The organism is Grimontia sedimenti (genome assembly GCF_011045095.1).
In the GTDB taxonomy this organism is placed as follows: Bacteria; Pseudomonadota; Gammaproteobacteria; order Enterobacterales; family Vibrionaceae; genus Enterovibrio; species Enterovibrio sedimenti.
The window spans coordinates 286,660-344,330 of record NZ_JAALDL010000003.1 but is presented as its reverse complement, the minus strand read 5'-3'; the positions used below and the strand labels follow the sequence as shown (position 1 = coordinate 344,330).

At 48.4% G+C, this 57,671-nt stretch carries 52 protein-coding genes, 1 tRNA gene, 1 pseudogene and 1 riboswitch (2 of these 55 only partly in view); of the genes and pseudogenes, 23 read left to right on the top strand and 31 right to left on the bottom strand.

Translation table 11 applies throughout. The features are described 5' to 3' along the window. On the top strand, positions 1-269 hold the final stretch of the coding sequence (locus G5S52_RS07015) for an ATP-binding response regulator (RefSeq protein WP_165012395.1). 2,653 nt of this gene lie to the left of the window's left edge; only the last 269 of its 2,922 coding nucleotides appear in the window; its start codon lies off the left edge, out of view; the stop codon is at positions 267-269. 91 nt (positions 270-360) lie between these two features. Here G5S52_RS07015 and G5S52_RS07010 read toward each other — a convergent pair whose 3' ends face one another. The 3 genes from G5S52_RS07010 to G5S52_RS24180 are packed head-to-tail and all read right to left on the bottom strand — an operon-like array spanning position 361 to position 2,293. Beyond that, complete coding sequence (locus G5S52_RS07010) at positions 361-1,653, bottom strand: TRAP transporter large permease (RefSeq protein WP_062661292.1); 1,293 nt, start codon at positions 1,651-1,653, stop codon at positions 361-363. Further along, positions 1,650-2,153, bottom strand: a complete 504-nt coding sequence (locus G5S52_RS07005) for a TRAP transporter small permease (RefSeq protein WP_046306845.1) — start codon at positions 2,151-2,153, stop codon at positions 1,650-1,652. Before G5S52_RS07005 ends, G5S52_RS07010 begins: the two co-directional genes overlap by 4 nt. An 11-nt stretch (positions 2,154-2,164) precedes the next feature. After that, a complete protein-coding gene (locus G5S52_RS24180) occupies positions 2,165-2,293 on the bottom strand; it encodes a hypothetical protein (protein ID WP_268895510.1) in 129 nt (42 codons plus the stop codon). A 286-nt stretch (positions 2,294-2,579) separates the two neighbouring features. Here G5S52_RS24180 and G5S52_RS07000 point away from each other — a divergent pair, with 286 nt between their 5' ends. From G5S52_RS07000 to G5S52_RS06985, 4 genes are all read left to right on the top strand, one after another. Next, entirely contained in the window at positions 2,580-3,221 is a 642-nt protein-coding gene (locus G5S52_RS07000) for a GntR family transcriptional regulator (protein ID WP_165012394.1), read from the top strand. Between the two features lie 61 nt (positions 3,222-3,282). Further along, positions 3,283-4,347, top strand: coding sequence for a Gfo/Idh/MocA family protein (locus G5S52_RS06995; RefSeq protein ID WP_165012393.1), 1,065 nt, complete (start codon positions 3,283-3,285; stop codon positions 4,345-4,347). 11 nt (positions 4,348-4,358) lie between these two features. After that, positions 4,359-4,817, top strand: a complete 459-nt coding sequence (gene aroQ / locus G5S52_RS06990) for a type II 3-dehydroquinate dehydratase (RefSeq protein ID WP_165012392.1) — start codon at positions 4,359-4,361, stop codon at positions 4,815-4,817. Then, a complete protein-coding gene (locus G5S52_RS06985) occupies positions 4,814-6,667 on the top strand; it encodes a bifunctional sugar phosphate isomerase/epimerase/4-hydroxyphenylpyruvate dioxygenase family protein (protein WP_165012391.1) in 1,854 nt (617 codons plus the stop codon). The genes aroQ and G5S52_RS06985 overlap by 4 nt, the downstream gene beginning before the upstream one ends. Positions 6,668-6,718: 51 nt before the next feature. On the opposite strand, the gene G5S52_RS06980 is transcribed toward G5S52_RS06985, so the two are convergent. Continuing rightward, the gene (locus tag G5S52_RS06980) at positions 6,719-6,949 is read right to left on the bottom strand and encodes a hexameric tyrosine-coordinated heme protein (RefSeq protein WP_165012390.1); all 231 of its coding nucleotides are present in this window, start codon (positions 6,947-6,949) and stop codon (positions 6,719-6,721) included. Between the two features lie 128 nt (positions 6,950-7,077). Here G5S52_RS06980 and G5S52_RS06975 point away from each other — a divergent pair, with 128 nt between their 5' ends. Continuing rightward, positions 7,078-7,491: a MarR family winged helix-turn-helix transcriptional regulator gene (locus G5S52_RS06975; RefSeq protein WP_165012389.1), complete on the top strand. Its 414-nt coding sequence runs from the start codon at positions 7,078-7,080 to the stop codon at positions 7,489-7,491. A 42-nt stretch (positions 7,492-7,533) separates the two neighbouring features. Here G5S52_RS06975 and G5S52_RS06970 read toward each other — a convergent pair whose 3' ends face one another. The 6 genes from G5S52_RS06970 to G5S52_RS06945 all read right to left on the bottom strand — a co-directional run bounded on the left by G5S52_RS06970 (position 7,534) and on the right by G5S52_RS06945 (position 12,100). Then, positions 7,534-8,544 (bottom strand): CobW family GTP-binding protein, encoded by a 1,011-nt coding sequence (locus G5S52_RS06970; RefSeq protein ID WP_165012388.1) that lies wholly within the window; start codon positions 8,542-8,544, stop codon positions 7,534-7,536. Beyond that, entirely contained in the window at positions 8,534-9,094 is a 561-nt protein-coding gene (locus G5S52_RS06965; protein WP_165012387.1) for an LbetaH domain-containing protein, read from the bottom strand. Before G5S52_RS06965 ends, G5S52_RS06970 begins: the two co-directional genes overlap by 11 nt. A 45-nt stretch (positions 9,095-9,139) precedes the next feature. Next, positions 9,140-10,474, bottom strand: coding sequence for a dihydroorotase (locus tag G5S52_RS06960; protein ID WP_165012386.1), 1,335 nt, complete (start codon positions 10,472-10,474; stop codon positions 9,140-9,142). A 105-nt stretch (positions 10,475-10,579) separates the two neighbouring features. Continuing rightward, a complete protein-coding gene (locus G5S52_RS06955) occupies positions 10,580-11,032 on the bottom strand; it encodes a Fur family transcriptional regulator (RefSeq protein WP_165012385.1) in 453 nt (150 codons plus the stop codon). A gap of 216 nt (positions 11,033-11,248) precedes the next feature. Continuing rightward, positions 11,249-11,602 (bottom strand): tRNA-binding protein, encoded by a 354-nt coding sequence (locus tag G5S52_RS06950; RefSeq protein ID WP_165012384.1) that lies wholly within the window; start codon positions 11,600-11,602, stop codon positions 11,249-11,251. A 120-nt stretch (positions 11,603-11,722) separates the two neighbouring features. Continuing rightward, complete coding sequence (locus tag G5S52_RS06945) at positions 11,723-12,100, bottom strand: VOC family protein (RefSeq protein WP_165012383.1); 378 nt, start codon at positions 12,098-12,100, stop codon at positions 11,723-11,725. Positions 12,101-12,321: 221 nt separating this feature from the next. On the opposite strand from G5S52_RS06945, the gene modF reads away from it, so the two are divergent. Continuing rightward, on the top strand, positions 12,322-13,773 hold the full coding sequence (modF, locus tag G5S52_RS06940) for a molybdate ABC transporter ATP-binding protein ModF (protein ID WP_165012382.1): 1,452 nt from the start codon (positions 12,322-12,324) through the stop codon (positions 13,771-13,773). 63 nt (positions 13,774-13,836) lie between these two features. Here the strand turns inward: modF and G5S52_RS06935 are convergent, their stop codons facing one another. The 9 genes and pseudogenes from G5S52_RS06935 to G5S52_RS06895 all read right to left on the bottom strand — a co-directional run bounded on the left by G5S52_RS06935 (position 13,837) and on the right by G5S52_RS06895 (position 21,386). Further along, on the bottom strand, positions 13,837-14,175 hold the full coding sequence (locus G5S52_RS06935; protein WP_165012381.1) for a hypothetical protein: 339 nt from the start codon (positions 14,173-14,175) through the stop codon (positions 13,837-13,839). A 119-nt stretch (positions 14,176-14,294) separates the two neighbouring features. Continuing rightward, positions 14,295-15,304: pseudogene (locus G5S52_RS06930) on the bottom strand (aldo/keto reductase). 45 nt (positions 15,305-15,349) lie between these two features. Beyond that, on the bottom strand, positions 15,350-16,294 hold the full coding sequence (locus G5S52_RS06925) for a Gfo/Idh/MocA family oxidoreductase (RefSeq protein ID WP_165012380.1): 945 nt from the start codon (positions 16,292-16,294) through the stop codon (positions 15,350-15,352). A gap of 10 nt (positions 16,295-16,304) precedes the next feature. Next, positions 16,305-17,189 carry a class III extradiol dioxygenase subunit beta gene (locus G5S52_RS06920; protein WP_165012379.1) on the bottom strand — a complete coding sequence of 295 codons (885 nt, stop codon included), beginning with the start codon at positions 17,187-17,189 and terminating at the stop codon, positions 16,305-16,307. Further along, the gene (gene ligA, locus G5S52_RS06915; RefSeq protein ID WP_165012378.1) at positions 17,182-17,619 is read right to left on the bottom strand and encodes a protocatechuate 4,5-dioxygenase subunit alpha; all 438 of its coding nucleotides are present in this window, start codon (positions 17,617-17,619) and stop codon (positions 17,182-17,184) included. Before ligA ends, G5S52_RS06920 begins: the two co-directional genes overlap by 8 nt. Positions 17,620-17,632: 13 nt before the next feature. Next, the gene (locus G5S52_RS06910; protein WP_165012377.1) at positions 17,633-18,682 is read right to left on the bottom strand and encodes an amidohydrolase family protein; all 1,050 of its coding nucleotides are present in this window, start codon (positions 18,680-18,682) and stop codon (positions 17,633-17,635) included. After that, entirely contained in the window at positions 18,679-19,389 is a 711-nt protein-coding gene (locus tag G5S52_RS06905; protein WP_165012376.1) for a 4-carboxy-4-hydroxy-2-oxoadipate aldolase/oxaloacetate decarboxylase, read from the bottom strand. Before G5S52_RS06905 ends, G5S52_RS06910 begins: the two co-directional genes overlap by 4 nt. Positions 19,390-19,428: 39 nt before the next feature. Continuing rightward, entirely contained in the window at positions 19,429-20,301 is an 873-nt protein-coding gene (locus tag G5S52_RS06900; protein ID WP_165012375.1) for an amidohydrolase family protein, read from the bottom strand. A 23-nt stretch (positions 20,302-20,324) separates the two neighbouring features. Then, a complete protein-coding gene (locus G5S52_RS06895; protein ID WP_165012374.1) occupies positions 20,325-21,386 on the bottom strand; it encodes a 4-oxalomesaconate tautomerase in 1,062 nt (353 codons plus the stop codon). A gap of 119 nt (positions 21,387-21,505) precedes the next feature. Between G5S52_RS06895 and G5S52_RS06890 the strand changes: the two genes are divergently transcribed. The 6 genes from G5S52_RS06890 to G5S52_RS06865 all read left to right on the top strand — a co-directional run bounded on the left by G5S52_RS06890 (position 21,506) and on the right by G5S52_RS06865 (position 28,001). Continuing rightward, positions 21,506-22,393: a helix-turn-helix domain-containing protein gene (locus G5S52_RS06890; RefSeq protein WP_165012373.1), complete on the top strand. Its 888-nt coding sequence runs from the start codon at positions 21,506-21,508 to the stop codon at positions 22,391-22,393. A 307-nt stretch (positions 22,394-22,700) separates the two neighbouring features. Beyond that, a complete protein-coding gene (locus tag G5S52_RS06885; RefSeq protein ID WP_165012372.1) occupies positions 22,701-23,705 on the top strand; it encodes a sialic acid TRAP transporter substrate-binding protein SiaP in 1,005 nt (334 codons plus the stop codon). A 176-nt stretch (positions 23,706-23,881) separates the two neighbouring features. Continuing rightward, the gene (locus G5S52_RS06880; RefSeq protein WP_165012371.1) at positions 23,882-25,039 is read left to right on the top strand and encodes a Gfo/Idh/MocA family protein; all 1,158 of its coding nucleotides are present in this window, start codon (positions 23,882-23,884) and stop codon (positions 25,037-25,039) included. A 5-nt stretch (positions 25,040-25,044) separates the two neighbouring features. Next, complete coding sequence (locus tag G5S52_RS06875) at positions 25,045-25,701, top strand: hypothetical protein (protein ID WP_165012370.1); 657 nt, start codon at positions 25,045-25,047, stop codon at positions 25,699-25,701. Between the two features lie 32 nt (positions 25,702-25,733). Continuing rightward, positions 25,734-26,927, top strand: coding sequence for a Gfo/Idh/MocA family protein (locus tag G5S52_RS06870; protein WP_165012369.1), 1,194 nt, complete (start codon positions 25,734-25,736; stop codon positions 26,925-26,927). A 51-nt stretch (positions 26,928-26,978) separates the two neighbouring features. Next, a complete protein-coding gene (locus G5S52_RS06865) occupies positions 26,979-28,001 on the top strand; it encodes a LacI family DNA-binding transcriptional regulator (protein WP_165012368.1) in 1,023 nt (340 codons plus the stop codon). A 15-nt stretch (positions 28,002-28,016) separates the two neighbouring features. Here G5S52_RS06865 and G5S52_RS06860 read toward each other — a convergent pair whose 3' ends face one another. Continuing rightward, entirely contained in the window at positions 28,017-29,072 is a 1,056-nt protein-coding gene (locus G5S52_RS06860) for an AraC family transcriptional regulator (RefSeq protein ID WP_205743798.1), read from the bottom strand. Positions 29,073-29,613: 541 nt separating this feature from the next. Here G5S52_RS06860 and G5S52_RS06855 point away from each other — a divergent pair. The 4 genes from G5S52_RS06855 (at position 29,614) to G5S52_RS06840 (ending at position 39,497) form a co-directional block, all read left to right on the top strand. Continuing rightward, positions 29,614-30,267 carry a winged helix-turn-helix domain-containing protein gene (locus G5S52_RS06855; RefSeq protein ID WP_165012367.1) on the top strand — a complete coding sequence of 218 codons (654 nt, stop codon included), beginning with the start codon at positions 29,614-29,616 and terminating at the stop codon, positions 30,265-30,267. After that, a complete protein-coding gene (locus G5S52_RS06850) occupies positions 30,233-30,646 on the top strand; it encodes a hypothetical protein (protein WP_165012366.1) in 414 nt (137 codons plus the stop codon). Before G5S52_RS06855 ends, G5S52_RS06850 begins: the two co-directional genes overlap by 35 nt. A 64-nt stretch (positions 30,647-30,710) precedes the next feature. Continuing rightward, positions 30,711-31,070: a hypothetical protein gene (locus G5S52_RS06845; RefSeq protein ID WP_165012365.1), complete on the top strand. Its 360-nt coding sequence runs from the start codon at positions 30,711-30,713 to the stop codon at positions 31,068-31,070. A 909-nt stretch (positions 31,071-31,979) separates the two neighbouring features. Next, the gene (locus tag G5S52_RS06840) at positions 31,980-39,497 is read left to right on the top strand and encodes a S8 family serine peptidase (protein WP_165012364.1); all 7,518 of its coding nucleotides are present in this window, start codon (positions 31,980-31,982) and stop codon (positions 39,495-39,497) included. A gap of 543 nt (positions 39,498-40,040) precedes the next feature. Here the strand turns inward: G5S52_RS06840 and G5S52_RS06835 are convergent. Further along, a complete protein-coding gene (locus G5S52_RS06835) occupies positions 40,041-41,195 on the bottom strand; it encodes an amidase family protein (protein ID WP_046303299.1) in 1,155 nt (384 codons plus the stop codon). Between the two features lie 62 nt (positions 41,196-41,257). Beyond that, the gene (locus G5S52_RS06830; RefSeq protein ID WP_165012363.1) at positions 41,258-42,394 is read right to left on the bottom strand and encodes a hypothetical protein; all 1,137 of its coding nucleotides are present in this window, start codon (positions 42,392-42,394) and stop codon (positions 41,258-41,260) included. A 386-nt stretch (positions 42,395-42,780) separates the two neighbouring features. Further along, positions 42,781-42,893, top strand: a riboswitch (glycine riboswitch). Positions 42,894-42,963: 70 nt separating this feature from the next. Between G5S52_RS06830 and G5S52_RS06825 the strand changes: the two genes are divergently transcribed. Next, positions 42,964-44,352 (top strand): alanine/glycine:cation symporter family protein, encoded by a 1,389-nt coding sequence (locus tag G5S52_RS06825; protein ID WP_165012362.1) that lies wholly within the window; start codon positions 42,964-42,966, stop codon positions 44,350-44,352. A 61-nt stretch (positions 44,353-44,413) separates the two neighbouring features. Here G5S52_RS06825 and G5S52_RS06820 read toward each other — a convergent pair whose 3' ends face one another. From G5S52_RS06820 to G5S52_RS06810, 3 genes are all read right to left on the bottom strand, one after another. Further along, positions 44,414-45,094, bottom strand: a complete 681-nt coding sequence (locus G5S52_RS06820; RefSeq protein WP_165012361.1) for an HAD family hydrolase — start codon at positions 45,092-45,094, stop codon at positions 44,414-44,416. 275 nt (positions 45,095-45,369) lie between these two features. Further along, positions 45,370-45,627 carry a DUF6482 family protein gene (locus G5S52_RS06815; protein ID WP_002540574.1) on the bottom strand — a complete coding sequence of 86 codons (258 nt, stop codon included), beginning with the start codon at positions 45,625-45,627 and terminating at the stop codon, positions 45,370-45,372. A gap of 116 nt (positions 45,628-45,743) precedes the next feature. Then, a tRNA-Cys gene (locus tag G5S52_RS06810) sits at positions 45,744-45,817 on the bottom strand. Positions 45,818-46,164: 347 nt separating this feature from the next. Here G5S52_RS06810 and G5S52_RS06805 point away from each other — a divergent pair. From G5S52_RS06805 to G5S52_RS06790, 4 genes are all read left to right on the top strand, one after another. Next, entirely contained in the window at positions 46,165-48,321 is a 2,157-nt protein-coding gene (locus G5S52_RS06805) for an adenosylcobalamin-dependent ribonucleoside-diphosphate reductase (protein WP_165012360.1), read from the top strand. 49 nt (positions 48,322-48,370) lie between these two features. Beyond that, complete coding sequence (locus tag G5S52_RS06800) at positions 48,371-49,069, top strand: TSCPD domain-containing protein (RefSeq protein WP_002540572.1); 699 nt, start codon at positions 48,371-48,373, stop codon at positions 49,067-49,069. A 192-nt stretch (positions 49,070-49,261) separates the two neighbouring features. Continuing rightward, positions 49,262-49,852, top strand: coding sequence for an FMN-dependent NADH-azoreductase (locus G5S52_RS06795; protein WP_165012359.1), 591 nt, complete (start codon positions 49,262-49,264; stop codon positions 49,850-49,852). Between the two features lie 170 nt (positions 49,853-50,022). Further along, positions 50,023-50,499 (top strand): hypothetical protein, encoded by a 477-nt coding sequence (locus G5S52_RS06790; RefSeq protein WP_046303305.1) that lies wholly within the window; start codon positions 50,023-50,025, stop codon positions 50,497-50,499. 107 nt (positions 50,500-50,606) lie between these two features. Here G5S52_RS06790 and G5S52_RS06785 read toward each other — a convergent pair whose 3' ends face one another. Further along, positions 50,607-51,962, bottom strand: a complete 1,356-nt coding sequence (locus G5S52_RS06785) for a MipA/OmpV family protein (RefSeq protein WP_165012358.1) — start codon at positions 51,960-51,962, stop codon at positions 50,607-50,609. A gap of 160 nt (positions 51,963-52,122) precedes the next feature. Then, positions 52,123-52,758 (bottom strand): 2OG-Fe dioxygenase family protein, encoded by a 636-nt coding sequence (locus tag G5S52_RS06780; protein ID WP_046303307.1) that lies wholly within the window; start codon positions 52,756-52,758, stop codon positions 52,123-52,125. A gap of 587 nt (positions 52,759-53,345) precedes the next feature. Here G5S52_RS06780 and G5S52_RS06775 point away from each other — a divergent pair. Next, entirely contained in the window at positions 53,346-54,104 is a 759-nt protein-coding gene (locus G5S52_RS06775; protein WP_165012357.1) for a nucleotidyltransferase family protein, read from the top strand. Positions 54,105-54,134: 30 nt separating this feature from the next. On the opposite strand, the gene G5S52_RS06770 is transcribed toward G5S52_RS06775, so the two are convergent. The 4 genes from G5S52_RS06770 to G5S52_RS06755 form a co-directional block, all read right to left on the bottom strand. After that, the gene (locus G5S52_RS06770) at positions 54,135-54,857 is read right to left on the bottom strand and encodes a class II glutamine amidotransferase (RefSeq protein ID WP_165012427.1); all 723 of its coding nucleotides are present in this window, start codon (positions 54,855-54,857) and stop codon (positions 54,135-54,137) included. Between the two features lie 140 nt (positions 54,858-54,997). Beyond that, positions 54,998-56,185 carry an NnrS family protein gene (locus G5S52_RS06765; RefSeq protein ID WP_165012426.1) on the bottom strand — a complete coding sequence of 396 codons (1,188 nt, stop codon included), beginning with the start codon at positions 56,183-56,185 and terminating at the stop codon, positions 54,998-55,000. Between the two features lie 151 nt (positions 56,186-56,336). After that, positions 56,337-57,278 (bottom strand): ABC transporter permease, encoded by a 942-nt coding sequence (locus tag G5S52_RS06760; protein ID WP_046303310.1) that lies wholly within the window; start codon positions 57,276-57,278, stop codon positions 56,337-56,339. A 2-nt stretch (positions 57,279-57,280) separates the two neighbouring features. Beyond that, a protein-coding gene (locus G5S52_RS06755) for an ABC transporter permease (RefSeq protein ID WP_002540561.1) crosses the window boundary here: on the bottom strand, positions 57,281-57,671 show its 3' portion. 572 nt of this gene lie beyond the right edge of the window; only the last 391 of its 963 coding nucleotides appear in the window; its start codon lies beyond the right edge, outside the window; the stop codon is at positions 57,281-57,283.

Below are 57,671 nucleotides of genomic sequence, written 5' to 3'. Positions count from 1 at the left end.
TCGATTTGATCCTGATGGACATTCACATGCCGGGTCGAAACGGTATTGAAGCCACCCATGAAATTCGCCGTTTGGTTGGGCCAATCCCAGTGGTTGCCCTGTCTGGCGAATACAGCGAAGAAGTGACGCTCGCCATCCGAGAGGTGATGCAAGATCACTTGGTGAAACCCATTACCAAACAGCAGTTATTAAGAACGCTGACAAAGTGGCTGGTGCATGGGTTTGCCAGCCATGAAACCATCAGCAACGTACCGGACATTAAGCATTAAGCGCTATTTGCTAGTCGCGTAAAGCAGTACGTTCTCCAAAAACAAGAAAAGGCCATAAAGGCCTTTTCTTTTTATGTACCAGATGAAATCGCTATCCCTGATAGCCCATCAACCTTGGCATACTTAGGATCAAGTCTGGGAACAAGATCATAATGAACAGTGCTGCCAGCAGAACGAAGATGAACGGAATCACTTGCTTGATAATGCCCGCCAACGGAATCTTAGTGGTGCCGTTTATCACGAACAGCAAGACCCCATAAGGTGGTGTAATCAGGCCAATCATCAAGTTCACGATGGTCACCACACCGAAGTGAACAAGGTCGATACCCAATTCACGACAGGCAGGTACAAAGAGTGGCACGATAACCAGAATCACGGTGGTAGCATCCAGCAGGAAGCCAAGACCGAGATAAATCAGGTTAACAATCAGCAAGAACTGCAGCGGTGACAAGTCTGCCGCCGTAATCATTTCTGCAATCGCGGTCGGAACATTCTCTGTCGCTACGATGTAGTTGAAGATCAGTGCAGAACCGATAACCAGACCGACAGATGCCGACGAGTACGCGCTTTCTTTCAGCGCCATGTACAGTTGCTTGAAGCTGATTGAACGGTACGCGACTGCCAGAATCAAGGCATAGGCTGCCGCCACTGCCGCCGCTTCGGTTGGCGTAGTGATACCACCGTAAATACCGAACAGCAGGATCGCTGGCATCATCAAGGTTGGCAGCGCGCGGAATGTGATGCGTGGGATATCCTTCATCGGCGTGCGTGGCTCTTTCGGGATATCCATCTTGGTCGCCATATAGGCGTTCAGGCCCATCAGAACCACACCCATCAGAAGACCCGGTACCAAACCTGCGATAAAGAGGTAACCGACAGAGGTATCAGACACCAAGGCGTATATGACCATCGGAATCGAAGGCGGAATGATCGGACCAATTGTCGCTGAGGCGGCAGTAATCGCTGCTGCATAAGACGGCGGATAGCGACCATCTTTGGTCATCATGTTAATGATAACGCGGCCTACGCCCGCGGCGTCAGCTACCGCAGAACCCGACATACCCGAGAAGATCAGACTGGAAACGATGTTAACGTGTCCTAAGCCGCCACGAAAATGGCCAACCATTGCGACACAAAACTGGAGTAGTCTGTCCGTGATACTGCCTGCGTTCATAATGTTCGCCGCAGCAATAAAAAGAGGCACAGCCAACAGAATAAAGCTGTTGTAGAACCCCTGAATAATTTGTTCGCCTGCCAGCGCCAAGTCCTGACCACTGACTGCCAAGTAAACAATGGCACCAATAATCATAGAGAAAGATACTGGCGTACCGAAAGCCGCCAGCAACAGCACTGTCACCAGACATAGTGTTAAAGCTAAACTCATTCTTCCACCTGCTCATCCTTGTCTTCTTGCACTTTGTAGTTCGGATTCAGGAATTGAATCAGTGCAAGGCCGTAGCGGAGAATAATCGCGCCAAGGAAAATCCCGTAAATACTGAATACATAATCGAGGCGCCATTTCAAAATCGCGCTTTTCTTGATTTTGTAGAACGTGATGTAGTCCCACGTCGGCAAAAAGCTCATCCCGAAACCGATGATGATGCCCAATGCAGACAAGATCAGAAAAATACGTTGTACCTTCCCAGGCACACTTAAAAAGAGAAGATCAAAGCGAATGTGATCTTTATGACGCAGACAAAACGCGCCAGCCCAGAAGATCACCCACAGCCAAAGTGTCAGAAGCACTTCTGACGACCAGCCAATCGGATCATTCAAGACGTAGCGGGAAAATATTTGCGCACAAAAGAGAAGGAACATTACCGCCAACATGGTGACTGCAACGCCATCTGCTATTCGCTGTAACCAGTGCAGAATCGTTTTCACAACATGACTCCCTAGTTGTTGTGCTTATCGGCAATCAAACTAAAGCGCTGGATGCTTAGTTCAGGAAACACCAAATCGACCTTGGTATTCCCCCGCCCTAATCCATGGCGACAGCCTTCCCTGTCCCAGAGTCCTTCCATACTTCACTCCTTGTTGTCAGAGATTTACTCTCTTTTTTGTATAGAGCATTCGCCCTTATTGAACTGTCATTAGCCTAGACGATGTAATTGCCCATTTGTTACCCGATTGTGTCTCATTTGTTAAAACGTCACCTATTTTTCAAATTAGGGGATATTTTTAGATTTATAGCCTATTCACACAAACGAGACAGATGCAGAGAAGTTTAGGGAGTAAAACTGAAAAGGCGTCGTGATGGACACGACGTGATTTTCTCTCTAGAGCTCAGTTTCATTGAGGCATAGATAAATGACGCTGTACGAAACACTTCGCACGGATTTGTTGAAAGGTGAGTTTGAGCCGGGAAGCCGGCTCAGAATGGAATCGCTGAAAGAACGCTATGGCAGTGGTGTGAATCTTTTGCGCGAAAGCCTGACAAGACTCTCCTCTGAAGGCTTGGTGATTGCAGAAGGCCAGAAAGGCTTTCATGTCGCAAGCTTTTCAATCCAGAAGATGGAAGAGCTCACCCGACTTCGCATTCTTCTTGAAACAGATGGCGCCCGCGCATCCTTTGCAAACGGCGATATGGAATGGGAAAGCAACCTGGTTGCTGCCCACCATAAACTCGAACACGTCGAGAGCAAAATGCGCGAAAACATCGATGAGTATTTCATGATGTGGCACCGGTGCGATTACGAATTTCATGCAGCTTTGATTGGCGCATGCCAGTCAGAATTACACATGCACTACCACAGACAGGTCTACGATCAATTTAGGCAGTTTGTCGTCATGGAACTGCGTACCGAAGGTTTCCGCGGAAAGTATGTGGTGGATGAGCACCAGACAGTGTTAGACGCCGCGCTGAATCGCGATCTTTCTGCTTGTGTGAATGCGTTAGAAGCCCATCTAGGTGGATTTCTAACACGAATGAGAGAAACAAGTACCCAATAACGGCAGACTCACCCTGCCGCACATAACAAAGACAAAATCATAACAAGGAAGTTAGAACTCAATGGAGAAGCCTAGAATTGCCGTGGTTGGCGCTGGATTAATCGGCAAAAACCACATCCGACTCGTTTCTGAAAGCAAAGCATGTGATTTGGCAGCGATTGTCGATCCTTTTGAGGCCAGCAAGGCACTGGCAAACGAGTATGGCGTGCCTCACTTTGAAAACCTGATAGAGCTGCTCGAATCAGGCATCGCAGACGGTGTCATTCTCGCCACACCTAATAACCTGCATGTCCAACAAGCCAAGCTCTGTATTGAATATCGTGTGCCGGCTCTGATTGAGAAGCCAGTGTCTCACACCGTTGAAGAAGCTAACTCATTACTCGACATCGCCACCAAAGAACCAGGCATCTGGGACACCTTGCTGGTCGGCCACCACCGTATGCATAGCCCTATTATCAAACGTACCCGTGAAATCATTGAAACGGGCGCGATTGGTCAGGTGGTGGCTGCTCATGGTAGCGCCATGTTCTACAAACCTGACGATTACTTTGTAGCAGCGCCATGGCGCACCAAAGAAGGTGGCGGCCCAATTCTGATAAACCTTATTCATGACATCGGCAATCTACGCTATCTATGCGGCGAAATTGTCGCTGTGCAGTCTATGGCATCTAACCGCAGACGTAAGTTCGAGGTTGAAGATACCGTTTCTATCAACCTCAGCTTTGCCAACGGTGCACTCGGTACTTTCCTACTTTCAGACACCGCAGGTTCTGGTCAAAGCTGGGAGCAAACCTCACAGGAAAACAAAGCCTACGCGAGCTATCCCGATGAAGATTGTTACCACATCGCTGGTACCAGTGGTTCGATTTCAGTGCCAACGATGCGCCTTAAGTACTACCAAAACGAAGAAGACCGCTCATGGTGGAAACCTTTCGAATGTGAAAACGTATCGCTCGAACGTAAAGATCCACTGATTGAACAGCTTAATCACTTCTGTCGCGTGATCCGTAAAGAAGAAAAACCATTGGTCACGGTACGAGACGGCCTGCAAAACCTTCGCGTGACAGAAGCCGTGGTTGAGGCTGTGAAGACTGGTCGCACCGTTTACATCGATGACATCGCGTAGGAGGGCTCGAAATGAAATCCATTCTGGTCATGAACGGCCCTAACCTGAACATGCTTGGCCAACGCGAACCTGGTCTGTATGGACACAGTACATTGGCGGATGTCGAACAGCTTTGCCGAGATACTGGCGCTAAACATGATGTCACCGTCGAGTGCTTCCAGAGCAACCATGAAGGCGAACTGATTGAAGCACTGCACAATGCTGGCCGCGCAGTAAAAGCAGGGAAAATGATCGGCGTAGTGTTCAACGCTGGCGCTTACACGCATACCTCTATCGCCCTTTATGACGCGATTAAAGCAGCTGAAGTCCCTGTGATTGAGCTTCATATTTCCAATGTGCATGCTCGTGAATCGTTTCGCCATCACTCCTACCTTTCACCTGTCGCAGTCGGTGTGATTGTTGGGTTTGGAGTTCAAGGTTACGCACTGGCCATTGAGGGACTTATTGTTAAACGGGGAGCGCAGTCATGATTTACTCCATAGCAACCATTTGCCTTTCGGGTACATTCCGCCAAAAGATTGAAGCGATTGCCAAAGCAGGCTTTCGTGGCGTCGAAATATTTGAGAGCGATTTAATCACTCACAACGGTTCGGTTCACGAAATCCGAAGCATGTTAGACGATCACGGTCTTGAGGTTGTGACCTATCAACCCTTCCGCGATTTCGAAGGCCTCCCTTCCCCTTACCGGGAGAAAGCGTTTGATCGCGCGGAAAGAAAGTTTGATCTGATGGAAGAGCTGGGCACCGATTTGTTGATGGTCTGCAGCAGCGTGTCGCCGCAAGCTTTGGGCGGCATTCAACGCGCAGCAGATGATTTCCATGAGCTTGGCGAGCGCGCAGCCAAACGCAACATGCGGGTTGCCTATGAAGCCTTGGGATGGGGTAAATACGTTTATGATTATCGCGACTCATGGGAAATTGTGCGTCGCGCCAATCACAAAAATGTCGGGCTGTGTCTCGACACTTTCCACATTTTTTCTCGCCAGACCGAGCTGGATACCATGCTCAACATTCCCGGCGACAGAATTTTCCTCGTACAGGTTGCCGATGCCCCTAGCCTTTCGATGGATCATCTCAGTTGGAGCCGACACTACCGCTGCTTCCCTGGACAGGGCGATCTTCCTATTGGTCAGTTTGTGTCTAACCTTCACGCGACGGGTTACGACGGGCCTTTCTCTCTGGAGATTTTCAACGATCAATTCCGTGCAGGCTCGACGGAAAAAACTGCCCGTGACGGCTACCGTTCACTGGTTTACGCCAACCGCGCGGCAGAAAAATCCGCTGATACGGAAGCGCTTGAAATTCCGAGTGTCAACCCGCCCAGCGAAGTACAGTTTATTGAATTCGCCGTAAGCGACAATGAAAAGCTCGCCCTGACCAAGCTGCTGTCTCAGCTTGGTTTTTGCCACGCTGCCACCCACAAACATAAAGATGTGGAGTTGTGGAAACAGGGGAACATCCATCTGGTGATGAATATGGAGCCAGACAGCTTCGCCCAAAACTTCCACCAGCAGCATGGCGTCTCCGTTTGTGCTGTGGGTTTAACCTGTACCAATGTGGGCGATATGGTGGAGAGAGCCAAGAAGCTTGAGTTCTCGCCGGTTTACGGAAACCTTGAAAATGACACGCATGGTATTCCTGCCATCTATGGCCCGGGTCAAAGCCTCCTTTACATGGTGGATGACGCTGACCAGCCTCCTCATTGGGAGCGCGAATTCAAATGGCATGAAGACGCCACTCAGCACGCTTTCCTCAACAAAGTTGACCACGTAGCCACCACCATGAGTTATGAAGAAATGCTTCACTCGGTGCTGCTCTATCGTGCAATGTTCAGTATGAAAACCATGCCAACCGTCAGCGTTTCAGACCCTGGTGGCTTGGTGAAAAGTCAGGCCCTGCAAACGCCTGATAAAGGGGTAAGTTTCACGCTTAACAGTACCCAAGCTTCGCGTACCGTATCCAGCCGAATTCTTGATCAATACGCGGGTACCGGCGTTAATCACATCGCTCTTTCAACCAAGGATATTTTTGCCACCGCAGAATTTATGGCCAAACAACAGACTGAGACGATGCCCGTCACCGCCAATTATTATGATGATTTGGCCGCCCGGTTTACCCTTTCTGATGAAGTGATTGAAAAGCTCAAACGCTACAACATTCTTTACGATGAAGACGAGAATGGCAGCTTCTACCAGCTCTACACCTCTATGTTTGCAGGCAGGTTCTGTTTCGAAATCGTTCAGAGAAATGGGTATCAAGGATTTGGCGCTGCAAACAGTCAGATGAGATTGACCATGCAGGCAAGGGAATTGAGCAGCTAACCTAACCACTCAAAGCCATCACCAAGATGGCTTTGAGTCCTTAACATACAGTCAAGCCTTCCAATAATTATTCGCCGCCGCAACCGTCTGAAAATTCACGGCAACAACGTGGGAAACCGCGATCAAACTGTCTGCACTTTCCGCATATTTGGGACGTAGCTTCTCTCTCGCTTCCGCTGAAGGCTGTGTATATTTCACGCCCATTCGGGACATTTTAATGGCAAGTTGATAGCCAGCTTCTGGGCTCTCTGTGATTAACGTTGGTAACCATGTATCACTCATATTAGTCTCCTTATTCTTAATTGCTCGCACACATACTGTTCGTACACTAACTATATGTCAACGAAATAATGTGACAATGAAGGCAAGTCGTAGATAATGAGACAAGTTGGAAGTTATTGGAGATCACCTTGGCCGTTGCAGATATCGATAAACAGCTTTGTTTCGCCCTTTATTCAGCGTCTAACCGCGTAACGTCTTTGTATAGGCAATTGCTGGACCCATTGGGACTGACCTACACGCAGTTTGTGGTGATGATGGTGCTTTGGAAAGAGGACAAGCTATCTATCACTGAGTTAGCTTCAAGAGCTGAACTCAGCAAAGCAACGATGACGCCGCTGCTAAAACGTCTGGAACAAAAAGGACTTATCCGACGTGCCGCCCTTCCAGACAATGACAGGCAGAAGTCTGTCGTATTAACCCAAGAAGGCATTGAGCTGTCCCAAAACAGTGCAGATATTACCGACAAAGTATTCTGCATGACTGGGCTCAGCGCTGAAGAAGCGAACACCATGATCTCGCTTTGTAAAAAGCTAGGTCGCTAATACGCAGTGGAAAAAGCCGTCTTTCGACGGCTTCGCATTATCTCAAGAGCTCAAACACCCCATGAGTTTATCTTCGAAACTAACATCAACCACTTGTGCAATAAGCTCAATCCGGCTTTCGACACAATCATCCAGCTCCATTTCCAACATGCTTGATTCGGAAAGGTTGTAACCAAACACTCCATCATCAGTGATGAATACGGCTTTCATTCGCTCGACATCAAGGTCATGCAGAAGCAAAGAAAGTTTCTTTCTATCAAAGACCTTGTCTGGTGAAAATCGCCATCCGACGCTTTCAAAACCTTCACCCTCGTTCTTTGCCATCAACACCCCGGTTTCTGGCATAGGCGCTTCTGAGGCAAGAGGTTTACTGCCGTGGTGATGATGATGGTGGTGATCATGCGCATGTGGCTGCGTCATGAAGGTCTCTCCTTCAAATTCCTTAAAGTCGATTTGTCCGTGACGCGTGAACAGCACGTTCACATCTGGATGAGCATGCTTTTTCACATACGCTTCCAGCAAGGCTTTGTCCCCTTCGGCATAGAGATCCAGCTTGTTACCCACAACAGTGTCGGCAATCGCAATCTGCTGATTAAAAGTATCGTGATGGATATAGCGCTCGTCTGACAGTTTTCTCGCATCAACCAAAGTCAGCGTTTTTTGAATTGATAGAACATCGCGATAGTGTTCTGAGGACAAGACTTCCAGGACTTCTTTGGGGTGTCCAAGGCCGGTCGGTTCAATCAGCAGTCGATCTGGTTTGGCTTCGATTAGTAATTGATTTAGCGCGATTTGCATAGGAAGTCCCGCTGAGCAACACATGCAGCCACCTGGCACTTCCTGAATGAACACTTTCTCTCCTTCGCTATGCTGCCCTTGAAAAAGGCTGCCATCGACACCGATCTCTCCAAACTCATTCACCAATACAGCCCAACGCTCGTTCTCCGGTTTGTTCTTCATCAGATGCAAGATGGCGGAGGTTTTACCTACGCCAAGGAAGCCGGTAATAATGTTGGTTGGCACACTCAGAATCGCCGCATTATCAGAGCTCATTGGCGATCCTCCTGTAACCCTGTACCAAAGTGTGATTGGCGGAAACCACAGACTCTGAAAACGCTGAATACTCCGGTGGCACTTTAGAGATACTGTTTAGATCGAAGCCCTCGCCGATGTTGGTCATTGGCGGCACATGGAAGCTTTCAGGGAGATCCATTCCGTCTACAACACAGTTATGGCGGATGACACAGTGCTTACTGACAACAGCATTAAACACCACTGAGTTAAAACCAATGAAAACGTCATCACACACTTCACATGGTCCGTGAATGATTGAGCGGTGCGCAATCGATGTGCGCTCACCAATGGTTACCGCAGCGCCTGCTTTAGAATGAATCACAACACCATCCTGAATATTGGTGTCACACTTGATAAGGATGGGTTCCATTTCACCCGCATCGTTCACCTCATCCGCACGAATCACGGCATAAGGACCAACAAATACGTTGTCTTCAATAATCACTTTGCCGCAGATGATCGCCGTGGGATCGACGAACGCATTCTCCGATACAACAGGCATGTCTCCGTTTGGATTTTTTCTTAACATAGGGGGTCTCAACTTGCTTCAGTATTTGTTTGAATCCAAAGAGCATTAACGAGCGAACACCAGCCTCATCGCGGGTGAGTCGTCATCCAGCACCTTGTTATTGTGATAAACCAATCCGCCATTCACCCAGGTACTAACTATCTGCGACGAAAATTGATGGCCTGCAAAAGGCGTCCATCCGCAGTGATACAACGCATTGTCGTGGCTAACCTCAGTGGTCTGTTTATCATCCACCAGCACCAAATCAGCAAAGTAACCTTCACGGACAAAACCACGCTCTCTAATTCCGTAACGAATAGCGGGATTGTGCGCGGTTTTCTCAACCACTTGAGTAATATCGAGTCGACCGTGACTGACATGGTCAAGCAACGTCAACAACGCATGTTGTACCAAAGGTAAACCTGCTGGAGCCTGCTCAAAGCCCACCTGCTTTTCTTCAAAAGTATGAGGTGCATGGTCAGTGGCGATGATGTCAATTTGGTTGGTATGAAGTGCCCGGATCAGCGCTTCACGATCGCTGGCTTTCTTGATAGCAGGGTTACACTTAATCAGGTTTCCCAGCACCGCATAGTCTTCTTCACTGAACCAGAGGTGATGCACGCAGGCTTCAGCGGTAATGCGTTTCAGCTCAATGGGCCCTGTTTGGAGAAGAGAAAGCTCTTTTTCAGTTGTGATGTGTAGAACATGAAGATGGCTACCATGACGTTTCGCTAAGTCCACGGCATAAGAAGAAGAGGCATAGCAGGCTTCATCATCCCTCAGCACAGGATGATCATGGATCGTGAACGCGGACTTTTTACGAAGAAGCGCTTCCCGGTTTTTTGCGATAACTGCCCCGCTTTCACAATGCGTGACAATGAGCACGGGCGACTCACGGAAGATGCCTTCCAATGCCGTTGGGTTTTCCACCAACAAATCGCCAGTGGACGCGCCCATAAACACCTTAACACCACAGTGTGTTTCTGGATTCAGTCGCTTAATTTGCTCCAGGTTGTCTTCCGTTGCACCAAGGTAAAACGAGTAATTCGCCAAGGAATTGTTGGCCGCAATATCAAACTTGCGTTCTAACGCTTCAATCGTGGTCGTGGCAGGGCTGACATTGGGCATTTCCATATAGCTGGTAATCCCACCAGCGACTGCTGCGCAGGACTCAGAAGCAATAGAGCCTTTATGCGTTAAGCCTGGCTCCCTGAAGTGCACCTGATCATCAATCATTCCGGGCAGAATGAAGCGGCCATTAGCCTCTACGATCTGTTCAGTCGGAGCGGCGATAATATGTGAATCGATTTTCTCAATCCGCTGGCCGACAATTCTCAAATCTCTCTCTTGGACCCGCCCTTCGTTGACGACACGGGCGTTTTTAATCAGTGTTGCAGACATGGCGTTTAGATTTCTCCTTAAAACTAACGCATGGAAAAGATGGTGTTATGTTGGGAAAGGGTGGAAGACGCGATTTCTCGTCGTTAGAGGTTCAGTGACTTAGACTCACTTAGCGCATTCATCACATACACAGGTGATTTCGAGTTGGGGGCTAACCACTGTGAACCCCTCTTTTCGTGCACCTGACTGCAGGCTGGAAGCGAGTTTGGGGTCGATGGCCTGTTCTATGATCTTGTCGCACTTCGCGCAGATTAGGAACTGAGGGACGCCATGCTCGTGATCGCAGGAGATGTGAGAGCAAGCAATGAACTTATTCGATACTTTTAATTTGTGGGCGAGATGTTCGCTTTCCAGAAAGTCTAGGCTGCGATATACCGACATCGGTTGAACGCTCTGCCCGAATTCCGATTTGCAATAATCGACCAACTCATAAGCAGAGAGGGATTTTTCAGAATGAACGAGCGCTTTTAAAACCAACTTACGCTTGGCAGTGAGTTGTTTTCCTTTCGCTTTGCATTTCTGCGCGACTTTTTCTATCAGTGCGTCTAAGTCAGTCATGGTGAGCCTTCCGTGATTTCTCCGCTCGAAATATAAACACAATTGTTATGTTATAACATATCACCAATGAGACAACCAAGTTATCTATAGACTTGTGATTATCAGGGGGAGGCCAATTCAGTAGCGAAGCATGTGGTGTTGAATCAAAGGGCCTATACGAAAAAAGCCATCTCAATGATGGCTTTCCTGTTCTAGATAGTGTTCCTGGCTATTAGTTTAACCCGCTCTTGCACCATTATGCGTTTCGGTTTCTGGGCAGGCTAAGCAAGGTTGTAGCTTGTCTTCATAACCAATATCGAAAAGCATGCCCTGAGACACCTCACCAGCCATTTTTCTCTCCGGCAGGTTTACGACAAACAAAGCCTGTTTACCTTCAATCTCCTTGGGATTTTCACGCTCTTGCTTTATCCCCGCCAAAATTGAACGCGTGTGGTCGCCAAAATCAACGGTCAGCTTCATCAGTTTATCGGATTTAGCGACTTCACTGACTTCGATGATTTTTCCAACTCGGATGTCCACTTTCGCAAAGTCATCAAATGTGATTTCGTCTTTAATTGGTGCGGGTTTCATACAGATATCCTTGTCTTCACAGCGCTTACAATACTGATATACCTAAACAAGCTACACCATTGAAATGACTTTTAAATCCCTATGATTCGGAAATCTCAAAATTGGTGCCTGAGCATTTCTTTAATCAATTTTCCATGGTGGATTCAGGCGATTCTCTCCTGCCCAATACAGTTTAATTTCGTTGCCTGATGGGTCTCTTAGCGCCGCTTCTTTCCAGAGATACGGCTTCATCGTTGGCTCTTGGTCGAATTCAATGCCCTCGACTTTTAGCCGCTCGACGAGCTCATCAAGCTTTTCATGTTCAAAGTAAACCACGCCACGACTTATCACCCCTTCCTTTCCAGGATCGAGGAAGATAGAGAAGCTTGCGTCACCTTCTGGAAAGCAAAAACGTGCGTAGTGATCATCACTAACAATCTGAATAAGCCCGAGCTTTTTATAGAATGCGACCGCAGATTCCATGTCATGCACCGCTAATGTCACTTGATTTAAATTCATGTTTTCCCTGCTTTTAATTAACTTTCTTTAGTAGATGGCTCAGACTAAATCCTTTCTTGGCGCCATTGACCCAAAAGCCAACTTTCAGGGCGAAAACTGCGAGGTAGTTGGAGATTCAACCCTATATCGACAAGTTCAACAAACAAGCATGTACTGACTCCTATTTATAAACTTGCTATAACTCCCCTACTTGCTGACAAAACAACCAATAACAAAACGATATGGATATCAACTTCAAGCAGTTCATCTCACAAAGCTCAACGTCTACGCTTCACATCGAGAACTGGACGATTGCCAACAATGAATCTTGGGCGGTTTTTAGCACGGAAGGTGACATTGGCTCTCTTCTGGGTGGCGTGTTGTGCGGAACCATCGAATTCGATGGCGAGCTGAAAATCGGCGATGGCAAAATTGCGCAGGTTTCGCTAGCCGAACAGCAAAAACTGTTGGAGGAAGAGCGCGCCAAAGATGACACTGACTTTCTTGACCGGATAGATACCGGCACCAGCGTCTATGACCTGATTTTCGAACAATGTGAAGACGCTGCATTGACCCATCAATTGATTGAAGATCTCGATCTCGTTCATCTCAAAGAGAGTGGCTTTCGCGTGCTTTCCACTGGGGAAACCCGCCGTGTGATGCTGGCTCGCGCATTAGCAGAAAAACCTGACTTTGTGGTGCTGGACAACCCTTTTGCCGGCTTGGATATTGCCCACCGTCAATCACTTGCTGACTATCTGGAAAAGCTCTCGAACTCTGTTCAGATGATGGTGGTATTTGCGCGGGAAGAAGACCTTCCCGATTGGGTTGACCATGTCGCCATGTTTGAGCGTGGAAAATTGGTAGAACTGATAGACAAAGCAGGATGGGACAACCACCCCATCATTCAGCAAATTGCCGCGCAGTCTGAACAACAAAGTGAAGAGATGATGACGCTTATCCGTCGTTATCAGCACGCTACACAATTTGAAAACCCGATTTTCGAATTGAGAGATGGCAAAGTTGAATACACAGAGAAGACCATTTTCACCGGCGTGAACTGGCGAATTGATAAAGGCGAGCATTGGCAAGTTAAAGGCCCAAATGGCTGCGGAAAAAGCACCATCCTGGGAATGATCTTTGGCGATCATCCGCAATGCTACAGCAACGACATTCACATCTTCGGGAAAAAGCGTGGCTCAGGCGAAACGGTGTGGGAGATTAAAAAGCATATCGGCATGGTTTCTTCTGCCCTTCACCTGCAATATCGCGTTAGCTGTTCGGCATTGGATGTCATTCTTTCCGGCTTCTATGATTCCATTGGCTTGTATTCCCAACCAAGCATTCAGGAACGCACCATCGCCCGTGAATGGCTCGACATTCTGCACATGAGCCAATATGCCAAAACACCTTTCCGAAAGCTGGAATACGGACAACAACGCCTGTTGCTAATTGCTCGCGCAATTGTGAAGCAACCCACTCTGCTGATTCTGGATGAGCCCTATCAAGGCTTAGACTATTTAGGACGACGCCTGATGAAGAATACCTTGGAGTTGATAGCGCGCGAGAACCTAAGTCAGCTTCTCTACGTTTCGCACTATCAGGATGATGAGCTGGAAAGCATCAAAAACACACTGACGTTTGTTTACGACGACACCGCTCAGTGTTACCGCGCCGAATTAGAAGGAAGATAAAAAAGGCCGCATCTGCGGCCTATCTTTCAAATCAGCTTGTTTGGGTATATCCGTTTATCTGCTCTAATACCCCATATACTTATCAATCAGCACTTCCAGCTTCCCTTCAAGTTCGCCTTCAAAATCGTCTAGGCTCTTGTCGAACTTTTGCAGGTACTTACCAGCCTGATCCCGGGTCAGCTTTCTTCCTGACATATTGAACTGCATTTCTGGTAAGGATTTGTCGTTTCTTGGTACCACGGCAAGGGAGATAAACCCGGTGTTCAAGGCATTCATCTCATCCAGAATGTATTGGCAGAAATCGTCGATTTTGCTCGCGCCCTCTGGCCCTAAGCAACCAGGTTCCAATCGGCAAATCACGTTCAATTTCATCTCTTCTGGCACTGTTGCTACGCTTCCCATAGATATCGTCCTTATTGTTATATTTAACATTTATCCTAGACCAGCAGACGCAAAAAAGCCCAGAGAGGCATGACGATTATCTCTGAGCAAAGGGATAGCTTGGGATTGATAGTTAGGTGTTAATCCCGATCTCGTTCCGAATCCATCACTTTCATCTGACCTTCGCTATAACGCTCTCCCACTACAAGGTCATCATGGATTAGCGTAGAAAGGTGCGAGACAACATCCGGTGTCATAGTGACGTTGAGGGCGCCAATATTTTCCCGCATGTATTCGATGTGTTTGGTACCTGGGATCGGGACTAACGTTTTTTGCCCTGACGATTGGATTGATGAATCACCCATGCCAGCGCGAGTTGCGCCAGTGAACAGTTCAGCTCCTTGGCGACATCTGCCAGTGGTTTCAGCAATTCGCTGTTTTTTGCAAAGGCGTCAGCTTCAAACCTCGGCCTTGCGTTATTGGTACGAATATCGCCGTCGGTCAACAACGGGGCTTCTTGGGCTTTCCCCGTCAGGAATTGACGACCGAGCGGCGAGAATGGCACAAAAGTGGTGCCAAGTTTTTCACAAACATCGAGCATTTTAAGTTCAGGCAATCTTGTCCAAAGCGAATATTCCGACTGCACGGCCGCAATGGGATGGATCGAATGTGCGCGTCGCAATGTATCGCTTGAAACTTCAGAGAGCCCGATTTCGCGGATTTTCCCCTCTTTGACCAGTTCTGCCAATGCACCGACACTCTCCTCTATGGGCACTTTCGGATCGAGTCGGTGCAGGTAGTACAGGTCGATAACATCGGTTTCCAATCGCTTTAGGCTGGACTCACACTGAGAGCGAATGGTTTCCGGTCTGCCATCAATGGTGGGTTTTCCGTCTTTCTTAAAAAGCGCGCATTTGCTGGCAAGAACGTACTCACTGCGGCGATGTTTCACTGCCTTGGCGATCAGTTCTTCGTTTTTACCGCCGCCATACATGGTGGCGGTGTCGAGGAAGTCATAACCTGCGTCGAGCGCTTCATTGAGCAACTGGATGGAGGTCGGTTCGTCGCTTGGGCCATAGCCATGAGACATGCTCATACAACCAAGTCCAATCGGCGATACCGCCAGTGAGCCAATGTTGCGCTTTTCCATAGGTGTCATTCCTTCTGCTTCTTATTCTTTGTGTAGTCGCTTGAGTTACTCACCCAATGCTTTTTCGATGCGATCCAGCACCTTCATGGCAATCAATGCCTGATTCACACTGGCATTCGGCTCGCGGCCTTCGCGTATAGCAGCGATGAACTCGCGATCCTGCAATTCGATACCGTTCATGGATACATCCACTTTGCTGACATCAATCGGGTTCTCTTTACCGTCAACCAGGTCGTCATAACGAGCAATATAAGTGCCGTTATCACAGATGTAGCGGAAGAAAGTACCTAATGGGCCATCGTTATTAAACGACAGCGACAGCGTACACAGTGCGCCAGACGTGGTTTTCATGCCGATGCTCATGTCCATGGAAATACCGAGTTCTGGGTGTTTTGGCCCTTGCATGGCCATCACATCTACAATCTCTTCGCCGGTTTGATAAGCAAACAGGTCAACCGTGTGGCAAGCGTGGTGCCAAAGCAGATGATCCGTCCAGCTACGCGGCTGACCCAAAGCATTCAGGTTTTTACGACGGAAGAAGTAGGTCTGCACATCCATTTGTTGGATGCTCAGTTCACCCGCACGGAACTTTTTGTTCAGGTATTGGTGGCTTGGGTTAAAACGGCGCGTATGACCTGCCATAGCAACCAATCCAGTTTCTTTCTGAACATCACACACGGCTTGGGCATCAGCCAGAGAATCCGCCATCGGGATTTCTACCATGACGTGCTTGCCCGCTTTCATTACTTCGATGGCTTGTCTGGCGTGAATAGGTGTCGGCGACGTAATAATTGCCGCTTCAACGCCCGGTTGAGCCAGCGCTTCCTGTAAGTCCAATGTCCAGTGCGCGATCCCATATTTTTCGGCCGTTGCCTTGGTGCTTTCCTCTACACCACCGGCAATCGACACTACCTCCACATCGTCAATGTTCTTTAGCGCATCCAGATGCTTATGACCGAAAGCACCTTCACCCACCATAATGATTTTCATTGTCTATTCCTTAAACGTTTGGCTCTGTTGACATGGTACCTTCCGTGACCCTGTCACTCGCATTTTCTAAAATCGTCAAACCATAATGCGAGTTTGAGACCGGGGCATGGGTGAATCGGTAAACTTCATCCACCTTGTCATCGAGCGCGCCGCGCATTACCAGCCACATAATTGCTTCGATGCCTTCAGACCCCGTTTCACGCAGGTATTCGGTATGAGAGACTTTCTTAGCTGCTTCCGGTTCATTCACCATCAGATCAAGCCAGTTACAGTCATATTCGACGTTGATCAAACCTGCACGTTCGCCCTGCAATTGGTGAGATAACCCCCCTGTGCCGAAGATGGCGACTTTGGTTTCTGCCGGGAAGCTTTCCACGGCTTTGCGAATAGCTTTACCGAGGTTGTAACAACGGTTTCCGGTTGGCTGAGGATACTGAACCACGTTGACCGCCAGCGGAATCACCTGACAAGGCCAGGCTTTTGGTCGCCCGTAAACCACGGAAAGTGGTACGGTGAGGCCGTGGTCGACATCCATTTCGTTCACAATGGTCATGTCGAACTCATCCAAAATCAGTGATTCGGCAATGTGCCAAGCCAGCTCACTGTTACCTTCACACACTGGCACCTGACGCGGGCCATAGCCTTCATCTGCCGGGTTAAACTGCGGTGCAACGCCGATGGAAAAAGTCGCAATAGATTCCAGCGAAAACGCCGATGCATGGTCGTTGTAAACAATCAGGCAAACGTCTGGCTTCACCTCTTCCATCCAATCACGCACTGGCTGAATGCCATTCACGAAACGCTGCCAGTATTCGCCTACCATGGTGCCGTTATCCATGGCTGCACCTATCGATGGGATATGCGAAGTCCCTATACCGCCAACAATCTTACCCATCGTACTGCTCCTTGTTCTCAGGCTTGGCGTAATACTCCGCCCATTCCGCTTTGCTGCGGTTGCCTTCAATCGGACGACCGCCATTCAGCATCATCTGCTTGAAGTCTTCGAAGGTCATGCCATTGCCTGACATTGCCGCGCCGGCATGTTGCATGGTCATGCCATCAAAGATCGCGATTTTAAAGGTGTAATAGATATTGCCGCCAAGACGCAGCATGCCTAGCCAATCGCGCTTCAACACGGCTTCACGCTGCTCCGCAGTCATCGGAAACTTGTCGATATACGCTTCTTCGCTCTCACGGAATTGGTCTCGGTTCTCAGCTTTGTTCAGCGACATGCAGAACATGTTGAGGTGATACCCGGCTCTCGACTTCTCACCGTCAAAGACATAGGTTCCGGGAATATCGTCGTAATCTCTGTGTTCACGCATTTCCATTTCCCCCTCAGATCAACCCTACTTCTTTCAATCTGTCATCCAGACGAGCAAACACATCTCGGGTGTTGCCGTTGAAGACTTTGGCTTTGTCTTCATCGTTAAGCTTAGAACCATCTATGTAGCGCTTGGTATCGTCGAAGTAATGCCCTGTCATTGGGTCAATACCACGCACCGCACCAATCATTTCAGAGGCAAACAGGATGTTTTCGATTGGCACCACTTCCAACAGCAAATCGATACCTTCCTGATGGTAAACACAGGTATCAAAGTAGATGTTGTTTTCGATGATTTCTGTCAGTGAAGGCAGATTCATCATGTCGCACAGACCACGGAATCGACCCCAGTGGTAAGGCACTGCACCACCACCGTGTGGAATGATGAACTTCAGATCAGGGAAGTCTTTAAACAGGGTTTTCGACATCATCAGCTGCTGGAACGCCGTGGTGTCTGCACCCAGATAATGTGAACCCGTGGTGTGGAAACAGCGGTGACAACAGCCACTCACGTGGATCATTGCTGGCACTTCCAACTCACACATTTTTTCGTAGATTGGGTAATAAAACTTGTCGTCCAGCGGCGGTGCTGTCCAGTAGCCACCTGATGGATCGGGGCTTAGGTTACAACCCACGAAACCAAACTCTTTGACGGTGCGTTCCAGCTCCGCAGCACTGGCTGTCATATCTGCGTTTGGTGATTGCGGTAATTGTGCAGCACCAATGAAGTTTTGCGGATAAAGCTCCGTAATACGGTAGATAAGCTCGTTACAATGTTCCGTCCAATACTTACTGGTGGTTTGGTTACCAATGTGGTGCCCCATCCAGCTTGCACGCGGAGAGAAGATGGTGACATCCGTGCCGCGATCGTTTTGCAGCTTCAGCTGAGCGCCTTCAAGGCTGTCGCGGATTTGGTCATCAGAGATGTTCACAATCCCTTTAACGTGGTCAAACAGAGGATCAATTGCGAGCTCTTTCTTTTGCTGTTCACGGTACTCGCCCAACTCATCCGGTGCGGTGGTGTAGTGACCGTGACAGTCAATGATTAACGGTTCCTTGCTCATTCCAAATCCTCCAGCTTATCCACGTAGCGAAATCCCGCTTGTTCTAATTTCGGGCGCATGTTGTACATGTCCAGACCAAGAATCCCTTGCGCCAACATACCGCGTTTTGTTTCTTCGTTTTCCATGCGTGCCTGAGCAGATTCCAATACGGTTTCTGCGGTTTTACGCGGTACGACACACACACCGTCGTCGTCAGCCACAATCACGTCACCAGGATAAATTGGCTGATCGCCACAAATCACAGGGACGTTCACGGAACCCAAGGTGGCTTTCACAGTACCTTTGATGGAAACCGCTTTTGACCACACTGGGAAGTTCATTTCCGTCAGGTCTTTGGTATCACGCACACCCGCATCAATGATCAGTCCTTGCACACCTCTCGCTTGTGCCGAGGTCGCCAGCAAGTCACCGAAATAACCATCAGTACAAGGCGACGTAGTAGCAATCACCAATACATCACCTGGCTGACAAAGCTCGATAGCGACATGCACCATCCAGTTATCACCCGGTTGCGCCAGCACGGTGACTGCACTACCCGCAATTTGCGCGCCTTTGTAAATAGGGCGCAGCTCATGGTTTAAGTTACCTGTGCGTTGCTGCGCTTCGTGTACGGTCGCACTGCCACAAGCCGCTAAACCTTCAATCACTTTGGCATCGGCGCGCTCTATGTGTTTAACCGCTACGCCTTGAATGGTTCTCATAGACATACTTCTGTCCTTCCTTGCATCCTTGACTGGCAAAGCCAATCAGTCGTCGAATCCGTAAAGTCTTGCTGGGTTATCCACCAGAATCTTTTTCTGGGTGGCTTCATCGCGCGCAATCAAGGGCACGAGATCCAGCAAATCCGCATCGTTAGGCATGTGTTTTTTAATGTTAGGGTGCGGATAGTCGGTTCCCCAAAGCACACGGTCTGGCGCCACTTCCACCAAGCCCTGGGCATATGGCACGGCGTCATAGAACGGCGGTGCCATTGCAATTCGTTCAGAACCACACACTTTTACCCACCAGCTTTCGCGGCGCATAAACTCAAGCAAAATCTGATACGCCTGCTGACCCACACCTTCGGAAGTCGGTACGCGTCCCATATGGTCAACCACAATAGTCATATCGATACGGTTGAAGAAATCTTCATACTTGATGATGTCTTCCGCGTTTACGTGAATGACCAAGTGCCAGCCGTATTGCTTCACACGCTCAAGCACTCTCGCCATCATTTCCAGGTTTGGCGCTCCGCCCAAATGGGTCACAAAGTTAAAGCGAATGCCGCGAACACCGCCTTCATGCAGATCCTGAAAATCGTTGTCTGTAAAGGTGTCATCCGCCATACAAACGCCGCGATAAGCGCCGTTGCTTGATGCAATCGCATCCATCATGGCGCGGTTATCGCGGCCATGGCAGCTCGCCTGAACCAGCACTGCACGCTCGATACCCAGCTTGTCGTGAACACGTTTCAGCGCATCTTTACCTGCATCAGGCGGCCAGTAGGTCGCAGTTTCCGCATACGGGAACTGCGCATGAGGACCGAACACGTGGCAATGTGCATCACAAGAGTTTGGTGGCGCCACAAAGTGCGGCGTTCGCGTATTGTTATCTGGTGGCATACAGCTTGGCTTAGTCATTCCATGACTCCTCATTGTTTTTGTTATTTGTTGATAGGGACAAAGAGCTCACCTCTGGCGAGCAATCTTGCGGTTCTCAGCAGCCCGGCTTTTGTGACGTTGTTTTGATCATCAAACGTTAGCGTCATTGAAAACTCGCCGGAGGGGTGTTCAACAGAAATTGTTTTCACATCTCCTTCCGGGATTTCAGCAATGCCTTCAGCCACGTTTCCAGGCATGGCAGCAGCCGTTGCTACTGACACAGCACCGAGAACACCTATTGCGGTGTGGCAGACTCTTGGGATAAAGGTGCGTGAGCAGATATGCCCACCGTCTACAGGTGGTGCAATCAGGCTCATCTTAGGGACAACTTTGTCAGTCACATCACCCAGATTCATTGCCTCACCCGTCTGTAAGCGAATTGATTCAATTTTGGCTTTTAATGTTTCATCAGCATTGAGCTCATCAGCTGATTCATAGCCCGATACGCCGAGATCGGAAGCGCGCATCAACACAACGGGCATACCGTTGTCGATACAGGTGACCTCTACGCCATCGAAGGTATCTTTGATATTTCCAGTAGGAAGCAGGCTCCCAGTAATAGAGCCTGCGATGTCTTTGTAGTTGCAGATAACAGGCGCCGCAGTACCCGGCACGCCATCTATCGCAGCATCACCTTCGTATTGCACTTTTTGATTCGGCGTCTGTACGTCGAGGTCACAGCGGTTTCCGCTGTTGACCATATTCACGCGGACAGTAGTGATTCCGTCTTGTGCATCTACCAGTCCGTTTTCGATAGCAAATGCACCAACACCGGCGAGAATATTTCCGCAGTTTGGAGAGGTATCTACCCGGTTCTCTCCTACGACTACCTGAACAAACAGATAGTCGACATCACAATCGGGCGATGATGATGGAGAGACAACAGCGACCTTACTTGTCAGCGGATGGCCGCCACCCAAACCGTCTATCTGACGGGCGTCGCGACCAACGGCATCGAGAATAACCTGATCACGTAATGCTTCATTTCTCGGCAGATTAGAGGCTAAAAAATATAGCCCTTTAGAACTGCCACCGCGCATTTGCATGTAGGGAACTGCCAGCATCTCTCACCTTCCTTGTGTGCTTTACGAACAGCATAGGCATGATTTCGCTCGCAATAAATTCAACTTCTTTACATTTTGTTGTACATTTTTAACATTCCGTTTTCCTGAGGTTGTACTGAATGGCCGATATTCCCCACTATTTTCTCTACGGCGAAGAGCTTCCCGAGACTGCGCCGGACTACATGCACATTGCTCGATTGGAGCAATCTTTGCCTAAGCACAACTGGGAAATTCATCCACACCGCCATGACAATCTTCATCAGTTGATGATCCTCGAGTCAGGCTCGATGCATGCTCAAATTAGGGAAAAAAGCGACGAATACTCTGGTCGTTGTGTTCTCTCGATTCCCGCCAAAGAAGTACATGGCTTTGCCCATCAGCCTGGAGTGACCGGATTTATTGTTTCCGTTAGTCACCCCTTTATGTTGAGTCTTTTTAACGATGCGGAAAGACAGGGACTCGCGCAGCTGTTCAGAGAGCCGATGGTCATTCCTCTGGGCGTCGACACGGATGAAGGGGAAGTCACAAGAATGGGTGAACGGTTGCTTGAAGAGTTCCACACGCCAAAGATTGGGCAGGCTTCCATCATCGGTGCTTACCTGAAAATCGTCTTTGTCATGCTGGCAAGGCATCGGCAGCACAGTGAGCTTCAAGAAAATGCTGATGGAAAAACGGTCTTGTTCGAGCGGTTTGTCCGCTTAGTTGACGATCATGCCACTGATCACTGGCAGGTCAGTCAATACGCTGAGGAGCTGGGACTGAGTCAAGGACAACTCAACCGCTTGTGCCAACGCGCAGCAGGTCAACAAGCGTTAGCCATTGTTCACGAACATTTGCTGGATGAGGCAAAGCGCTTGCTAGTTTTCACTCAATTGTCAGCCAAAGAGATTGGCTACCAACTTGGGTTTAAAGATCCCGGCTATTTTTCTCGATTTTTTCAAAGACATACCGGCCAAGCGCCCAAGCAATTCAAGACACGGGTTGCGGAAAGTCAACGCCAAATTTAACGTTCATCATGCGCTTTACGCTTTTTTTAATCTTTTTTTACGCCGTTCATCAGAATATCAACGCAATAATTACATCATTTCTTATCGTCCAGTTTTCTAATCAAACCATTAATAATCAAATTATTAATAGCCCACTTCGCTGTCGGTATTTCTAAACAAGCATTCACTAATGATGTTTTTCTTTCATTTTCTATGATTGATTTGTCTCATTTAAAATACTGTTAACATCTTGCTAACTAAAAATAACAAGACCAATAATGAAACGGAATGGAATGCAAACCAACAACACAATGCAGGGGTATAAAGCATGAAATCGACAGCACTATTGGCACGACCAAAACTGAAGCAAGTATTCACAGCAGCAGCGATGGTCGTTGCAATGGGCGCAACATCTTTCGCACACGCAGCAGACACCAAACTGAGAATGTCTGCATCAGCGTCTGCGACTGACCAACGCGCAGTTGCGATGACCGAAGTATTCGGTCCAGCCGTTTCCGACTTTGCTGAGTTTGAAGGACACTGGAACAGCTCACTGTTCAAACAAGGTACTGACCTCGAAGCCATTGCACGTGGCAACCTAGACATGACCATCACTTCCGCGCAGGAGCTTGCCGAGTTCATTCCTGCGTTCTCCATTTTCTCGGCAGGTTACGTTCACCGTGACGCAGAACACCAGAAGCGCGTATTCGCCGCTGACTTCATGGATCCACTTAAAGAAGAAGCCGAAGAACTACTCGGCGTGAAACTGCTTAGCGTCATGTACCTCGGCCGTCGCCACGTTAACCTTCGTGAAGACTTTGAAGTATCGACCCCAGCGGATCTGAAAGGCGTGAAACTGCGTATGCCAGGCAGTGACGCATGGCAGTTCCTGGGTAAAGCACTGGGCGCGAACCCAACGCCAATGGCTTTTGCAGAAGTCTACACTGCTCTGCAAACTGGCGCAGTTGACGGTCAAGACAACCCACTGCCAACCGACAAAGACGCTAAGTTCTACGAAGTGACCAAGCAAATCGTTCTGACCGGTCACCTCGTTGACCTGAACTACATCGCTATCTCTAAGAAAGTGTGGGACAAGTTCACGCCAGAGCAACAAGCAACGCTGCAAAAAGCGTCTGACGATGCAGCAGAATCTGCTCGCCAGAAGCAGCTTGCGCTTGAAGCAGAACTGGTTCAGTTCTTCAAAGACCAAGGCCTGAAAGTTTACGAGCCAAACCTGAAAGCGTTCCAGGAAACCGTTCAAGGCGCATACCTAAACTCTGATTACTCAGAGCAGTGGCCAGAAGGTCTGCTGGAGAAGATCAACGCGCTGTAACTCTAGCAGCCTGAAAGTGTAAACCGGGCATCGTGGCAGCAGTATCGCTGCGGTGCCTTTTCTCACCCCCCTCTTTGAGCAATGAAACAAGTGCCATTTGTGCGCTTTCGGTTCGTGCATCCTGAGGATGGTGAACAACACCAAACGTAAACCCCAAGACAGCACTGAGAACAAACATGGAAAAGTTTCGAATCGGCTTAATCGGATGTGGTGTCATCAGCGATAAGTACCTGACAACCTGTCAGAAGTTCGACTTCATCGACATTGTCGCTTGTGCCAGCCTGAACATCGAAGAATCAAAACAAAAAGCCGAAGCCTACAACATCCCGCGTGTCTGCACGCCGGATGAAATCATTAATGACCCTTCTATTGACTGTGTATTGAATCTTACGATTCCCGCCGCTCATGCGCAGATCTCTATCGCCGCATTGAACGCTGGAAAACACGTTTACTCTGAAAAACCGTTCGTGACTGATTTAGCGGATGGAGAAGAAATTCTCGCCCTTGCTAAGGCAAAAGGCCTTTGCGTGGGCAATGCACCAGACACCTTCCTTGGTGGAAGACTCCAGACTTGTAAAAAGCTGATGGACCAAGGTGTGATTGGTACGCCCACCGGAGTGATGGCGTTTGTCCCAACCCGAGGCGTCGAGCGTCACCACCCAAACCCGGATTTTTACTATCAAAATGGCGGTGGCCCTCTGCTGGATCTTGGGCCTTACTATCTGACAGCCATGGTTGCTCTTCTTGGTCCAATCACCCGCGTTTGTGGTTTGGCCAAAAAGACGCTGGATGAGCGTTTGATTGAATCACAGCCCCGCGCCGGTGAGAAAATCCCTGTGAATGTTGATACGCATATCAATGCCTTACTTGAGTTTGAATCCGGCGTTCAGGGGTCATTAATGGCCAGTTTCGATGTGTGGGATTCCCAAACGCCGCGCATGGAAATATACGGCGAAAACGGCACGATTTGCATCAATGACCCTGACCCTACCGACGGCTTCAACATCTTTGGCGGTCAGGTGCTCTACAAAACACGTGAAACAGCCCGTTGGGTTTACCGTCCTCGCACGCCTAACCTTGAATTTTGGTCAGTGGCTGAAAACACACACGGTTTTAACCAAGAAGCCCGTGGCCTTGGCCTGCTTGACCTGGCTTATGCGGTGAAAAATCAGCGCCCAGCCCGCGCCAATGGTGAGCTTGCACAGCATGTTTGTGAAGTGATGTTTGGCATTCTTGAGTCGGCCAAAACCGGACAGTTTGTCGAGATAAAGAGCCGCTGCGAGTCACCAAGCGCTTTACCTGAAGATTTCCCAAAAAGTGAAAACGGAGCCTGATAGTCATGAGCCTAGAAACATTGGATTTTGCGGAACCGTTTTTCACCGTGAAGTACATCGTTGATGAACCAGAAATCATCATTACAGAAAGAACCATCGTCCTGAATCTCGCTGATTCTCCGCTTTATGCAGCTGGCATGTGGCTGGCACCTTTTCAATCTATCATCGCTACCGATGTCACGCTGTTCAACGTAGAAAAGTGCGTATTGGTGGAACGTTTTGATGATTTTGAAGATGAAAATGCGCTATTGGAAAAGGTCAGAGGCACTTGGCCACTGGCTTATGAGATTCGTCGTGAAGAAAGATTAAAAGGCGTTGGACACTATATGTCGCCGAAAAACGCAGTCGGCAACATCCAGTTCAGCATGTATCACGCGTCTACTGTGCCTTTGAATGTGGGGCTTCATAAAAACCATGTGCACTTGGGCGGCGAAGAGCCTCAGGAAGTACATACCCAAATTGTTGGTTTTGGCAAGATGCAGCAATGCCGCGAGAAAGATGTCTCTACACTGTTTCTCGAAGAAACCATGGCACCGGGTTGTACGCACAAACCCATGTTTGATGCTGAGCTGAATTACCCATGGCACCAATACGAAACCATTACGCCAGGCATATTTATGGCGATTGAAATTCTAACGTCTGGTAACCCCATCCCAAGATAAACCCGACGCTAAGCCCAGAAAAAGGATTCAAAATGGCAACACGATTACTACCAGAAAACATAGATTTTGAGGGTGCATTCCCTTCCCTTTCCCGTCGTCTGAGAATTGGCATAGTCGGTGGCGGCCGTATTGCAGTGACGCAAGCGATGGCCGCTAGATTGAGTGATCGCTGGGAAATTACAGCGGGCGCGCTTTCTTCCAACCCGGAGCAAGCCAAAGCCAGAGGCGCGCAGTGGTTTTTGCCGGAAGACAGATGCTATTCCTCTTATCAGGAGATGGCAGAAAAAGAATCCCAGCGCGAGGATGGCATTGATGCAGTGATGATCACCACGCCGAACCATGTTCACTTTGAAGCAGCAGAAGCGTTTCTGAATGTGGGCATTGATGTGCTCTGTGATAAACCGCTTACCAATGTGTATTCAGAAGCTGCAGATTTAGTCGCTTTAACTGAATCTACCGGACAAGTGTTTGGTGTCTGTTATGCGATGTCCTGTTTCCCCATGATTCGACAAGCCCGTGAAATGGTAAAAAACGGTGCAATTGGCAAGGTGGTGCAAATCCACGTTGAGTTTATGCAGGATTGGATGATCCCTGATGATGTTGGCGAGGCAGCACATGTTAAATGGCGCTTAGACCCCAAGAAGTCCGGCTCCACCAGCTGTACTGGCGATATCGGCACTCACGCAGCCCAACTCGCCACTTTCGTATCAGGGCTGGATATGACCGACCTTCGCGCTGAAATGCATGTCTGCGGCGCTCCAAAGCCCCTTGAAGACACTGTTTTTATGATGACACGCTACGAAGGCAATGTACCGGGAACGTTAATGGCAACGCGTATCGCTTCGGGTAACCGCGGTGGATTACGTCTTCGTGTCTTTGGTAGTGAAGGTGGCATCGAGTGGGACATGGAAAATGCCGAGCAGCTTAAATACAACAAATATGGCGAGCCTGATCGCGTGTTAAGCCGTGGTCAGGGGCATGGTATCTACCCTGCTGTTGAACGCTTCGTTCGCACTGGGCGTGGTTTCCCGGAAGGCTTGATTGAGGCATGGGCAAACCTTTATACCGAGTTTGCAATGGCCGTTGCCGCGAGAAAAGACGGCGTTTCTGCACCTAAAGGTTGGCTCAGCTATCCGACAGTAGAAGATGGCGCCAAAGGCGTGAGATTCATCGAGGCATCCGTTGAATCAAATACGTCGGGCGGCGCATGGGTAAGTTGCCAATAATTAAATAACGCGGAGCGAGCGTTCCGCCAATCACAATGTCAGGGGGCGCGATTGGCAAAGCGAGTCACAATAAAGCAAATCGCTGAGTACGCGAAAGTGAGTGTCGCCACGGTAGATAGGGTGATCAACCAGCGTGCACCGGTAAAAAGTGCCACAGCGAACCGCATCATTGCGGCAGCAAAAGAGTTAGGCTGGCGTCCCCCTGCTGCGTTTGTTGAAGCGCAAAGCGCCTCTCCAACCCCTTCGATACACTGCGGCATTCTATTGCAAAGCAACATCTCGCACCTGCTGCGTGAGGCGTTTGAAGCGCAATCCGCCAAGCTGGAAAACACCAATTCGAAGCTGACTATAGAAACTTTTGACAGCCTCGAGCCGGAGAAAATTGCAGCGCGAATGCTAAAGCTCGGTAAGAAAGTGGATGTCCTTGCCATCACTTCCATCGATCATCCTTTCGTTGCAGAAGCCATCGACAAACTGGCAGAAAAGAATGTACCTGTGGTCGCGATACTCTCCGATCTATCGGCAAATAATCTTGCCGGATTTGTTGGAACCAACAACCGAACACGAGGGAGAACAGCGGCGTGGGCGATGGATCGGTTCTGTCGGGACAGAGGCACCGTAGGCGTCATCATTGGTAGCCACCGATACCTCAGTCAGCAAGATCGGGAAATCAGCTTCCGCAGTTACTTCCGTGAAAAAGCGCCTGCTTTCAGAATATTGGAATCCGTTGTCAGTTCAGATGACGACAGCCAAGCTTATGAAGCAGCCAAGAAACTGGTGTGCGAAACACCGGATTTGGTTGGGATTTTCAGCGCAGGTGGCGGTGCCAGCGGCATTCGACGCGCCATCATCGAATACGGCGGTGAAAGAAGGCCCTTCTTCGTTTCTACAGAACTCACGGCGCAAGCAAAGACAGAATTGCTTCAAGGTGGCGTGGACATGGTGCTGTCTGCCGACTTTGATCAAGTGGCTGAAAAAGCGGTGGAAATGTTCACCAATCTCAAACAACAAGAAGGACAGCAAAAGAAAATGAGCGTGCTTCCTTTCTTTATTTACACCAGCGAAAACACTTAACTCGCGCAGACGGCACTAAGCCGTCAGCCGCCCCTTAGAAAAGTAACGTTCACGGTATTCCCCTGGCGAACAGTCTTCCCACCGTCGAAAAGCACGATTGAAATTTGCGACGTTGGAAAAGCCCACCATATGCCCCACTTCACTGATCGTGTATTGAGGTTGCTTAATATACGTTGTGGCGAGGTTTTTCCTTGTTTCTTCAAGAATGTCTTTGAAGCTCGTCCCTTGTTCTCTCAAACGTCGCTGTAGATTGCGAAGGCTATAGCCCAGTTCCTCTGCAATTTTGGACTGTGAAGGGTTGCCATAACGTAACTCTTCGGCAATTTTGTTTTCGACAAGGTAAGTGATATTGGAACGATCAAAACGCTCCATGAAAGTATTCAGCAGCTTAGTGTGAACCATGTTCATCAAAGGATTACTGCCTGGAGACTGCAGACTGGCAAGTTGAAGATCGAACACAATCGCATTTTTCTCGCACTGATATTCAACAGTGCAGTCCTTTTCTAACAGATAACTTGCCACAGCCGGACAGGGCTCAGAGAAAGGGTCAAACGAGAACTTGATATCAATGGGACCAATATACCCGCTCATCATCTCGCGGGATTGGCTTATCACCCCAATGCTCAATGCCTCTATCAGTTGAGGGGTTAACGCGAGTCGGCCACTGTCTTTGTAACGTTCTACATCAAACTCAACGAAGAGTTTGGCATTTTCGACACGCGTATGGATTTGAACGCTGTTTGAGAGCATGCGGCGGTATTTGGCGAATTGCTCTAGAGCGTCTTTCAGGCTGTAAGACGATTGAATCGCATAACCAAAGATGTGCAACGTGGACAGCCGGAAGTTTTGGGCCACATCAAGGCCGAATGCCCTTCCTCCAACTTTCTTATTACAGAAAGCGAAAAGATGGCCTAAGCGTTCAACTGACACTCGCCCTTCCGGATTGTTTGCCTCGCTTTCCAAAATACCGAATCGAGATAAAGTGGGTTCAACGTCAAATTCAAACTTTTTCATCGACATAATGATCGGAATGAGGAAACCACTCAATGCTGAATATTCTACACTCATCATTCACACTTTTCTTTATCGCCTAGCAAGTTACCGGACATTTATAAAATTTGTAAATTAAGTGTGACTGTGTTTCGACTGATAATCCATATTAAAAATTTATGATTTTTCACACCCTCCTCACTCAGAGTCTCATTTTATATCCATTCAATTATTGTTTATTTTACATTAAATCCTATTCGCCAAATATTGAATTCATCTATATTTCATACTTTTAACCAAATCTAGGAAGACTTAGTAACCTCCTGAGTGCTCTCATCCTTCTCTCATTCCATCGCAGTAGTACTTTTACGCAGCAACGTTTAATCCGCATTCATTTGTTGCCTAAAGCTTTATCGCCTTAAATGGTTGACACCGGCCAAGATAATAAAATGTATATAAAAGAAAACTTTGGTGTATTTTACTCCCGAATGTTAACAGTCAAATCCCACCAATAACCATTGAGATCCATATAGGCAACAAATCATATTTTCGATATTCCTGATGCTTGCCTGGCTAAAATACACCTCTATAATCCGCTCCCCTTTTTCCTTGGGCGCATGTCATGAACGAAACAGAACGCATTATTCTCGGTCGATTCCGTTGGGATCGTCTCACTCAGTACCTTTATCCACAGGATCAGGATGGGAATGACGTTATTGAGGACGCTAAAAGACTGACAAACAAACAACAGGCTCTCATAGAGTGCCTGTATAACGCTGCGCCTGAAAAAGTGACCCGTGACGACATCACGCTATACGTGTGGGGCTCTGAACACATTTCTCAGGAAAGCCTACCACAGTTAATCAACCGTACTAGACAGGTTTTGGAAGACTCGGACAAGACCTTGATTAGCAATGTACCCGGAGTGGGTTACTCACTCGCCTGTGAAACGCTCGCTGGTCAGGAAGAAGAAACACATCAAGAAATGCGTGAGTTAACTGAAGTCCTTAATGAAAGGCCAGTTGTTGAAGACCAAGCATCCAATGGCATCGCTTGGATTCGGTTGGCCATAGTGGCAGTGTTAGCCGTCATCAGTGTCATCAATATCAAGCATTTTGTAGAAGCCTATCAATTCAAAAAGGGGTTTATCGAAACACGTCTTGCCGTTCCGTACCCTCATATCGAGAAGACAGAAGACGAAAACAAACTGATAGTGACGGTTGAAGGTAAAGAGTGCATTTATGAAAAAGACGTTGAAATCATTAACTGCCCATAAGTTTGCTTTGTTCATCGCTGGCGTTGTTGTTGCCAATACGATCATCTTTATCGGTGCGGAAATGCAGGTTTCTCGCTGGGTTGGAACGGTCGTGATGGAAGAAAAATCGCGCTTGACGCGCTTTTTGCAGTCGAAGAACACAGTACAAATCAGAACCACCGACTATCTTCAAGATTTCGAGATAGAGGCCTGTAATGGCCGTTGTTTTGATTACAAATTTGAGCTTCAACCACCTAATGCAAACCTACTTTTTAGTGAAGCTTCACCAGTGAAAACCCGTCTTCATCGCTTTTATGCGCTTGATGAACGCTGCATGTTAGTTTTCTTTAATCCGGACAAGTTGACGCTCTCCAGCATGTCTTTGTCTTGCGTTTACTGAACAGAATGAGGCTACATACGTGACTGGTATCTTTTCAATCTCATTGTTCAGGTGGTGTACGCTATTGGCGATTGCCCTTAACATGACACTCTTTTTTGCAGCCCAAATGCAGCAGTCAAAATGGATTGGGACGGTCGCAATTGGCGATCAGGCAAAGCTCACGCGTACAACACAGTATATGGACACAATCGATATTCGAGTGACCGATTACCATGTGGAACACGATCCGAAAAAGTTAAGCTCATTCCATGTGGGTTATCAGTTCGAACTCCAAAAAGCTAACCGCAACCTTCTGTTGAGTGAATCCCTGCCACTGAAATCCACACTGCATACCTACTATGCATTGGATGAAAGATGCACACTTGTCTTTCTTACACCAAAGCGTCAATCCATAGAAAAGATGTCACTTGGGTGCCTCTACTAACGCTCGTTTGAAGATTGAACTTTCCTCTTCAGTTGAAAAAGAAAACACTTCAAACCCTTCACCCCATAATACTTCCCGGGAAGTTTATTCGAATGTTCTTTATTTATTATCTCTTTACCCCTTCAAATAGTGATGGTACTCATCAACCCAATACTTTTGTTTACTCCTTTTCAACAAACAAGGTATTTGATTAAAAAATGTAGTATTGATATTTTTCTCAAACCCTTGAATTTAACACCCCTGATGAGCTTACCTTAATGATAGACAATGTAATGTTCAGCTATAACAAGTCACGCAAGCTTTAACAGTGACTCTTTTGTGCGCTTTACTTTTGACTAATTAATGAACTCTTATCATCATGAAACTGTAAAGCCTTTACTTACAAAAAGTTAAGTCACAGATAGCAGTTACAACATCTCTATTAGCCTCCATATGAATCAACAAAGTGCATATAAATCAACTTCGGCCATATGCAGAAACTGCAATATTAAATCCTTCCAATGCTATCAATAAATTTCTTGCCAACATTATTAGTAAATCATTAACTCCTAATTTGAGCACGATGCATGTTTCGTCGTAAAACTGCTACACAAGTTACCCAGCCAACCGCACTACGCTAGTTTCAACACCTCTTTCCTCGGAAATATTGAATTTATAAAAACAATCATCCGAGCGAAAAGTATGCATTTCACTTTCAAATATCTGGCACTCGCAAAGGTATCTATCGTGGCAAAGAAAAATAACCATACAGACTCTGACCAGAACTCTCGATTTCGTCTTAAACAGTTAATTAAGAAAGTCGCTGTATCGTTTTCAGTTATCGTTTTTTGTGTGCTTACCGCTGTAGCGGTGAAAGATTTGAGAAGCCCTCTTTCGCCCGGTCATATATCGCTTGAGGGAAGTCAACATGTGTTAACCGCCCCTACCCCATCCCCTATTTCAATAGCAAACGCAGGCTCAACGATTCCAAGAATTCCAATTGAACAAAGTCTCGCTGGGAATGGGGTGGTATATCCGGTAGATGCAGAAAGACCTTGGTTGCAAGATGCATTGCGAAACTATCCAGATAGCGAATATTGGCGCAATCAAATTACGCTTCACCTTGCGCAACCAAGAACGCCTGGTTGGATCAAGTTTGAAAGCTACCACGTTAGCCAAGGGCGCAATCCAATCTTATTACCCACCTTTGCCAAAATGCTTGAGTCCCAACATGTTCCAGATGTGCTGACTATCAGGGTCAAGGATGCAATCGGCGCAGAGAAAGCGTTAGAGGGCATTGGGTTTTCACACCTTCGCGCTGTTTCTCGCGACCCTCTCAGTCCAGTTCATGTCTACAAGATACCCAACGAAATGACATTTGCCGACGCACTCGAAGCGGCAAACGCCCACCCCAATACCGCTTTTGCGGAACCGGACTATCTTATCGAGTGGGCGTTGGCACCAAACGAAACCAACGACGGTATCAGTAACGGCAGTGCATGGTGGCTAAATCAACTGCGCGCGTATGAAGCTTGGGAAACGACCACAGATGCGACAGCCATTGGACCTGTCGCCGTTTATGACCAAGGTGTTTTGCGAACACATGAGGACTTACGGAACAACTTCTGGGTAAATCCAGATGAAATAGCCGGTAATGGCGTCGATGATGACGGAAACGGCATCGTTGATGACATAAATGGCCGAACCAATCAGGTATTTGGCAGCCACGGAACACCTGTTGCAGGCACCATTTGTGGTGAAGGCAATAACGGGATTGGTTATGTCGGCAGTGCCTGGAAGTGCCAATTGATGGACACCGGTGGCCCATTGAGCTTTTCTGCGGCGGTATCCGATGCCATGGCTTCTTTGTTGTATGCCACAGAGAAAGGGTCCCGCATTTCTAACCATAGTTGGGGCATCAGTGGCGATTACAGTCAGGCGTTCAAAGATGTGATTGGTCAAATCGCAGAAGATGACCACCTCATGGTTATCGCTTCACACAATTTCAATAGCAATATCGATAACAGCCCCGTCTACCCTGCCTCTTATGACAACGAAAATATCCTGAGTATTGCTGCATCTAACCAAAGTGAAGGTCGTATCAGCTATTCCAATTACGGTGCAGTGAGTGTTGATATTGCTGCGCCCACCGAATTTAACACGGCAAATTCCTCTGGTGGCTATTCCGGGTTCAGCGGCACGTCTCAGGCCACCCCTGTGGTCACGGGTGCAGTCGCACTGGCTTGGGCGTTAGACCCAAGCATGACTTATCGCGAAATTAAACAACTGGTGATGGACACTGCGCGACCTGTTTCAGCCTGGTCTGGTTTAACAGTAACAGGCGGTATTCTGGATATGAAAACCCTCGTTGAATCCGTCACCAGAGACACAGACGGTGATGGCATTCTCGATGACGTCGACACCGACGATGACAATGATGGCGTTCCAGACGAGGAAGATGCTTTCCCGAAAGATGCAACTGAGTCCGTAGACACAGATGGTGATGGTATCGGGAATAACGCCGATAACGATGATGATGGTGACGGTGTTAACGATGATGAAGACTGGCGACCACTTGACCCTAACGAGCAATACGACACTGATGGCGATGGTATCGGTAACTCTCAAGATGATGACGATGACAATGACGGTGTTTTAGACGAAAACGACGCCTTCCCACTGGATGCAACTGAAACCACTGACACTGATGGTGATGGGGTCGGCGACAACAGCGACGAATTTCCATCTGATCCCAACGAATCGAAAGACTCTGATGGCGATGGTGTTGGTGACAACAGCGATATCGACAAAGACAATGATGGCCTTTCCGATGATCTGGAATCCCGCACTCAGGCAGATATCGTTGACTGGCCTTTGCTTTACGGAGCCAGCTTCTCAAACGGTGTTCTGTCTGCCAACGGCGGAAGCTGGAGCTATCAAGCGAACTCAGCGCGGTTCTCAAGCTATGGTTTCACCGATAACTACCGTCTGAACTTCCATGTTGATGCCCTCGGCACCTACAACATGTTTGGTCTGGGCAACACTGAAAGCTCGGCGAGCTATACCGATATTGATTACGCATTCTACATTGCTGGCACGACGCTCTACATCTACGAAAGCGGTGCGTATATCGGCAGCTTTGGCACGGTCTCCGCAGGTGATGATCTGGCGCTGGAAGTGAACAGCGGCACTCTTGCCTATTATCGCAATGGCTCGCTGGTACGTAGTGTCAATTACAGTGGCTCAACGCCGGATTTTTATGTTGATACCAGTTTCTACAGCGGGGCAATTCAGCTGTCTGGCATTGAACTTACACCACTCTCAGGCTCAGGCGTTTCTTCGGATGCTGACGGCGATGGTGTCACCAACGATGTAGATCTGGATTCCGACAATGACACCATCCCGGATGTGATTGAAGCGGGTCTGGTTGATGCTGACGGTGATCTGACCGTCGACTCGATTGACCAACAAGCTTCCGTCAACCCTGCCCCGGACTCTGACGGTGACGGTATTCCGGATTATCTGGATCTAGAAAGCCACAACGCCGCCAATGATGGTACTGCCTTCGACATGCATGGCTACGACTTTTCTGCCTTCGATTCGAACGGCGACGGTAAGCTCGATGCCAATGATGAGCTCGGCGGTAACGATGTGAACGGCAACGGTGTCGATGACCGTGCGGAAGACGCTGACGGGGATGGACTCTCCAATCCAAACGACGATGATGACGATAACGACGGCACGTTAGATATCTACGATGCCTTCCCGTTCGATCCGAATGAAACCACGGATTCCGATGGCGACGGTGTGGGTGACAACAGTGATGCCTTCCCAACGGATGCCACCGAAACCACAGATACCGATGGTGACGGCGTGGGCGACAACAGTGACACCTTCCCTAATGACGCCACCGAGACCACTGACTCAGACGGCGATGGTGTGGGTGATAATTCCGATGCTTTCCCGAATGACGCGTCTGAAACCACAGACTCCGATGGCGATGGTGTTGGTGACAACAGTGATATCGACAAAGACAATGATGGCCTTTCCGATGATCTGGAATCCCGCACTCAGGCAGATATCGTTGACTGGCCTTTGCTTTACGGAGCCAGCTTCTCAAACGGTGTTCTGTCTGCCAACGGCGGAAGCTGGAGCTATCAAGCGAACTCAGCCCGTTTCTCCAGCTATGGCTTCACCGATAACTACCGTCTGAACTTCCATGTTGATGCTCTTGGTACCTACAACATGTTCGGGCTGGGCAACACTGAAAGCTCGGCGAGCTATACCGATATTGATTACGCCTTCTATATCGCAGGAACGACCCTCTACATCTACGAAAGCGGCGCATATATCGGCAGCTTTGGCACGGTCGCCGCAGGTGATGATCTGGCGCTGGAAGTGAACAGCGGCACCCTTGCTTATTACCGCAATGGCTCGCTGGTGCGTAGTGTCAATTACAGCGGTTCAACACCGGATTTCTATGTTGATACCAGTTTCTACAGCGGGGCAATTCAGCTGTCTGGCATTGAACTTACGCCGCTGTCAGGCTCAGGCGTTTCTTCGGATGCTGACGGCGATGGCATCAATAACGACGTAGATCTGGATTCCGACAACGACACGATCCCGGATGTGATTGAAGCAGGTCTGGTTGATGCAGACGGAAACCTTCAAGTTGACGCCATCAACCTTCAAGGCTCAGTGAACCCTGCCCCGGATTCTGACGGCGATGGTGTTCCCGATTATCTGGATTTGGAAAGCCACAACGCTGCCAATGATGGTACTGCCTTCGACATGCATGGCTACGACTTTGCTGCCTTCGATTCGAACGGCGACGGTAAACTCGATGGCAATGATGAGCTAGGCGGCAACGATGTGAACGGCAACGGTGTCGATGATCGTGCGGAAGATGCTGACGGAGATGGACTCCCTAATCCGAATGATGACGACGACGATAACGACGGCACCTTAGACGTTAACGACGCCTTCCCATTCGATCCAAACGAAGACACCGATTCGGATGGCGATGGCGTCGGCGATAACAGTGATGCCTTCCCAACGGATGCTACTGAAACCACAGATACCGATGGTGATGGTATCGGCGACAACAGTGACGCCTTCCCTAGGGATGCCACCGAGACCACTGACTCAGACGGCGATGGTGTTGGTGATAATGCTGATGCTTTCCCGAATGACGCGTCTGAGACCACAGACTCCGATGGCGATGGTGTTGGTGACAACAGCGATATCGACAAAGACAATGATGGTCTCTCCGACGAACTGGAATCCCGCACTCAGGCAGACATTGTTGACTGGCCTGTGCTTTACGGAGCCAGCTTCTCAAACGGTGTCCTCTCAGCCAACGGCGGAAGCTGGAGCTATCAGGCGAACTCAGCGCGTTTCTCCAGCTATGGTTTCACCGATAACTACCGTCTGAACTTCCATGTTGATGCTCTTGGCGCCTACAACATGTTCGGGCTGGGCAATACTGAAAGCTCAGCAAGCTATACCGATATTGATTACGCCTTCTATATCGCAGGTTCAACGCTTTATATCTACGAAAGTGGCGCCTACCGAGGCAGCTTTGGCTCTGTCGCTGTGGGTGACGACCTAACGCTGGAAGTGAATGACGGCACCATTGTTTACTATCGCAATGGCGCACTTGTCCGTTCAGTTAAATACAGTGGCGATACGCCTGACTTCTACCTTGATACCAGCTTCTACAGTGGCGCTATCCGCCTGTCGGGTATTGTGCTTTCGCCACTTTCAGGTGCAGGCTTTGCCATCGATAAAGATGGTGATGGCGTCAACAACGATATTGACCTCGATTCCGACAACGACACTATCCCAGATGTGATTGAAGCGGGTTTAACCGATGCTGATGGCGACCTGAAAGTCGATTCCATCGATCTACAAGGCAATGTCGACCCAGCCCCGGATTCAGACGGAGACGGTATTCCTGATTATCTTGATTTGGAAAGCCACAACGCTGCCAATGACGGCACCGCTTACGACATGCACGGCTACGACTTTGCCGCCTTTGATACCAACGACGACGGCAAGCTCGACAGCAATGATGAACTCGGCGGCAACGACGTTAATGGCAATGGCGTGGATGACCGCGCAGAAGATGCGGACGGCGATGGACTCTCCAATCCAAACGACGATGATGACGATAACGACGGCACGTTAGATATCTACGATGCCTTCCCGTTCGAACCGAATGAAACCACGGATTGGGATGGTGACGGTGTCGGCGATAACAGTGATGCCTTCCCAACGGATGCCTCTGAAACCACAGACACCGATGGGGATGGTGTGGGCGACAACAGTGACGCCTTCCCAACGGATGCTGTTGAAACCGCAGACAGCGATGGTGACGGCGTCGGTGATAACGCCGATGCTTTCCCGAATGATGCTTCAGAGACCACAGATTCCGATGGCGATGGTGTCGGTGACAACAGCGATATCGACAAAGACAATGATGGCCTTTCCGATGATCTGGAATCCCGCACTCAGGCAGATATCGTTGACTGGCCTGTGCTTCACGGAGCCAGCTTCTCAAACGGTGTTCTGTCTGCCAACGGCGGAAGCTGGAGCTATCAGGCGAACTCAGCCCGTTTCTCCAGCTATGACTTCACCGATAACTACCGTCTGAACTTCCATGTTGATGCTCTTGGCACCTACAACATGTTCGGGTTGGGCAATACTGAAAGCTCAGCAAGCTATACCGATATTGATTATGCCTTCTACATAGCTGGCACGACCCTCTACATCTACGAAAGCGGCGCGTATGTTGGCAGCTTTGGTACGGTCGCCGCAGGTGATGATCTGACGCTGGAAGTGAACAACGGCACCCTTGCCTATTACCGCAATGGCTCGCTGGTACGTAGTGTCAATTACAGCGGTTCAACACCGGATTTCTATGTCGATACCAGCTTCTACAGTGGTGCAATTCAGCTTTCTAGTATTGAGATTACGCCGCTGTCAGGCTCAGGCGCTTCTACGGATGCAGATAACGATGGCGTCACCAACGACCTCGATTTGGACTCTGACAATGACACCATCCCGGATGTGATTGAAGCGGGTCTGGTTGATGCCGACGGAAACCTTCAAGTTGACGCCATCAATCTTCAGGGCTCAGTGAACCCAGCCCCAGATTCAGACGGCGATGGCATTCCGGATTACCTTGATTTGGAAAGCCAGAATGCTGAAAACGATGGCACGGCCTTCGACATGCACGGCTATGACTTTGCTGCGTTTGACTCCAACGGTGACGGCAAGCTCGATGCCAATGATGAGCTCGGCGGTAACGATGTGAACGGCAACGGTGTCGATGACCGCGCGGAAGACGCTGACGGGGATGGACTCTCTAACCCGAATGACGATGACGACGATAACGATGGCACCTTAGATATCTACGATGCCTTCCCGTTCGACCCTAACGAAACCACGGATTCGGATGGTGACGGCGTCGGCGATAACAGCGATGCCTTCCCAACGGATGCGACTGAAACCACAGACACCGATGGGGATGGTATCGGGAACAATCGTGATATGGATAGAGACAATGACGGTATCGCCAACAATCTGGAATCAAACATCAACGCCAGCGTGACGGAGTGGCCTGTGCTTACCGGCAATGCAAACTTTAGCCAAGGAACCTTGATTGGCAACGGCGGCTATTGGCAGTCCCAGGCAAACTCTAAGCGTTTTTCTGAATACGGCTTCCGCTCGCATTATCAGTTAAGTTTTCTGGTCGACAGTCTTGGCACATACAACATGATAGGTTTGGGTAGAGATGAAACTTCCGCCAGCTATCAAGATATCGATTATGCGTTTTACATCGTTGGAAGCACGCTCTACATCTATGAGAGTGGCGCTTCAAAAGGCTCATTTGGCGGTATTGCGATTGGGGACACCCTTTCCATTCAGGTAGCCGACCGTGTCATTGCGTATTTCCGAAACAACGAACTGTTGCGAACCCAAGTATTTGAAGGGGAGATCCCTGACTTTTACGTAGATTCCAGCTTCTACAGCGGTGCCATTGAAATCAGTCGCTTCCTACTCTCTCCCTTACCTGGAGCGCAGTTTGTCGCTGACTCGGACAATGATGGTATTCCCAATGACTTAGATTTGGACAGTGACAACGATGCCATTCCAGACGTCGTTGAAGCTGGCTTTGAAGATGTAGACAACAACTTTAAGGTGGATAACTTCGATCCTGGCGCCACTGTCGCAAGCCTGCCGGACAGCGATAATGATGGCATTGCAGACTTCATCGATTTAGAGAGCCTTAACCCCGGTAACGATGGCACAAACTTCGATATCGACAGCTCCGATTTCGCAGGTTTTGATACCTATCGGGACGGAAGGCTGGATGCGCGGGACGCACTTGGCGGACAAGATGCCAATGAGAATGGGGTCGATGACCTTATCGAGTCTCTTTAATGGCAACAAATCAGACTGGGTAACCCAGTCTGGTTTTTCGTTCGATCTTCCCCCGAATGCGAAAGAATATCGGTCAGTTTTAAAACAATTTCTATCTTTGAGTTTAATAAGACTGTAACAAACCTCATTCACAGCCAAACAGCCATTCACAAATCGACCACGAGGGGATTTTTATATCATTAAAATCATAGCTTTATATTTTTTGCCGCCCAACTAATTCACCTAGTTATCCACAGATTCTGTTGATAGGTTCACCATGGGCTAATGGCTATTTTTCCCTTTAATATAAGTGACTTACCAGCAATTTGAAGAAAAAATAAATTTTTCTTGACCTGATGTCTAAAGGGCAGGTCGAAAGGAGTGGTCGGAGTTCGGTAAAAATAGTTCGTTAGATGACGAATAAACCATTTGCACATCACCGTGTTACATGTCGGTCAAAACAGTGAGACAAAATGAGACTGGCTGTTGACAACTCAATCAAAAACGAAAGTGTCACAGAAAAAATGTGGCAGAAATCAAAGAGGTTTAAACGCAGGAAGTCGTTTATTGATACCAACGAGCGGCAGCTTCAAACACCAGTCTATCTTCGCCAGGATGAGCAAGAAGAGACACACCCATCGGCGTACCATCAACCATCAAAAGAGGCAACGTCAGCTGGGCCAAACCAGCCACTTCAGCAATAGCATATAAGCGGCGTTGGTTAATAAGGAATGTTTCGTCCATAAACATTTCAGTGGGTGCCTGACCCGGAGATGTAGGAATCATCAGTACCTCTCCCGAGCCAAAGAAACCCTGCAGACTGTCACTGAAAAATTCACGCTTTTTCTTGGTCTCGACGAAGTCTTTAAAGCTTTTACCACGAATTTGCTTTAAGTGTTCTTCCGTCTCTTCCGAGAACTTAGGTTTATGCACATCCAGCCACTGGCCATACTGCAAATCCACTTCCCTGCCCAGAATCACAGAGTGGATATTGTGTGCCTGTGTCAGGGTTAACTTGCTGAGATTTGGCATGTCATTTCGGAAGATTTTCGATTTGGATAACTTTTCTTCCCACTCTAGCAGCGCTTCGATAGAAAGTAGCTCATGGAATAAAGAAGACGCGTTAACAATGTTCTTGAGCCGGCCCGCCCTAGGCGGTTTCGTCCAACACTTCTCGGCAACCTGTTCCAGCGTGGGAAGATGCCTTGTCATAAAACCCACTGCATCGAATGACGGTGAAAACGGAGTGATCCCACGAAGGTCAACCATACCTTGCGATGGACGATAGCCATACAAGCCACAATAGGAAGCCGGAATCAACACTCCGCCACAACAGTCATTACCGATACCAATCGTCGCTTTACCTTTGGCTACAGCGATAGCAGCGCCTGATGATGAACCACCTAATCGGGCTTCCGGAGAGACAGGATTTTTAAGGTTTGCGAGGAAAGGGTTAAGACCGCTAATACTGGTGCCAAAATCATCTACTTGCGCTTTGCCAATCAATCGACAACCTGAGTGCATCAGGGTTGAAACCACGTGCGCGTCGTTTTTTGCCGGCTCGTGACCATCAGCCCATGCAGGAATCCCAATACCCGTCACCATGTCTTGTATGCCCACATTGTCGCTGACAACAAGGCGCTGACGGGCTAACACACCAGAGGGAAAATCCTGCCGCTCTGGTTTGTACACATTGATGAGAAAGTTGTCCTCGGCCATATCGATTAATTATTTCCTCTAGTTATTCATAAGGTTATAACTAAAAGTCAAACTCTGCGTAATTAAGAGCGACATTTTTCCAACAAAGCGCTGCGACTGTCCCGAAATGCCTCACTGGTAAAGAGCTCGTCGTTTATCTGAAGCTTTCTGCTTTGCAGCCAGCTCTCCGCTGATGACCCTTGTCCATATGGAATCTTATATACATGGAAATGCTGATTTTGGTGCAAATAGATCAGGTTCGCTGCTACTCGCAACGGTTTAAATGGCTCGTTGAGGTAAAGCCTGAACTCACCACTACAGTCATTCACAATGTAAGAGCCGTTATCACTGCGAATAGCAATATACGGCCGTTCTGTCTCGGTGTATGACGCCAGAGACCAAACCCCAGTCTTATTTGTCAGTTGAAGAAATGGCTTGCGTAACGCCTCTGACATCACCGGTGTAGTTTCTTCGGTGGCAGGCTCATTATCAGCCGCAATAGGGCTCTTTGGTTTGGCATGCACGACTGTGACCTTGGGTGGAATCACTTCTGGCTCTTCACTATCAAACCACGCGGTCATTGCCGACCAGTTCACCATTGTTGCCCCGAGAAACAACACTGCAACCAGTGAAGACATCGCCATCGCAGGCAACCAAAACTTTTGTGCCCATTGAACAGCACCCGGCATTTTCACGCCGGCATTACGCTCAAGTTCAGTTTCCAGCATTTCGTTTTCTGACAAGGCGCGACGAAGCTCACCAGCCAGCTTACCCTGCTCTACAATGGCTGCATCTTTCTGGCTTTGAAGGCGATTTCGCTCTTCTTTGAGCAGCACCATTTCCCCTTCAAGTTGAGCGATCTTGCGGGAGTAATCAGTACTGTTCGATGTATTGCTGCTTCCTTTTCGCGCTTGATTAAGCTGCACCTTGAGTAACTGGTTCAACGCAGACAACTCGTCTCGTTCTTTTTTAACCGCTGACAGCTCTCGCTCTAACGCCGCGGTATTACCGCCGGTTGCAAAAGAGGCCGCTGGAATCGCAAGAGGATGTTCCCCTTTCCCTTTGACAATGTTGTCGTAGGAATGGCGAACGAGGTGCATCAACGCCTTGGAACCACCTTTATCTGGGTGCACGCGAACAGACAGCAACTTGTAGCGCTGTTTCACAGTGGATTCAGGATCACCCGATTTGGTACCAAGGATTTCGTTAAACGTGGTCATTGACAGATTTAATTACAGTTCAGATGAAGTTATATCGGCCTCTCAGGGACTTTCTTGAGCCAGATTCCGTCTCAAAATTAAGATAGACCAATGCTCACATCCCCGACCGGACAATTGTTCAAGGTTTGTTCGACATCTCCTTTTTTCACCCAGCCAAAGAAACGTTTCATTAACACACATTTATCTTTTTAGGCGATTCTGGCCAATTCTTTACCAAACATCCCATTTTCAATTGCATTCATATTTTTGTGATCTATGATGCTAACGAAAATTTGAAGACCCGGTGAACGCTGCTGGAGAGAGATGGCATTGGCCATCCGCCGAAGAAGTAAATCTTTCAGGCACTCATTAACACTGACTTTGGTGTTTGAGTAAGGACAGTAGCGGGAGGGAACTCTGGAGAGAGGTAAGCCAGACTTACCCGCCGAAGGAGCAAGCTCGCCCAACTTAATTGATGGATTCGAGTGAAACTCTCAGGCAAAAGGACAGAGGAGATAACCGCATTAATCTGCGATCTTTTTGCTATTTTTCTGCGGCTACTCTCCTCCTTTTAATCTAAAGGGGGATAAATGAACTATTCGCTTTACGACTTTTTGCAAATCATCGATAACCTCGTCTGGGGTCCACCACTTCTGCTGCTACTTGTCGGCACAGGTATCTATTTCACTTTCCGTCTTGGCGCGATCCAGTTTTCTAAATTGCCTTTAGCGCTATCTTACGTGTTCAAAAAAGAAGAAGGCGTCACTGGTAAAGGTGATGTCTCTAGCTTTGCTGCGCTTTGTACTGCCCTTTCTGCCACCATTGGAACCGGTAATATTGTTGGTGTTGCCACCGCCTTAAAACTGGGTGGTCCGGGTGCTCTGTTCTGGATGTGGATGGCGGCTCTTTTCGGCATGGCAACAAAATATGCAGAGTGCCTGCTTGCCGTGAAATACCGCGAGAAAGACGCTCAAGGTAATATGCTGGGTGGACCCATGCTCTACCTGGAAAAAGGTGCAGGCCAAAAGTGGCTGGCGCGTTTGTTTGCCTTCTTCACCATTGGTGTGGCTTGCTTTGGCATCGGTACTTTCCCACAGGTGAATGCCATTGTGGATGCCAGTCATATCGCGTTCAATATTCCACATGAAATCACTGCGATTGTGCTGACCGTGCTAGTTGCCGCAGTGACTATTGGTGGTATCAAATCTATTGCAGGCCTGGCGAGCAAGATCATTCCGACCATGACAGTGGTTTACGTCACCGCTTGTGTCGGCATTCTGGTGAACAATGCTGGTGCTATCCCTTCCGCGATTAGTCTGATTGTGGAGTCTGCGTTTACCGGTCAGGCTGCAACAGGTGGATTTGTGGGTGCCTCTATCATGATTGCCATTCAGGCAGGTGTCGCCCGTGGTGTATTTTCAAACGAATCAGGCTTGGGAAGTGCGCCAATGGCAGCCGCTTCTGCACAAACCAACTCTTGTGTCCGCCAGGGTTTGATCTCTATGGTTGGCACGTTCTTGGATACCATCGTCATCTGTTCAATGACAGGTTTGGCACTGGTGCTAACTGGTGTTTGGACGATGGACATTGATGGTGCACGCATGACCACAGAGGCCTTCTCACTTGGCTTGAACGAAGGTTTTGGTCCGATGATTGTTGCTATTGGCCTGATGTTCTTTGCCTTCACCACGATTCTTGGTTGGAACTATTACGGCGAACGCTGTGTGGTGTACCTGTTTGGTCAACCTGCAGTGCTGACGTATAAGATTGTTTTCGTGGCGCTCATTTTGTCCGGTGCGTTTATCAAACTGGATATGATTTGGCTGATTGCCGACATCGTGAATGGACTGATGGCGGTACCAAACCTGATTGGCTTGATCCTGCTCCGCCATGTTGTTGCGGAAGAAACCAAAGTCTACTTTGAATCGCTGAAAAGTATGGTTAGCTCATCGTCTGACTCCAAAGCCGCCAAAGCCTGATTAGTGATTCGATAAAACGAAAAACAGCGCCAATTGGCGCTGTTTTTGTTTTTCCAGATGACTACGCGGTTTTGGCATTTAGCATATTACTAAGACCTAATTTTCCGAAGATCGCATCATAATGAACGAAGTTTGGAATTCGGGTGTGATGCTGAACTTTCGTGCCCACAGCGACAAATTCATAGCCCAGTGTGCTGGTTGCCATTTTGTCCCATTCCCCATCACCGAAGTAAACGCGGCGAGAGAATACGGCACCCGTGTCTTGCTTAGCACGGAAAGCCGCCAGCGCCATGATTTCACTCCGCGTCATTGCATCAGAACAAGAAGCAAAGCTCACTCCAGTGATATCAAAACCCGCCGCCCTCAGTTTCATCTTGGCAGACTCTTGCCAACCCCCCGTTGCGATAGCCAACACCACATTTGGGTGTGACTTCATGTCATTCACAAACTCGATCGCGCCTGGTGTGGCAACAAGATCGTTTTTGTTTGAAGAGATATACTCTCTCAGTTTTTGTAGGAACAGCGCTTTCACTTCACGAAGGATGCGCATTCTGTCTTGACGCATACCCTGTTGTTCAATCAGTTCTTCCAAAATGCCGACGTCAGTCACGTTGGTAAACGCGCCCCAATCATCGGTTAGTTCAATTCCTACTACTTCCTCTACAGCAGAGCGAAAACAATCGGAATCAAAGTCGTAGCTGTCGATCAACGTCCCATCGACATCCAACATAAACAGGTTCATTAACGCCAGTCCTCAAATCTAGGATACAGAAACAACCCTCAAGGCTGATTTGAAATTGCGCGTGGCGGTCACCATTCTCCGCGCAAGCCGAACATTGTATTTACAAATGCAACGTCTGGGCAACAATCTTTACTGATAATTACAGATAGTAGACGCACATCAAGATTGGCGCATACGCTAGAAAAGAAATGTGACAAGGTGATGGCTACTAACAATTTGTAACCATCACTTTCAAAGATTGTGTGATGTGGGGCGATGCTGAAGTTTAACCAGACCTAAAGCGAAATCACGTGACTACTGGTTTCACTGGCTTCTTCACCAATCATTTCGTCGTAGGGATTGTCCATCACCAACGTCGCTGATGTAAAACCCTGCTGTGTCAGCGCTTCTTTTGCTGTATTTAGGCATTCGAAGAACATCAAATCCCCGTCCTTGCTCCGCTGATATGTCACTGTGCCGCGACCTGCGCTGGTACCAATGAGGTATTTGCTGGTGTCTCCGCAACTAACAATGATGGCTTCTGCATTCGACATTGGTCTTCCCTCTTGTTGTGATTTAAGAGAGTTACGCGCGGTAAAGTCACAGCGATCAGAAAGTAGCGTTTTGAAAAAGCCGTAAGTGACAAAAGGGAAAGTCGTAGGGAGAGAAATGGAGGCGCGTCCCGGAGTCGAACCGAGGTCCACGGATTTGCAATCCGCTGCATAGCCACTCTGCCAACGCGCCTTTGAGTATCAGAGAGTGTCTCTGGCTACGGGACGGAATTATAGAGAGGCTTACGCTCAACGCAACGGTTTTTTTCACCTTTCCAACTGAGTGTTTCTGATTTGATCACTTCGAGTAAAAATGCGCCTTTGCAAGCGCAACACCTCTCACATTGAGAGTCTTTAGATACACAACACACTATCCTGTAAGGAGAAGTGAAATTTCTGCCGAAAAGAGTGTTTGTCAAGACTTGAAGATCACAGGATATAGTGGTTTGATCTGCGCCCTTGTCGATCAGGGGCACAATATAGTGTTTCTGGCCAAGCTTCGCTCAACAAGACGGCATTACTTTCGAGGTGCAATTCATAATGGCTAAAACCAAGTCAGCTTCTGATATCGAATCCACTGGCGTACTCGCTATTCCTTACCAAGATACGTCAATGGAAATTTGGGACAGCAAATACCGCCTGAAAAGCAAACACGGTGACGCAATCGACGCGACACTGGATGATACTTTCAAGCGTGTTGCTCGTGCACTTGCCGATCTCGAAGAAAAATCAGTACGCGAAAAATGGTACAACGAATTTCTGTGGGCACTTCGTCACGGTGCTATCCCAGCAGGCCGCATTACGTCTAACGCTGGCGCTTTTGAGCACAAGCCTGCTACCTCAACCATCAACTGTACTGTGAGTGGCACCATTGAAGATTCAATGGACGACATTCTGGGTAAAGTGCACGAAGCTGGCCTGACCCTGAAAGCGGGCTGTGGTATCGGCTATGACTTCTCTACCCTGCGTCCACGCGGTGCGTTTGTCTCAGGCGCAGGTGCATACACCTCTGGCCCACTGTCGTTTATGGATATCTACGACAAAATGTGCTTCACCGTTTCTTCAGCAGGTGGTCGTCGCGGCGCGCAAATGGGCACCATGGATATCCGCCATCCAGACGTAATGGAGTTCATCCGTGCGAAGCGTGAAGATGGCCGTCTGCGTCAGTTCAACCTGTCTCTGTTGATCACTGAAGAGTTTATCGAAGCCGTTAAGAACGATGGCGAATGGCAACTGATCTTCCCTGTGACCGCGAAAGAAGCGCGTCAAGACGGCACCGATTTGCAGAACGATGAAAGCATCGTATGGGCAGACTGGCCGAGCAAAGATGGTCTGGTTGAAGATGATAAAGGCCGCGTAGCGTGCAAAATCTACCGCACCATGCCAGCGCGTAACCTGTGGAACGTGATCATGTCGTCGACTTACGATTACGCAGAACCAGGCTTTATCTTGATCGACAAAGTTAACCAAATGAACAACAACTGGTTCTGCGAAGACATTCGTGCAACCAACCCATGTGGCGAACAGCCGCTGCCTCCTTACGGCGCGTGTCTGCTGGGTTCAGTAAACCTGACCAAGTTCGTTCGTGACCCGTTCACCGACAATGCCTACTTCGATTGGGACATGTACCGTAAGGTAGTGGCTATCTTCACCCGTATGCTGGACAACGTGGTTGAGATAAACCAACTGCCGCTTGAAAAACAACGTGAAGAAATCGAAACCAAACGCCGTCATGGAATGGGCTTCCTGGGTCTGGGTTCTACCCTGACGATGCTTCGCCACAAATACGGCAGTGCAGCATCTATCGCTTTCACTGAGCAAGTTTCTCAGGAAATGGCGATCACTGGTTGGGAACAAGCGATCGAGCTTGCTGCAGAGAAAGGCGCAGCACCAGTGATGGACAAAGAATTCGACGTTACCCCTAAAATGATGCGTCTGCGCCCTGAAATGGCGAAAGACGGCATCAAAGTGGGCGACAAAGTGAAAGGTAAAGTCCTGCACGCGAAATACAGCCGTTACATGCAGCAAATTGGCGAAGTACGTCCAGACCTGATTGAGAAACTGGCGGCTAACGGTGGTCGTTTCACTCACCACAGTTCTATTGCTCCGACCGGTACGATTTCTCTGTCACTCGCAAACAACGCGAGTAACGGCATCGAACCAAGCTTTGCTCACCACTACACCCGTAACGTGATCAAGCCAGGTAAGAAATCAAAAGAAAGCGTCGATGTGTTCAGCTTTGAGCTGTTGGCATACCGCGAACTGATCAACCAGAAAGCAATGCCATACAGCACGAAAGAAGACGAGCAACTGCCAGAGTACTTCATCACTGCCGATGACATTACACCAAGCCAGCACGTTGAAGTTCAGGCTGCTGCACAGCGCTGGATTGACTCGTCAATCTCGAAGACAGCAAACGTACCGACTGACTTCCCGTTTGAAAGCTTTAAAGACATTTACATGGATGCGTATGACAAGGGTCTGAAAGGTTGTACCACCTTCCGCTTCAACCCAGAAGTGTTCCAGGGTGTTCTGGTGAAAGAAGAAGATCTGGAAAACACCACTTACGTATTCACGCTGGAAGATGGCACCACCTTTGAAGCCAGAGGCAACGAGAAGATTGAGTATGACGGTGAAGAACACACCGCAGCTAACCTCTACGACGCCCTGAAAGAAGGCTACTACGGTAAGTTCTAACCGCAGACAGACAAATACGCTGCCCTTTGTGAGAAAGAAGTAATTCGTTATGACACGTAAAATCGAAAGCAAAATTGTTGCGTACAAAGTAAAAAGCAAAGACGCCGTTCAGGAAGCGCCTGTTGCTCCTGTTGTTGAAGTACCAACATTTGAAACCATGCATGAAGAAATGCCACGCCCAGAAAAACTGCTGGGTTCGACGTATAAACTGAAGACGCCAGAACACGTTTCTGAGCATTCTCTGTTTATTACCATCAACGATGTTGTGTTGAACGAAGGTACTGACCACGAAGTGCGTCGTCCTTTTGAAATCTTCATTAACAGCAAGAGCCTTGAGCACTACCAGTGGATCGTCGCGCTGACTCGCATTATTTCCGCGGTATTCCGCAAAGGTGGCGACGTCACTTTCTTGGTGGAAGAACTGCGTTCCGTATTCGACCCTAAAGGCGGTTACTGGAACAAAGGTAAATATGTGCCTTCTCTGATTGCTGAAATCGGCAATGTGATTGAACAGCACCTGATGGAAATCGGCATGCTGAAAAACCCAGAGATGGACGAACACCAGAAGGCATTTCTGGAAGCCAAACGTGCTGAGAACGCTGCAAAAGCAGAAGTGAAAGAGGAAGAACCGGTAAACACGGGCTTCCCACCGAGCGCAACCCTTTGCTACAAGTGCCACAACAAAGCCGTTATCGTGAAAGACGGTTGTCAGACTTGCCTGAACTGTGGCGACTCTAAGTGCGGTTAATGTGCTGAAATGTCGTTAAGAAGAGGCTTCCTAATGGAAGCCTTTTTACTATTTGAGATACCTACCTGCGCCTTGTTCAAATAATTCGAACAACCGATACGAATATTTCCGCTATTTTGCATATAAACAACCATCTATAGTTTGTTCTAACAACACAAGACACGTGACCAAAATACTTAAACGGAGCAAATTATGGCTAGCGTACTGGTTTTAAAATCAAGCATTCTCGGCGAATACTCTTCTTCAACCAAATTGATTGACCAGTTGGTTTCACAGTTTGGTGAAGACACTTTTGTGATCGAACGTGACCTGGCAGCTCACCCCATTCCAGTATTGGACGGCGAACTGATGATGGGGTTGCGTGGCGCAGAAAACCCAACCAAACGCCAACAGGAAGCGCTGGCTCAATCAGACCAACTGATTGAAGAAATTAAGGCAAGTGACACACTGGTTATCGCGGCCCCCATGTACAACTTCAACATTCCAACTCAGTTGAAAAACTGGATTGATTTTATCGCCCGCGCTGGCGTCACTTTCTCTTACACCGAGAATGGTCCAAAAGGCCTGCTTACCGGAAAAAAAGCCATTGTCGTCACGACCCGCGGTGGTATGCATAAAGACATGCCGACCGAACACATCACCGGTTATCTGACAACCGTGCTGGGTTTTGTGGGTATCACCGATGTGCAGTTTGTTTATGCCGAAGCCCTGGCTATGGGCGAAGAGCCTGCACAGGCTTCCATGGAGCAAGCAGCCAAAAACCTTAAGGCGCATGTTTCGTAAAGAACAGTTTCCTTCATGCTATTGCTAACTTAAATTTCCTTTTTCATTTTGGGTGTCTATGTAGACATCCTTTTTGTTCGATCATTGTCTCAGCATCGCCTTTTCGGCATTTTCATTTGGTGAATAATCCGTTCTTATGTGGCCTTTGATTTGCCCTGCTGGAGCCTTAAGTGATTAAAGCAAATCCATTTTTAGGAAATGACGAAGACCGCGCTGAAATTTGGGACATGTTAGTCGCAAAAGATATCCGCGCTTACACCCAAGCGGATTGGTCCATGGTAGAAAATGATTTCCTCGAGGACGAATTCTTTGCCGTCAACGCGGGTTTCGACAATGACCCAGGTAAATGGAATCTCGCCTTCTCACGCTTTGAAAACTACCGCGACTCCTGGCTGGAAGCCGCTCGCGCAAGTTTAGATACTGAATATGCTGAGCCTTTGGAAGACGCCGTTCACAAGCTGACAACGCTGGAACAGATTGAAGTAAAAGATGGCAAGGCGATTGCGAGAAAGCAGTTTGATGGCACGATTCAAGTTGTAGGCAAAGAGCCAGAAGTGCTGAACTGGCAAACACTTTACTATCTGAAGAAAACACCTGCGGGTTGGAAGATTGTCGGTTTCACCGGCTACCTGCCTTACACAAAATAAGACCTAAGAATTAGAGCGTCGGGAAATTGAAAGCATCATATCCTTTCTCTCCCAAATGTCCCGGCGCTCGCCTTATCTTCTCTATAGAAACTTCCTGTCCAAAAGCCCTAGAACTCGATCTGCAAGTAAATCGTGTTGTAGTTACTCCCGCCTTTGATACGGCCAAACTGACTCGCTTTTTCAAAGATTGCTGAGCGGTGGTGAATCGAATACCCCAACCAGGCGCGGTTCCATTCTGACTTACCAAACAGATCCCCCAGATTCACATCAAGAGATAGGTCGATGAAGTTGAGCAAATTACTTGGCTCATAGCCTTTCTCATCCATTTCCGTTTGTTCTATGTAAGTAATGTTGTTCACGTAAGAAAGGCCTTCTGCCACACCAAGTCGCCATTTTGCTGGCCAATCGATGGTGTAATAGGCTTTAATGGCCATCACAATTTCGGCTGAAGAAGCCTGAACGTCTGAGTTCCAGTGCCAAACAATACCTGGTGTCAGGTACAAATCCATCGGAATACCAAACAACTCATCACTGAGTGGATGACCATAAAAAACGGAAGTCAGTTGGTTGTTGAACGGGTCTTTTTCAGTGTCACCGGCGAGGATATCACCGATATTGGAAGGTGTGGCCCAACCGTGCGCTAAACGCCAGTAAGGGCGGGTAGAAATTTCCCGCTCGCCATGGCGGCGATTATCGTTAAAGAATCCAAAGCCCGCGTAAACCTCACCTTGCCAGTCGTTGCTGATGGTTGGCGCATTGCGCACATTCTCGTCAAAGTAGGTCGCGTAGGCCGCGCCAACCAGATAAAGATTGGAATAGACATGGTAACGCCCTTTTACGCCCGCTTTAAAGTCCATCCCCGCGCCCAGTTCCACTCCGTCATTTCTGTATTCAGAAAGGCCGTAATAGAAGCTGTTAAAGTCAGCATCTTTGTATCGCGCGGAGACTGTCGCATTCAAATCGTAACTTTCGCCTTCGAGTTTTTTACCCAAGGTCGCTATACCGTGAAAACGGCTGCTTTTATCTGAAAGTAGGTCTAAATCCGCATACCAACCATCACCCAATTGACGTTTCAACTGGAAACCAAAATCCCCGGTGTCACCACCAATGTCATTTTGTACTGCTGTAGGAAGGTCGATAAAACGCATACGAAGAATAGTATTCAACCGCCACTCATCTTCTTCCCATAGCCTCAAGCCACCTTCAATACCATCAATAAAGAATGCCTCATCTTCATAGAACATCATCGGTACAAAGCTGGAGACAATATCACTACCGCTGTCGGAATAAGGAATACCCGCAGAGCGAATTGTTGCCGCTAAACCCCAGTTTTCACTCCGCTTTAAGCGCAGTGTCTCTAAAGTCTCTGACTTTTCAACTGATTCGGGTTCGCTGTTCGCGTGTGATACCCCAGTAAAACAAAGGGACGCTGCAGCAAGCATTAAGGGAAACTGATATTTCATTCATCTTCTATGCATTAATCCAAGTGAGGTAATTGTAACGCATTTAAAGGAAAGCGTTTCGGATTAATGCATGAAATCAGTGAGTTAAGAACGTATGAAAAAGGACTGGCGGCCAATTTGGCCACCAGTGTCTATGGTTTTAGCGCTTTGCTTTTTGGTGTTAATGCTCTCTTGCTGTCAAAACAAAGAGATCCAGATGACCATGCTCTGATGGATTGAGCGGTCTGATGGGATTGGCATTATGCCAAACCGCATGATCATCGAGTAGAGCAACATCACCATTGTTCATTGCCAGCGAGAAGAACGGCTGTTCACTTCTGTCTTTGTAAACCAGAATTTCACCACCTTGTACGTTCTGTCTGTCTATTGCAGCAATCGCGATATGGTCAAAGCCATCTTGGTGAATCCCTTCCGGGGAGACGGGAGTGATGTCGTTCAGTGTAACAACGCGCATCTGGTGGATTTCGATGTCCTGTTCGTCTTCAAGCTCGTTGTTGTCTTTAAACAAGCGGCAGAGTTCAAACAATCCTTCAGAGTGAAGTACCGCTGGCGTCAGTTCTTCAAAGTCACGGACAACACCGCCTTGGTGCTGGTTGATAGCCTGCGACTGCACAAAAGTGTGATGTTCCATTTGTCGAAGCGCACCGTCATGACAATGCACAATCGAATAGCGTCTTAACCGATATTGACCGTCTGCATATGGGGTAGTTGGCAGATCATCAAACATGGGTACAAGTTCTTTCACAGCCTGGTCGCTGATATGACAAAGCTGCATAAGGTAATCTGGATGGTACATGTTACGTCCTCCATATTGTTCCTCAATCGGGCACTCTGGATAAGAGTTCACCGACCACAGTTATCACATAAAGTTAACGACACCGCATCATTTTTGACAATCTTTTATAGATTATAAAATCACCTTAAATACCAAATACGCTCATATAATTGGAATAAATTAAAATTTAAAGGATTTTATTTTGCATTATTTGATCTGTACCAAATTGGTCAAACACACTTTGAGAACTCGAGCGCGAACCTGAATCTTCCATTCAGCTAACATTCATGTTCCACAGATAAGATATCAATGTGGAAGCAGTAGGGTCTGTTGACCTTTGGTGGTTAAATTTTGTTCTAGCCCTAAGCGTTTTAGGCGCGGCGAGGTGTGTGCCGCCTAGTCATTCTAAGCAAGTACACCTCAACAAAGCATAAAACGCTTAGGGCTGAACCCTTCGGGCAGCGTTTGTGGGAACTTTCTTCTGCGTTATCGGCTTCTCATCTAGGCCAGCTACACATCGAAGCCTCTGCCTTGTATAAAGCCCCCACAAACTGCTGCAAAAATCATCACCAAAGGTCAACAGACCCTAGGAACCAAGAGGTAAGTAAATGGGAAGAATGATTAAGGCGCTGATTATCGTACCGATTCTGGTAATTCGTGTTCCAGCTTATGCCAATCAACCAGACATAAAGTCCCTCCCTGAACACCCTAGCCCTGCTTATGAGCAAATTGAACCTCAACAAGCATTGTCTGATTTACTCGCTATTCCTTCGTTCAGAGCTCAACAGGTCAATCAACCCGTTAGCGACTTGGATACTCTCTATAAGCTCGCCCCTGACGCACAACAAGAGTTGGAAACACTGGCAACAGGCATTGCCGATTCTGTAAACGCAAAAGTGCTGAGTGCTGGCATTAAAGGGCAGGATCGCGCTGCTGTAAAAGTGGATAAAGAACTGAATGGTGATGTGACTAAGCTCACTGATATCGTGCGAATCACCATTGAATCTGACTCGATTAATTCTCTGAATCAGGCCTACGAAAAGCTCGCGGCCCAAACCCAGACACTTGAAGTGATTAACCGCTTTCAGGCTCCTCGCCCTTCAGGCTATCGTGATTTGAAAGTGCTGGTGACACTGCCAGAAAGCCAACTGGTGGCAGAAGTACAACTGCACCTTAATGCCATCTCTAAAATCAAAAATGGCCCTGAACATGGTATCTACGAGCAAATTCAGCGCATTGAGCGGGATGCAGCACATCGCGAAATGACGGAGTTTGAAGTCACCAAGATCGCTCAGCTTCGCCAACAATCCCGAAAGATGTACCAAATGGCCTGGGCGCAATATCAGCCATACAGCATGGCGGTATAACCTGGAAAAACCATAGGGCGGTTCCCCGCCCTATCTCATCTCGAATTGCGTAATCTCTACCTGCTCGCCTTCAAGCGCAATGAAGCTCTGTGCAGGCACACTCTTCCAACCTTCTCTATCTGTGTCATATGGCTCTGACGCCAGTACCACGCCACTGTCTAGATGCTTGTAGAACAACGTCGGAGGTACACCATGAGTGGCATACCTTAATCCCCAAAATTGTTTACCGTTACTGACGCAAATCGATGCTTTAAACGGATCTTCTACCTCTTTTGCTCGCATTTCAGCTTCCACCCTAGCGATGACTTTTTTAAGCGCTTCTTTAGGTGACAACTCCATGTTGTACTGCAACAGAAGAAGGAAGATAAGCTCACTGTCTGTGGAGCCTTTTCGCTTCAGATAGTATGACTCTTCCAGATGCCGCTCAAGGCTGTAACGTGTCTGTTCAAATTCAGGGATTTGCCCGTTATGCATGAACAGCCAATTATCGACATTGAATGGATGACAGTTTTCTCGGGAGGTATTCGTACCGGTCGACGCACGGACATGCGCCATAAAACGGTGAGATCGTGTGTGTTCAGCAAGTGATTTTAGGTTGGCATCAGACCAAGCGGGCAAGACTTCACGATAAAGCGCTGGCGTTGGTTTTTCGCCATACCACGCGATACCAAAGCCGTCAGCATTGACCGCCGTTACGGCCTTGTTGGCATCCATACTTTGCGACACCAGCGAATGATTTGGCTGATGAAGCATTTCATCCAAAAAACACGGCTTTCCTTGATACGCTAACCACCTACACACAGCAACCTCCTATGACTTCAGACATTTTAAGTATGCGTGAGTTATGGGAAATTGCCGTGCCAGACAGCGCATTTTTATGTTGGGCAGTTAAATCAACCGGGGTGGCCGTCCGTTCTTGCTTTTATCAGCATTGGGCCGAAAATAGCAGCAAACGAGACAAAAGATAGCGACCATCCCACCGCTGCAATCACTATCCATGTACTCAAATACTCAGGCCAGATCGAAGGCCCAACCACGCGGACAAGGGTAGCGGATACGAGGGAAAGAAAGGCAAAAGCAAACGGCGGACCTTGATATATTGCACGCCCAGTATGCCCCATCGTCACTCTGGCAATCATCGCGAGAATAACGCCTGCTAAGGTACCCATAGCCAGTAGGTGGATCAAAGTATGAGATACCCAAGGGCTGCTAATTGCCATTGCTTTGGCAAAGATTCCCAACGGCAAAGCAAGATAAAACAGGTGCAATGACCAAACCAGAGGCTCACTCTTTGACTTAACACCACCCCAGCGGTATAGACGAATCAGTTGCGCACTGCCCGCCACCAGCAGCAAAGTCAGAGTAACTGTCGAGTCCACCAAAGGAAAGAAACTCAGAATCGCCAGTAAGATGAGCGGGAGATTAGCAGCGACATCAAGCCACAGTAGGGCTTTTGGTGCTTCAAACTGAAAACGTTTTGCGGTGAAGAATGGGATCACCCTGCCGCCCATGATAGATATAAGCAGCATGAACCACCAAATCATCGCCTGCCAAAGTACATTAGAGGAAAATGGCGGCATTCCCTTCACCGTGGCATAGCTGGCGAAATTAGCAATAAGTGCAACGGTGAGCATTGGAATGAAAAACAAATTCCGCCAACGTTTCGTTTTCACCACCCGCATTCCCACTTCGCAGCCAACGGCGAGCAAAAATGCACCATCAATCAGAGCAATCACCGCCAGTGGTGTGTCGGTCCAAAACAGAACCCGCGGTAACAACCAAAGCATCACAATGATTGCAAGTTTCCAACCGGATGTTCCCTTCACGCCTGTCCATGTCTGAACAGCAGTCAAAAGGAAACCTGTCACCACCGCTATAGCAAATCCAAACAACATTTCGTGAGCATGCCACCAGAGTGGTGGGACACTGAGTGACGTAGATGCGCCAGTGGAGAAAATCCAGCTCCAGACGGTCACAGTAAACACAGCATAGACAGAGGCCAGCAGGAAAAATGGCCTAAAGCCTAATCGTAGAACCGGTGGAATACGTTCTTCCTTTGCCTTATCGACAATGTTGATCATCATGGAAACGTCTCTTCAAAAACTAAAGATGCATTTATTATACACCTTAAGTACTCATAAGAAAGTCAGAAAATTTTGTATCAACAAATCAGTATCTTGAGGAAAAGAAAAAGCCGGCGATTGCCGGCTTTGAGAAGGTTTCTAGGTTAAATCAGCTTCCCGATTTCGGATCCAGCGCATCTTGCAGTGCATCACCGAGGAAGTTAAACGCCATAACGGTGATCAAGATGGCAACCCCCGGATAGATAGCCAGACCAGGCGACTGCCAAATCACTTCCTGCGCATTCTGCAGCATGTTACCCCATGATGGCATTGGCGGTTGAATACCCAGGCCAAGGAATGACAGCGCACTTTCAAGCAGGATTACGCCACCCAGTGCCATGGTAGTCGCAATGATGACCGGCGAAAGCACATTCGGCAGTACGTGACGACGAATGATGCGCCAAGGTGAAGCGCCATAGCCAATTGCCGCTTTTACGTAGTCACGCTCACGCACAGACAAGGTACCTGAACGCACCAGACGTGCAGTGGTTGGCCAACCAAACAGCGCAACAATCACAATGATACGGATGAAGCTTGCATTCTCGCCTTGTGCCCAGCTATCAGGCAGTCCCAGTTTGCTCAGGTCTACCGCTGCCAAAACGATCATCAGTGGCAGTGTTGGCAGTGACAAAGTGAAATCTGCAATACGCATCAGTATTGAGTCCAACTTGCCGCCAAAATACCCAGCAAATACCCCAATCAAGGTGCCAAGTATCGCCGTCGCCAGCGCAGCGACTGCACCGACTGCCAGCGAAACCTGACCGCCATAAAGCAAGCGCAGGAATACGTCACGGCCCAGTTCATCAGCACCTAACCAGTGCGTGCTGCTCGCCGGTTCAAAGCGGGCAAAGAAGTCCACTTCAAACGGGTCATGACCAAACCACGCCGCCAGTAATGGCGCACTGAAACACAAGATAGTCAGCAAAACGATGAATACCGCACTCACCAGTCCCGCTTTGTGCTGACAGAATCGTTGCCATACAAGAACCCACGGTGAAGATGCCTTACGTTTTGGTGCTGCAGGAGCAGCGTTAGTCACTTGTTGTGTCATGCTTATGCTCCTTTGGTCAGACTGATACGTGGGTCAAGCTTGGCATAGGCAATATCTGCCAACAGGTTGCCAAGCAATGCTGTGAAGGTAATCACCATCAAACCGAGCAATGCTAGGTTGTAGTCGTTACCCATGATGGCGTCAAAAATCAATTTACCCATGCCTGGCCATGCAAACACGGTTTCCGTGATCAGTGCACCTGAAAGCAGGAAGCCGATATCCAAAGCAATGATGGTGACCAAAGGGATCATCGCGTTACGCAAAGCGTGCTTCCAGATAACGCGGGTTTTCGATGCGCCTTTGGCAATCGCTGTACGGATATAGTCCTGACGCATCACTTCCAGCATGGTGCCTCGCACATAACGGGAATGGCTCGCGACATTCAGTACCGTC

Bases quoted from the DNA above. Each gene is read 5' to 3' on its own strand.
- G5S52_RS07010 (WP_062661292.1), bottom strand. From the start codon at position 1,653: ATGAGTTTAGCTTTAACACTATGTCTGGTGACAGTGCTGTTGCTGGCG.
- G5S52_RS24180 (WP_268895510.1), bottom strand. From the start codon at position 2,293: ATGGAAGGACTCTGGGACAGGGAAGGCTGTCGCCATGGATTAGGGCGG.
- G5S52_RS07000 (WP_165012394.1), top strand. From the start codon at position 2,580: ATGACGCTGTACGAAACACTTCGCACGGATTTGTTGAAAGGTGAGTTT.
- G5S52_RS06995 (WP_165012393.1), top strand. From the start codon at position 3,283: ATGGAGAAGCCTAGAATTGCCGTGGTTGGCGCTGGATTAATCGGCAAA.
- aroQ (WP_165012392.1), top strand. From the start codon at position 4,359: ATGAAATCCATTCTGGTCATGAACGGCCCTAACCTGAACATGCTTGGC.
- G5S52_RS06985 (WP_165012391.1), top strand. From the start codon at position 4,814: ATGATTTACTCCATAGCAACCATTTGCCTTTCGGGTACATTCCGCCAA.
- G5S52_RS06980 (WP_165012390.1), bottom strand. From the start codon at position 6,949: ATGAGTGATACATGGTTACCAACGTTAATCACAGAGAGCCCAGAAGCT.
- G5S52_RS06970 (WP_165012388.1), bottom strand. From the start codon at position 8,544: ATGAGCTCTGATAATGCGGCGATTCTGAGTGTGCCAACCAACATTATT.
- G5S52_RS06965 (WP_165012387.1), bottom strand. From the start codon at position 9,094: ATGTTAAGAAAAAATCCAAACGGAGACATGCCTGTTGTATCGGAGAAT.
- G5S52_RS06960 (WP_165012386.1), bottom strand. From the start codon at position 10,474: ATGTCTGCAACACTGATTAAAAACGCCCGTGTCGTCAACGAAGGGCGG.
- G5S52_RS06955 (WP_165012385.1), bottom strand. From the start codon at position 11,032: ATGACTGACTTAGACGCACTGATAGAAAAAGTCGCGCAGAAATGCAAA.
- G5S52_RS06950 (WP_165012384.1), bottom strand. From the start codon at position 11,602: ATGAAACCCGCACCAATTAAAGACGAAATCACATTTGATGACTTTGCG.
- G5S52_RS06945 (WP_165012383.1), bottom strand. From the start codon at position 12,100: ATGAATTTAAATCAAGTGACATTAGCGGTGCATGACATGGAATCTGCG.
- modF (WP_165012382.1), top strand. From the start codon at position 12,322: ATGGATATCAACTTCAAGCAGTTCATCTCACAAAGCTCAACGTCTACG.
- G5S52_RS06935 (WP_165012381.1), bottom strand. From the start codon at position 14,175: ATGGGAAGCGTAGCAACAGTGCCAGAAGAGATGAAATTGAACGTGATT.
- G5S52_RS06925 (WP_165012380.1), bottom strand. From the start codon at position 16,294: ATGAAAATCATTATGGTGGGTGAAGGTGCTTTCGGTCATAAGCATCTG.
- G5S52_RS06920 (WP_165012379.1), bottom strand. From the start codon at position 17,189: ATGGGTAAGATTGTTGGCGGTATAGGGACTTCGCATATCCCATCGATA.
- ligA (WP_165012378.1), bottom strand. From the start codon at position 17,619: ATGCGTGAACACAGAGATTACGACGATATTCCCGGAACCTATGTCTTT.
- G5S52_RS06910 (WP_165012377.1), bottom strand. From the start codon at position 18,682: ATGAGCAAGGAACCGTTAATCATTGACTGTCACGGTCACTACACCACC.
- G5S52_RS06905 (WP_165012376.1), bottom strand. From the start codon at position 19,389: ATGTCTATGAGAACCATTCAAGGCGTAGCGGTTAAACACATAGAGCGC.
- G5S52_RS06900 (WP_165012375.1), bottom strand. From the start codon at position 20,301: ATGACTAAGCCAAGCTGTATGCCACCAGATAACAATACGCGAACGCCG.
- G5S52_RS06895 (WP_165012374.1), bottom strand. From the start codon at position 21,386: ATGCTGGCAGTTCCCTACATGCAAATGCGCGGTGGCAGTTCTAAAGGG.
- G5S52_RS06890 (WP_165012373.1), top strand. From the start codon at position 21,506: ATGGCCGATATTCCCCACTATTTTCTCTACGGCGAAGAGCTTCCCGAG.
- G5S52_RS06885 (WP_165012372.1), top strand. From the start codon at position 22,701: ATGAAATCGACAGCACTATTGGCACGACCAAAACTGAAGCAAGTATTC.
- G5S52_RS06880 (WP_165012371.1), top strand. From the start codon at position 23,882: ATGGAAAAGTTTCGAATCGGCTTAATCGGATGTGGTGTCATCAGCGAT.
- G5S52_RS06875 (WP_165012370.1), top strand. From the start codon at position 25,045: ATGAGCCTAGAAACATTGGATTTTGCGGAACCGTTTTTCACCGTGAAG.
- G5S52_RS06870 (WP_165012369.1), top strand. From the start codon at position 25,734: ATGGCAACACGATTACTACCAGAAAACATAGATTTTGAGGGTGCATTC.
- G5S52_RS06860 (WP_205743798.1), bottom strand. From the start codon at position 29,072: ATGATGAGTGTAGAATATTCAGCATTGAGTGGTTTCCTCATTCCGATC.
- G5S52_RS06855 (WP_165012367.1), top strand. From the start codon at position 29,614: ATGAACGAAACAGAACGCATTATTCTCGGTCGATTCCGTTGGGATCGT.
- G5S52_RS06850 (WP_165012366.1), top strand. From the start codon at position 30,233: ATGAAAAAGACGTTGAAATCATTAACTGCCCATAAGTTTGCTTTGTTC.
- G5S52_RS06835 (WP_046303299.1), bottom strand. From the start codon at position 41,195: ATGGCCGAGGACAACTTTCTCATCAATGTGTACAAACCAGAGCGGCAG.
- G5S52_RS06830 (WP_165012363.1), bottom strand. From the start codon at position 42,394: ATGACCACGTTTAACGAAATCCTTGGTACCAAATCGGGTGATCCTGAA.
- G5S52_RS06825 (WP_165012362.1), top strand. From the start codon at position 42,964: ATGAACTATTCGCTTTACGACTTTTTGCAAATCATCGATAACCTCGTC.
- G5S52_RS06820 (WP_165012361.1), bottom strand. From the start codon at position 45,094: ATGAACCTGTTTATGTTGGATGTCGATGGGACGTTGATCGACAGCTAC.
- G5S52_RS06815 (WP_002540574.1), bottom strand. From the start codon at position 45,627: ATGTCGAATGCAGAAGCCATCATTGTTAGTTGCGGAGACACCAGCAAA.
- G5S52_RS06805 (WP_165012360.1), top strand. From the start codon at position 46,165: ATGGCTAAAACCAAGTCAGCTTCTGATATCGAATCCACTGGCGTACTC.
- G5S52_RS06800 (WP_002540572.1), top strand. From the start codon at position 48,371: ATGACACGTAAAATCGAAAGCAAAATTGTTGCGTACAAAGTAAAAAGC.
- G5S52_RS06795 (WP_165012359.1), top strand. From the start codon at position 49,262: ATGGCTAGCGTACTGGTTTTAAAATCAAGCATTCTCGGCGAATACTCT.
- G5S52_RS06785 (WP_165012358.1), bottom strand. From the start codon at position 51,962: ATGAAATATCAGTTTCCCTTAATGCTTGCTGCAGCGTCCCTTTGTTTT.
- G5S52_RS06780 (WP_046303307.1), bottom strand. From the start codon at position 52,758: ATGTACCATCCAGATTACCTTATGCAGCTTTGTCATATCAGCGACCAG.
- G5S52_RS06775 (WP_165012357.1), top strand. From the start codon at position 53,346: ATGGGAAGAATGATTAAGGCGCTGATTATCGTACCGATTCTGGTAATT.
- G5S52_RS06770 (WP_165012427.1), bottom strand. From the start codon at position 54,857: ATGCTTCATCAGCCAAATCATTCGCTGGTGTCGCAAAGTATGGATGCC.
- G5S52_RS06765 (WP_165012426.1), bottom strand. From the start codon at position 56,185: ATGATCAACATTGTCGATAAGGCAAAGGAAGAACGTATTCCACCGGTT.
- G5S52_RS06760 (WP_046303310.1), bottom strand. From the start codon at position 57,278: ATGACACAACAAGTGACTAACGCTGCTCCTGCAGCACCAAAACGTAAG.